58 protein-coding genes, 7 tRNA genes and 2 rRNA genes (2 of these 67 only partly in view) are annotated in these 57671 nt (G+C 44.6%); 62 read left to right on the forward strand and 5 right to left on the reverse strand.

The window, feature by feature from the left end:
- Positions 1-1316, forward strand: a 23S ribosomal RNA gene (locus AB3489_RS00665) (it extends 2085 nt beyond the left edge of the window).
- A 154-nt stretch (positions 1317-1470) separates the two neighbouring features.
- Positions 1471-1575 (forward strand): 5S ribosomal RNA (gene rrf, locus AB3489_RS00670).
- A gap of 82 nt (positions 1576-1657) precedes the next feature.
- On the opposite strand, the gene AB3489_RS00675 is transcribed toward rrf, so the two are convergent.
- Positions 1658-1990, reverse strand: coding sequence for a L,D-transpeptidase (locus tag AB3489_RS00675; RefSeq protein WP_019226694.1), 333 nt, complete (start codon positions 1988-1990; stop codon positions 1658-1660).
- An 887-nt stretch (positions 1991-2877) separates the two neighbouring features.
- Between AB3489_RS00675 and serC the strand changes: the two genes are divergently transcribed.
- The 13 genes from serC to AB3489_RS00740 all read left to right on the forward strand — a co-directional run bounded on the left by serC (position 2878) and on the right by AB3489_RS00740 (position 10542).
- Entirely contained in the window at positions 2878-3960 is a 1083-nt protein-coding gene (gene serC / locus AB3489_RS00680; protein WP_368293572.1) for a 3-phosphoserine/phosphohydroxythreonine transaminase, read from the forward strand.
- A 44-nt stretch (positions 3961-4004) separates the two neighbouring features.
- Positions 4005-5168, forward strand: coding sequence for a phosphoglycerate dehydrogenase (locus AB3489_RS00685; RefSeq protein ID WP_368293573.1), 1164 nt, complete (start codon positions 4005-4007; stop codon positions 5166-5168).
- A gap of 36 nt (positions 5169-5204) precedes the next feature.
- Positions 5205-6443, forward strand: coding sequence for a DUF1015 domain-containing protein (locus tag AB3489_RS00690; RefSeq protein WP_368293574.1), 1239 nt, complete (start codon positions 5205-5207; stop codon positions 6441-6443).
- 188 nt (positions 6444-6631) lie between these two features.
- Positions 6632-7738: a M20/M25/M40 family metallo-hydrolase gene (locus tag AB3489_RS00695; RefSeq protein WP_019226698.1), complete on the forward strand. Its 1107-nt coding sequence runs from the start codon at positions 6632-6634 to the stop codon at positions 7736-7738.
- Positions 7739-7759: 21 nt separating this feature from the next.
- The gene (locus tag AB3489_RS00700; RefSeq protein WP_368293575.1) at positions 7760-8080 is read left to right on the forward strand and encodes a hypothetical protein; all 321 of its coding nucleotides are present in this window, start codon (positions 7760-7762) and stop codon (positions 8078-8080) included.
- A gap of 169 nt (positions 8081-8249) precedes the next feature.
- Positions 8250-9521, forward strand: a complete 1272-nt coding sequence (locus AB3489_RS00705; RefSeq protein ID WP_368293576.1) for a glycosyltransferase family 2 protein — start codon at positions 8250-8252, stop codon at positions 9519-9521.
- Positions 9522-9685: 164 nt separating this feature from the next.
- Positions 9686-9761: transfer RNA gene (locus AB3489_RS00710), tRNA-Val, on the forward strand.
- A 151-nt stretch (positions 9762-9912) separates the two neighbouring features.
- A tRNA-Asp gene (locus tag AB3489_RS00715) sits at positions 9913-9989 on the forward strand.
- A gap of 133 nt (positions 9990-10122) precedes the next feature.
- A tRNA-Phe gene (locus AB3489_RS00720) sits at positions 10123-10198 on the forward strand.
- 7 nt (positions 10199-10205) lie between these two features.
- Positions 10206-10280 (forward strand) — tRNA-Gly (locus tag AB3489_RS00725).
- A 13-nt stretch (positions 10281-10293) separates the two neighbouring features.
- Positions 10294-10368: transfer RNA gene (locus AB3489_RS00730), tRNA-Cys, on the forward strand.
- 3 nt (positions 10369-10371) lie between these two features.
- Positions 10372-10460: transfer RNA gene (locus AB3489_RS00735), tRNA-Leu, on the forward strand.
- A 5-nt stretch (positions 10461-10465) separates the two neighbouring features.
- Positions 10466-10542: transfer RNA gene (locus AB3489_RS00740), tRNA-Val, on the forward strand.
- Positions 10543-10912: 370 nt separating this feature from the next.
- On the opposite strand, the gene AB3489_RS00745 is transcribed toward AB3489_RS00740, so the two are convergent.
- Entirely contained in the window at positions 10913-12268 is a 1356-nt protein-coding gene (locus AB3489_RS00745) for an ATP/GTP-binding protein (RefSeq protein ID WP_368293578.1), read from the reverse strand.
- Positions 12269-12545: 277 nt separating this feature from the next.
- On the opposite strand from AB3489_RS00745, the gene AB3489_RS00750 reads away from it, so the two are divergent.
- The 8 genes from AB3489_RS00750 (at position 12546) to AB3489_RS00785 (ending at position 18732) form a co-directional block, all read left to right on the forward strand.
- Positions 12546-13757: a nucleotidyltransferase gene (locus AB3489_RS00750; RefSeq protein WP_368293579.1), complete on the forward strand. Its 1212-nt coding sequence runs from the start codon at positions 12546-12548 to the stop codon at positions 13755-13757.
- Positions 13757-14452 carry a hypothetical protein gene (locus tag AB3489_RS00755; protein WP_368293580.1) on the forward strand — a complete coding sequence of 232 codons (696 nt, stop codon included), beginning with the start codon at positions 13757-13759 and terminating at the stop codon, positions 14450-14452. The genes AB3489_RS00750 and AB3489_RS00755 overlap by 1 nt, the downstream gene beginning before the upstream one ends.
- Positions 14418-15293 (forward strand): S-4TM family putative pore-forming effector, encoded by an 876-nt coding sequence (locus tag AB3489_RS00760; protein WP_368293581.1) that lies wholly within the window; start codon positions 14418-14420, stop codon positions 15291-15293. Before AB3489_RS00755 ends, AB3489_RS00760 begins: the two co-directional genes overlap by 35 nt.
- A gap of 163 nt (positions 15294-15456) precedes the next feature.
- Positions 15457-16278 (forward strand): ParA family protein, encoded by an 822-nt coding sequence (locus tag AB3489_RS00765; RefSeq protein WP_368293583.1) that lies wholly within the window; start codon positions 15457-15459, stop codon positions 16276-16278.
- Positions 16256-17170 (forward strand): ParB/RepB/Spo0J family partition protein, encoded by a 915-nt coding sequence (locus AB3489_RS00770; RefSeq protein WP_368294548.1) that lies wholly within the window; start codon positions 16256-16258, stop codon positions 17168-17170. The genes AB3489_RS00765 and AB3489_RS00770 overlap by 23 nt, the downstream gene beginning before the upstream one ends.
- A gap of 220 nt (positions 17171-17390) precedes the next feature.
- A complete protein-coding gene (locus tag AB3489_RS00775; protein WP_368293584.1) occupies positions 17391-17552 on the forward strand; it encodes a hypothetical protein in 162 nt (53 codons plus the stop codon).
- A gap of 253 nt (positions 17553-17805) precedes the next feature.
- On the forward strand, positions 17806-18420 hold the full coding sequence (locus AB3489_RS00780; RefSeq protein WP_368293585.1) for a hypothetical protein: 615 nt from the start codon (positions 17806-17808) through the stop codon (positions 18418-18420).
- Positions 18421-18432: 12 nt separating this feature from the next.
- Positions 18433-18732, forward strand: a complete 300-nt coding sequence (locus tag AB3489_RS00785; protein ID WP_368293586.1) for a hypothetical protein — start codon at positions 18433-18435, stop codon at positions 18730-18732.
- Between the two features lie 604 nt (positions 18733-19336).
- Here AB3489_RS00785 and AB3489_RS00790 read toward each other — a convergent pair.
- Positions 19337-19573, reverse strand: coding sequence for a hypothetical protein (locus AB3489_RS00790; RefSeq protein ID WP_368293587.1), 237 nt, complete (start codon positions 19571-19573; stop codon positions 19337-19339).
- A 22-nt stretch (positions 19574-19595) separates the two neighbouring features.
- Here AB3489_RS00790 and AB3489_RS00795 point away from each other — a divergent pair, with 22 nt between their 5' ends.
- The 14 genes from AB3489_RS00795 (at position 19596) to AB3489_RS00860 (ending at position 35383) form a co-directional block, all read left to right on the forward strand.
- Entirely contained in the window at positions 19596-19937 is a 342-nt protein-coding gene (locus AB3489_RS00795) for a TnpV protein (RefSeq protein WP_368293588.1), read from the forward strand.
- A gap of 878 nt (positions 19938-20815) precedes the next feature.
- A complete protein-coding gene (locus AB3489_RS00800) occupies positions 20816-25921 on the forward strand; it encodes a DEAD/DEAH box helicase family protein (RefSeq protein WP_368294549.1) in 5106 nt (1701 codons plus the stop codon).
- 9 nt (positions 25922-25930) lie between these two features.
- Positions 25931-26878 (forward strand): DUF3991 domain-containing protein, encoded by a 948-nt coding sequence (locus AB3489_RS00805; RefSeq protein ID WP_368293589.1) that lies wholly within the window; start codon positions 25931-25933, stop codon positions 26876-26878.
- 93 nt (positions 26879-26971) lie between these two features.
- Entirely contained in the window at positions 26972-27565 is a 594-nt protein-coding gene (locus AB3489_RS00810; protein WP_368293590.1) for a type IV toxin-antitoxin system AbiEi family antitoxin domain-containing protein, read from the forward strand.
- Entirely contained in the window at positions 27562-28407 is an 846-nt protein-coding gene (locus AB3489_RS00815; protein WP_368293591.1) for a nucleotidyl transferase AbiEii/AbiGii toxin family protein, read from the forward strand. The genes AB3489_RS00810 and AB3489_RS00815 overlap by 4 nt, the downstream gene beginning before the upstream one ends.
- A 154-nt stretch (positions 28408-28561) precedes the next feature.
- A complete protein-coding gene (locus AB3489_RS00820; protein WP_368293592.1) occupies positions 28562-28825 on the forward strand; it encodes a hypothetical protein in 264 nt (87 codons plus the stop codon).
- A gap of 607 nt (positions 28826-29432) precedes the next feature.
- Complete coding sequence (gene mobC, locus AB3489_RS00825; RefSeq protein WP_368293593.1) at positions 29433-29762, forward strand: plasmid mobilization relaxosome protein MobC; 330 nt, start codon at positions 29433-29435, stop codon at positions 29760-29762.
- A 3-nt stretch (positions 29763-29765) separates the two neighbouring features.
- On the forward strand, positions 29766-31163 hold the full coding sequence (locus AB3489_RS00830) for a relaxase/mobilization nuclease domain-containing protein (protein WP_368293594.1): 1398 nt from the start codon (positions 29766-29768) through the stop codon (positions 31161-31163).
- The gene (locus AB3489_RS00835) at positions 31114-31914 is read left to right on the forward strand and encodes a PcfB family protein (RefSeq protein ID WP_368293595.1); all 801 of its coding nucleotides are present in this window, start codon (positions 31114-31116) and stop codon (positions 31912-31914) included. The genes AB3489_RS00830 and AB3489_RS00835 overlap by 50 nt, the downstream gene beginning before the upstream one ends.
- 58 nt (positions 31915-31972) lie before the next feature.
- Complete coding sequence (locus AB3489_RS00840) at positions 31973-32164, forward strand: hypothetical protein (protein ID WP_368293596.1); 192 nt, start codon at positions 31973-31975, stop codon at positions 32162-32164.
- Entirely contained in the window at positions 32151-33914 is a 1764-nt protein-coding gene (locus AB3489_RS00845; protein WP_368293597.1) for a VirD4-like conjugal transfer protein, CD1115 family, read from the forward strand. Before AB3489_RS00840 ends, AB3489_RS00845 begins: the two co-directional genes overlap by 14 nt.
- A 51-nt stretch (positions 33915-33965) precedes the next feature.
- A complete protein-coding gene (locus tag AB3489_RS00850) occupies positions 33966-34247 on the forward strand; it encodes a glutamyl-tRNA amidotransferase (protein WP_368294550.1) in 282 nt (93 codons plus the stop codon).
- A 5-nt stretch (positions 34248-34252) separates the two neighbouring features.
- Positions 34253-34480: a hypothetical protein gene (locus tag AB3489_RS00855; RefSeq protein ID WP_368293598.1), complete on the forward strand. Its 228-nt coding sequence runs from the start codon at positions 34253-34255 to the stop codon at positions 34478-34480.
- A 63-nt stretch (positions 34481-34543) separates the two neighbouring features.
- Positions 34544-35383 (forward strand): hypothetical protein, encoded by an 840-nt coding sequence (locus AB3489_RS00860; RefSeq protein ID WP_368293599.1) that lies wholly within the window; start codon positions 34544-34546, stop codon positions 35381-35383.
- A gap of 30 nt (positions 35384-35413) precedes the next feature.
- Here the strand turns inward: AB3489_RS00860 and AB3489_RS00865 are convergent, their stop codons facing one another.
- Positions 35414-35824, reverse strand: coding sequence for a hypothetical protein (locus AB3489_RS00865; protein ID WP_368293600.1), 411 nt, complete (start codon positions 35822-35824; stop codon positions 35414-35416).
- 90 nt (positions 35825-35914) lie between these two features.
- On the opposite strand from AB3489_RS00865, the gene AB3489_RS00870 reads away from it, so the two are divergent.
- The 20 genes from AB3489_RS00870 to AB3489_RS00965 all read left to right on the forward strand — a co-directional run bounded on the left by AB3489_RS00870 (position 35915) and on the right by AB3489_RS00965 (position 52571).
- Complete coding sequence (locus AB3489_RS00870) at positions 35915-36112, forward strand: hypothetical protein (RefSeq protein WP_368293601.1); 198 nt, start codon at positions 35915-35917, stop codon at positions 36110-36112.
- A 54-nt stretch (positions 36113-36166) separates the two neighbouring features.
- Positions 36167-36532, forward strand: a complete 366-nt coding sequence (locus AB3489_RS00875) for a PrgI family protein (protein WP_368293602.1) — start codon at positions 36167-36169, stop codon at positions 36530-36532.
- Complete coding sequence (locus AB3489_RS00880; protein WP_368293603.1) at positions 36525-38864, forward strand: VirB4-like conjugal transfer ATPase, CD1110 family; 2340 nt, start codon at positions 36525-36527, stop codon at positions 38862-38864. Before AB3489_RS00875 ends, AB3489_RS00880 begins: the two co-directional genes overlap by 8 nt.
- Before the next feature lie 61 nt (positions 38865-38925).
- On the forward strand, positions 38926-39333 hold the full coding sequence (locus tag AB3489_RS00885; protein WP_368293604.1) for a DUF6075 family protein: 408 nt from the start codon (positions 38926-38928) through the stop codon (positions 39331-39333).
- Between the two features lie 120 nt (positions 39334-39453).
- Entirely contained in the window at positions 39454-41229 is a 1776-nt protein-coding gene (locus AB3489_RS00890) for an NlpC/P60 family protein (protein ID WP_368293605.1), read from the forward strand.
- A gap of 6 nt (positions 41230-41235) precedes the next feature.
- Positions 41236-41925, forward strand: a complete 690-nt coding sequence (locus tag AB3489_RS00895; protein ID WP_368293606.1) for an EAL domain-containing protein — start codon at positions 41236-41238, stop codon at positions 41923-41925.
- Positions 41926-41952: 27 nt separating this feature from the next.
- Complete coding sequence (locus AB3489_RS00900; RefSeq protein ID WP_368293607.1) at positions 41953-42714, forward strand: SAF domain-containing protein; 762 nt, start codon at positions 41953-41955, stop codon at positions 42712-42714.
- Between the two features lie 20 nt (positions 42715-42734).
- A complete protein-coding gene (locus tag AB3489_RS00905) occupies positions 42735-43574 on the forward strand; it encodes a hypothetical protein (protein WP_368293608.1) in 840 nt (279 codons plus the stop codon).
- On the forward strand, positions 43571-44995 hold the full coding sequence (locus AB3489_RS00910) for an ATPase, T2SS/T4P/T4SS family (protein WP_368293609.1): 1425 nt from the start codon (positions 43571-43573) through the stop codon (positions 44993-44995). Before AB3489_RS00905 ends, AB3489_RS00910 begins: the two co-directional genes overlap by 4 nt.
- Before the next feature lie 386 nt (positions 44996-45381).
- Positions 45382-45948 (forward strand): type II secretion system F family protein, encoded by a 567-nt coding sequence (locus AB3489_RS00915; protein WP_368293610.1) that lies wholly within the window; start codon positions 45382-45384, stop codon positions 45946-45948.
- Positions 45949-45954: 6 nt separating this feature from the next.
- Positions 45955-46857: a hypothetical protein gene (locus AB3489_RS00920; protein ID WP_368293611.1), complete on the forward strand. Its 903-nt coding sequence runs from the start codon at positions 45955-45957 to the stop codon at positions 46855-46857.
- Between the two features lie 14 nt (positions 46858-46871).
- A complete protein-coding gene (locus tag AB3489_RS00925; protein ID WP_368293612.1) occupies positions 46872-47051 on the forward strand; it encodes a hypothetical protein in 180 nt (59 codons plus the stop codon).
- A gap of 19 nt (positions 47052-47070) precedes the next feature.
- On the forward strand, positions 47071-47247 hold the full coding sequence (locus AB3489_RS00930) for a hypothetical protein (RefSeq protein ID WP_015042181.1): 177 nt from the start codon (positions 47071-47073) through the stop codon (positions 47245-47247).
- Between the two features lie 32 nt (positions 47248-47279).
- Positions 47280-47759, forward strand: a complete 480-nt coding sequence (locus AB3489_RS00935) for a TadE/TadG family type IV pilus assembly protein (protein ID WP_368293613.1) — start codon at positions 47280-47282, stop codon at positions 47757-47759.
- Positions 47760-47769: 10 nt separating this feature from the next.
- Entirely contained in the window at positions 47770-48294 is a 525-nt protein-coding gene (locus AB3489_RS00940; RefSeq protein WP_368293614.1) for a TadE/TadG family type IV pilus assembly protein, read from the forward strand.
- A 62-nt stretch (positions 48295-48356) separates the two neighbouring features.
- On the forward strand, positions 48357-48839 hold the full coding sequence (locus tag AB3489_RS00945; RefSeq protein WP_368294551.1) for an A24 family peptidase: 483 nt from the start codon (positions 48357-48359) through the stop codon (positions 48837-48839).
- 24 nt (positions 48840-48863) lie between these two features.
- The gene (locus AB3489_RS00950) at positions 48864-49130 is read left to right on the forward strand and encodes a hypothetical protein (RefSeq protein WP_368293615.1); all 267 of its coding nucleotides are present in this window, start codon (positions 48864-48866) and stop codon (positions 49128-49130) included.
- Positions 49111-49890 (forward strand): hypothetical protein, encoded by a 780-nt coding sequence (locus AB3489_RS00955; RefSeq protein ID WP_368293616.1) that lies wholly within the window; start codon positions 49111-49113, stop codon positions 49888-49890. The genes AB3489_RS00950 and AB3489_RS00955 overlap by 20 nt, the downstream gene beginning before the upstream one ends.
- 11 nt (positions 49891-49901) lie before the next feature.
- Positions 49902-51362 (forward strand): radical SAM protein, encoded by a 1461-nt coding sequence (locus AB3489_RS00960; protein ID WP_368293617.1) that lies wholly within the window; start codon positions 49902-49904, stop codon positions 51360-51362.
- Positions 51363-51377: 15 nt separating this feature from the next.
- A complete protein-coding gene (locus AB3489_RS00965; protein ID WP_368293618.1) occupies positions 51378-52571 on the forward strand; it encodes a U32 family peptidase in 1194 nt (397 codons plus the stop codon).
- Positions 52572-52647: 76 nt separating this feature from the next.
- On the opposite strand, the gene AB3489_RS00970 is transcribed toward AB3489_RS00965, so the two are convergent.
- Positions 52648-53904 carry an IS110 family transposase gene (locus tag AB3489_RS00970; RefSeq protein WP_368293619.1) on the reverse strand — a complete coding sequence of 419 codons (1257 nt, stop codon included), beginning with the start codon at positions 53902-53904 and terminating at the stop codon, positions 52648-52650.
- A gap of 300 nt (positions 53905-54204) precedes the next feature.
- On the opposite strand from AB3489_RS00970, the gene AB3489_RS00975 reads away from it, so the two are divergent.
- The 5 genes from AB3489_RS00975 to AB3489_RS00995 form a co-directional block, all read left to right on the forward strand.
- Entirely contained in the window at positions 54205-54972 is a 768-nt protein-coding gene (locus AB3489_RS00975; protein ID WP_368293620.1) for a hypothetical protein, read from the forward strand.
- 109 nt (positions 54973-55081) lie between these two features.
- The gene (locus tag AB3489_RS00980; protein WP_368293621.1) at positions 55082-56062 is read left to right on the forward strand and encodes a radical SAM protein; all 981 of its coding nucleotides are present in this window, start codon (positions 55082-55084) and stop codon (positions 56060-56062) included.
- A 335-nt stretch (positions 56063-56397) separates the two neighbouring features.
- Complete coding sequence (locus tag AB3489_RS00985) at positions 56398-56775, forward strand: CGGC domain-containing protein (RefSeq protein WP_368293622.1); 378 nt, start codon at positions 56398-56400, stop codon at positions 56773-56775.
- 22 nt (positions 56776-56797) lie between these two features.
- Positions 56798-57538 carry an SDR family NAD(P)-dependent oxidoreductase gene (locus AB3489_RS00990; RefSeq protein ID WP_368293623.1) on the forward strand — a complete coding sequence of 247 codons (741 nt, stop codon included), beginning with the start codon at positions 56798-56800 and terminating at the stop codon, positions 57536-57538.
- A gap of 118 nt (positions 57539-57656) precedes the next feature.
- Positions 57657-57671: the 5' portion of a DUF3842 family protein gene (locus tag AB3489_RS00995; RefSeq protein ID WP_368293624.1), read on the forward strand. It continues 396 nt past the right edge of the window; the window shows 15 of its 411 coding nt (coding positions 1-15); the start codon lies at positions 57657-57659; its stop codon lies beyond the right edge, outside the window.

A 57671-nucleotide genomic window follows, 5' to 3' on the forward strand; every position in this document is an offset into this window, starting at 1 on the left:
GTTCATACTGTCAAGAAAAGCCTCTAGTGAGAAATGTGGTGCCCGTACCGCAAACCGACACAGGTAGATGAGGAGAGAATCCTAAGGCGCGCGAGAAAACCCTCGTTAAGGAACTCGGCAAAATGACCCCGTAACTTCGGGAGAAGGGGTGCTCTGGCAACAGAGCCGCAGAGAAATAGTCCAGGCGACTGTTTAACAAAAACACAGGTCCCTGCAAATCCGTAAGGAGAAGTATAGGGGCTGACGCCTGCCCGGTGCTGGAAGGTTAAGAGGAGATGTTAGAGCAATCGAAGCATTGAATTGAAGCCCCAGTAAACGGCGGCCGTAACTATAACGGTCCTAAGGTAGCGAAATTCCTTGTCGGGTAAGTTCCGACCCGCACGAAAGGCGTAACGATCTGGACACTGTCTCAACGAGGGACTCGGCGAAATTGTAATACCCGTGAAGATGCGGGTTACCTGCGACAGGACAGAAAGACCCCATGGAGCTTTACTGCAGCTTGACATTGGATTTTGGTATAAAATGTACAGGATAGGTGGGAGGCTTGGAAGCCAGTACGCCAGTATTGGTGGAGCCGCCGGTGGGATACCACTCTTTTTGTACTGAAGTTCTAACCTAGGCCCCTGAATCGGGGTTGGGGACAGTGTCAGGCGGGCGGTTTGACTGGGGCGGTCGCCTCCTAAAGAGTAACGGAGGCGCCCAAAGGTTCCCTCAGCGCGGATGGAAATCGCGCGAAGAGTGTAAAGGCAAAAGGGAGCTTAACAGAGAGACAAACAAGTCGACCTGGTACGAAAGTAGGGCTTAGTGATCCGGTGGTTCCGAGTGGAAGGGCCATCGCTCAACGGATAAAAGCTACCCTGGGGATAACAGGCTTATCTCCCCCAAGAGTTCACATCGACGGGGAGGTTTGGCACCTCGATGTCGGCTCATCGCATCCTGGGGCTGTAGTAGGTCCCAAGGGTTGGGCTGTTCGCCCATTAAAGCGGTACGTGAGCTGGGTTCAGAACGTCGTGAGACAGTTCGGTCCCTATCCGTCGCAGGCGCAGGAAATTTGAGGAGATCTGACCCTAGTACGAGAGGACCGGGTTGGACGGATCACTGGTGTACCAGTTGTCTCGCCAGAGGCATAGCTGGGTAGCTATATCCGGAATGGATAAGCGCTGAAAGCATCTAAGTGCGAAACCAGCTTCAAGATGAGATTTCCCACAGAGTTAATCTGGTAAGACCCCTGAAAGATGATCAGGTTGATAGGCCGGGAGTGGAAGCATGGTGACATGTGGAGCGGACCGGTACTAATAGGTCGAGGTCTTGACCTTTAGATTCCTAGATTGATGATTGAATGCATGAAGCTGATTTGTTGTGCAGTTTTGAGAGAACGAGCTAGAAGCACGGGAAAGATTAAAGAAGGAATCGGTAAGCCGATTCCAACTAGATCGAACCTTGAGCTTCGAACCTCGAGCCTCGAAAAGATCTGGTGACTATACCGGAGGGGTACCACCCGTTCCCATCCCGAACACGGAAGTTAAGACCTCCTGGGGCGACGATACTGCAAGGGAAAATAGCACGTTGCCAGGTAATTAAGAACAGAGCATCTATTTTGGTGCTCTGTTTCTTATTTGGTTTCCATGCGATTGGTGGACAATAGGGGTATTCTTAATTAAGAACGGATAGTGACTGAGGTGCCAGTGGGGATAATTCTAGCGAGCTCTAAGACATCTTTATTAAGCATGCGGATACAGCCTTTAGAAACTTGTCTGCCAATTGACTGAGGATTATTTGTACCATGGATTCCATATCCAGGGATGCTGAGTCCAAGCCACATCACACCAAATACGCCTCCGGGATTTGGTACTTTACTAATGATTTCATAAGATCCGATTGGAGTAGGTGTCGCTGTTTTTCCGATGCCAATCGGATAGTTCCTGATAATTTGACTGTCTTTGGACACATAAAGCTGACGTTTATTTAAAGAAAGCATAATCGAATACATGTTAATCACCTCAGTTTATACTATTTGTCAGATCTTTGTTTGGTTAAAAATTTAATAAAATATATGGACTAATTTCAAAAAAAGTAGTATGGAATATAATGGGAATACAAAATCTAAATCTGCTTTGTTTAAAAAAATTTATACGAGGAGGTAACAAAAAAATGCAGCTTTTTGGAAAAGGTTTTTATTCGTATGCATGTACGTGTTATTATCCAGTAATTTGCTTTCCGACTATGCCCTGTTGTAATGTTCCTTATCAGCAAAAGACAATACAATACCAACGACAAACAGGGCATTATCAACAGACCCGATTTACTGGTGGTAAAGGCTAATCAATAAATTAGAACAGAGCATCAATTGGTGCTCTGTTTCTTATGTGCAGAGGGGGTTTGATACGCACAATTGGATGGAGAGAAATGAAGATCATCCATCACATGAAGATCATCTATCCACTTGACAAATCATTCTGAATACATTAGTATATTGGAAATAACCTATATGCTCAAACACGATGAGAGGAAAATCTGATTTAAATGTTGTTCAGAGAGCTGATGGTCGGTGTGAGTCAGCCAACATGCGATGAGATTCCATCCTGGAGTGGCCGATGACGAATTGTGACGGGTTCCGCCCGATAACGCGGACATAAGTTGGCCAATTTGGCAACATGGGTGGCAACGCGGGAATACCTCTCGTCCCTAATTTTGGGATTAGAGGTTTTATTTATATATTTCTGCAGATGAAAGACGTTGTCACTTTATGAAGAAATACTGGCTAAAACTTGGGTGGCACCGCGGAATATCCGCCCCAACACTGGGGGTGGATTTTGCTTTTTTCATAGGGCTATACAAAAGTGAAAGAATACATAGGATAATGGAGGAGGAATTTACATGACAAGAGTATTTAATTTTTCTGCTGGACCGGCAGTATTGCCTGAAGAAGTTCTCAAAGAAGCTGCCGAGGAAATGCTGGATTATGATGTCACGGGGATGTCCGTGATGGAAATGAGCCATCGCTCCAAAGCTTTTGAAAAAATTATTGGTGATGCGGAGCAGGATCTTAGGGATTTGCTGAACATTCCGGATAATTATAAGGTGCTGTTCCTGCAAGGCGGAGCATCACAACAGTTTGCCATGGTCCCGATGAATTTAATGAAGAACAGGGTTGCTGATTACCTGAACACCGGACAATGGGCTAAGAAAGCGATTCAGGAAGGAAAGATCTACGGTAAAATCAACGTCATTGCGTCTTCAGAAGACAAAACCTATACGTATATCCCGGATATGAAGGACCTGAAGATCTCTGAGGACGCCGACTATGTGTACATTTGCCATAACAACACCATCTATGGAACGAGGTTTACAGAACTTCCTGAAACCGGTGACAAAATCCTGGTTGCGGACATGTCGTCGGATTTTCTGTCTGAACCTGTAGATGTAAGCAAATATGGTTTGATCTTTGCCGGTGCTCAAAAAAATGTCGGCCCGGCCGGCGTTGTCGTCGTCATTATTCGGGAGGACCTGATTACGGATGATGTGCTGCCGGGAACGCCTACCATGTTAAAATACAAAACACAGGCAGACAACAAGTCACTTTATAACACACCACCGGCCTATGGCATTTATATTTGCGGCAAAGTATTTAAATGGCTGAAAAAACTGGGTGGACTCGAAGTCATGAAAAAAATCAATGAGGAAAAAGCCGCAATTTTATATGACTATCTTGATTCCAGCAAAATGTTTAAAGGAACAGTCGTTAAGAAAGACCGTTCACTGATGAATGTGCCGTTTGTAACCGGATTAGAAGAGCTGGACAAGAAATTTACCAAAGAAGCCAAAGAGGCCGGCTTGGTAAATTTAGAAGGTCATCGCTCAGTCGGTGGAATGAGAGCGAGCATTTACAATGCGATGCCCATGAAAGGTGTGAAAGCGTTAGTCGCATTTATGGAAAAATTTGAAGAAGGAAATATCTAAGAAAGAAGATTATCTTCATTCGATCAGAGTAAAGGAGTGTCTATATGTTTAAAATCAATTGCTTAAATCCGATTGCCAAGATCGGGCTGGATAATTTTTCGGACGAATATGCTATTACGGATAACTATGAAGAGGCCGATGCCGTTCTGGTCAGAAGTGCCAGTGTTCATGAACTGGACCTGCCGGATTCTCTGCAGGCAATTGCCCGGGCCGGAGCTGGGGTGAATAATATACCACTTGATAAATGCTCTGAAAAAGGGATTATTGTTTTTAATACACCGGGGGCTAATGCCAACGGTGTTAAGGAATTGGTACTGACCGGACTGTTTCTGGCATCCCGTGACATTATCGGCGGCGTAAATTGGGTGAATTCTGTTAAAGATGATCCGGATGTTGCTAAACTTGTTGAGAAAAATAAGGCCAAGTATGCAGGTATTGAAATCAGCGGCAAGAAACTGGGTGTAATCGGGCTTGGGGCGATTGGGGTTCTCGTAGCAAATGCGGCGATGAAACTTGGCATGGAAGTATACGGGTATGATCCGTTCATTTCTGTCCGCTCGGCCTGGCATTTGTCTAAATATATCAAGCCCAGCAAATCCTTGGCGGAGATTTATAAAGAATGTGATTTCATCAGCATCCATGTACCCTTGTCCGATGCAACTCAGGGGATGCTGAATGAAGAAGCCTTCAAAATGATGAAAAACGGCGTCCGCATTCTAAATTTCTCGCGCGATTCTTTAGTCAATGAAGAAGATATGATTGCAGCACTAAAAGTTGGCAAGGTATTCAAATATGTTACCGACTTTCCTACTCCTAAAATGGCGCCTCTGAATGAAGTCGTTGCTATTCCGCACCTGGGAGCTTCCACCTGTGAATCAGAGGATAATTGTGCGGTGATGGCTGTCAGCCAGCTCATGGATTATCTTGAAAACGGCACGATCAGAAATTCCGTGAACTATCCGGACTGTGACAACGGTTATCCTGATAATGCCGGCCGTCTCGCGATTCATCACAAAAATATCCCGAATATGATTGGTCAGTTCACTTCGGCCCTAGCTCAGGAGAATATCAATATCTCTGATATGATTAATAAGAGCAAAGGCCAGTATGCCTATACCTTGGTTGATATTGAGATACCATCCACACCGGAAATAAAGCAGAAAATTGAAGCGATTGAAGGAGTCTACAGAGTCAGGATTGTAAAATAATGAAAATTGATATCATTGGTAATGGGAGGGTTCGATTTGGCTACAATCAGACCGTTTAAAGCGCTGCGGCCGAGGGAAGAACTTGCTGCGAAAGTCGCAGCACTTCCTTATGATGTCTATAACCGCGAAGAAGCATTGGCTGAAGTAAGAAAAGAACCGTTGTCGTTTTTGCAGATTGACCGGGCAGAGACCCAGTTCGCTCCTGAGGTCAGTCCTTATGATATCCGGGTCTATGAGAGAGCGAGAGACAGTCTGCAGGAAATGATCCAAAATGGCGTTTTTGTCAGGGAGGATAGCCCCTGCTATTATGTGTATGAACTGGTGATGGATGGCCGTTCCCAGACGGGTCTGGTCGGATGTGCCGCGATGGATGATTACCTGAACAATGTTATCAAAAAACATGAAAAAACCAGAGAAGATAAGGAAATTGACAGAATTAATCATGTCGACATTTGCAAGGCTCAGACCGGCCCGATCTTTTTGGCTTATCGGTCTCAACAGGGAATCAATGAGGTTGTCAGCCGAATTAAACAAGAAAGCCCCCTCTATGATTTCACTGCTCCGGACGGAATTAGACATACCGTTTGGAAAATAGATGGGGATCATGATTTGGCTGCGATCTATTTCGGATTTCAAAATACCCGGAGCATCTATATTGCGGATGGACACCACAGAGCTGCTTCGGCGGTGAAAGTAGGCTTGCGCAGAAGAGACGCCCATCCCGGTTTTACCGGAGAGGAAGAATTCAACTATTTTCTTTCTGTCCTTTTCCCGCACGATCAACTGATGATCCTGGATTACAATAGAGTAGTCAAAGATCTTAACGGTTATCAGAAAGATGCCCTGCTGAAAGAAATAGAAAAAGCATTTATTGTAACCAAAACGGGTGCTGAACCCTATAAGCCTCAGAAAAAAGCTGTCTTTGGTATGTATTTGGAAGAATCATGGTATAAACTGGAGGCCAGGGCTGAGATCCTTTCCGATGATCCTGTGGAAGGCTTGGACGTTTCACTGCTGCAAAATCATCTCTTAACACCGATCCTGGATATCAAAGATGTCAGAACGGATAAACGAATCGATTTTGTCGGTGGGATACGCGGCCTGAAGGAACTGGAAAAGCGGGTGGCCAGTGATATGAAACTTGCTTTTTCGATGTATCCGACATCGATTGATGAACTTTTTGCGGTATCTGATGCAGATAAGCTTATGCCGCCCAAATCTACCTGGTTTGAACCCAAACTGAGAAGCGGATTGCTTATTCACGAACTGGAATAGGTTTGACTTGCAACCCGGTATAGTACTATACCGGGTTAGCATCTAGTCTGCCGTTAAAAATATTTTTGAGCCATACACATAGGATGATAGTTTTTGTTTCATGATAAAGTCAGATGATATTTTAATGGTTAATGAGGCGGAGCGGTTGTTTATTCTATGAGTGAAAGCATGCGTGATCGGAGGTAACTATGTCAATTAATGTAACGGATGAATTTCTTAAGCTTGTTTCCATTGACAGTCCGTCCAAAAAAGAAGGGAAACTCGCAGGCTATCTAAAACGAAGGTTGAAAGAGCTCGGTGCTGATGTCTATGAGGACCATTCCGCCGCCAAAACAGGGAGTGATACGGGCAATCTGATCGCAGTACTGCAGGGCAACAGTGAGGGTGCACCGGTGATCATGCTTGCAGCTCATATGGATACGGTAGCATCCACTGAAGGAATGACACCCCGGATTGAGGAAGGGGTCATTTACAGCGATGGACAAACCATTCTTGGGGCGGATGATAAAGCTGGAATAGCCGTAATACTCGCAGTACTGAGCAGGCTTCAGGAAGACAAGCATATCCTGCATAGTCCGGTTGAAGTTGTTCTGACAGTCCAGGAAGAAATTGGTCTTTATGGTATAAAAAATCTTGATTATGCCCTTAAAGCTGACTTCGGCTATGTCTTGGATGGTGACGGCCCTGTGGGTACCGTAGTCCACGCAGCACCTTCTCATATCACGCTTGATCTGGTTGTTCAGGGTAAAGCTGCACATGCGGGCCTGGCGCCTGAAACGGGCGTGAATGCAATTGTTGTTGCGTCCAAAGCCATTGCAGACTTGAAATCAGGAAGGATAGACCAGGAAACAACGAGTAATTTCGGGATCATTACCGGTGGAACAGCACGCAATGTGGTTGCTGAAAAGGTACAAATCACGGCAGAGGTACGAAGTCATGATCAAGCGAAACTTGAAATTGAAACCGATAAAATTCTTGAAAAATTTGAAACTGTTGCAGCCAAGAACCAGGCAAATTTCAGCTATACGAAGGAACTCGCCTATGAAGCGTTTAGCATAGATCCTGCACATCCGGCTGTTCAAAATTTACTGGAGGCAGGGAAGACACTCGGCATTCACACGGAATTAACTTCGACTGGCGGAGGACTTGATGCCAATATTCTAAATTCCCGCGGCATACCGTGTCTGGCACTGGGCCTTGGGAATCATAACCCGCATACGCGCGAAGAATATGTCGAAATTGACCAGATGGAAAAATCCGTCGAATTCGTACTTGAGGCTTTGTCTTATTCATAGGATATACTGAGGTGACGACAAATGTGGGAACGTATTCGTCGTGAACTTTTAGTGGAATACTATTGGTGGAAAAGGCAGAAATTAAATAAAAGACGTTTGGATAGTCCAATTGGTCTTCTGGGAATACTGTTAATAACCGTCGGAATTATTCTGATGGTGATCATCGGGCAGGGTATTGGGGCACTGTTCCGTAATATGATACCTTTCGTAAGTGGGACACAGGTTGCCGGTACCTACTGGTCTTCCGTTTTTTTGGCGTTAAAGATCAGCCTGCTGTTAATCGTGATGATGATTGGTTTTGCCGGCATCATCATCTATAAATTATTCAGACGTAAAAAATAAATGGTTCTATCAATGACTGACTTCCAAGAAAAATGTTTAAATATGAACATTTGTGTATCTTTGTTGCCTTAAAAGAATAATAAAATATATTCTTAAGATATTGTACAAGTCTTATTGCAGGCAGCAGTAATATCTGCTAAAATTGATAAATTGAGGGGGGGTAAGATTTTTGGATAGTTTTTCCAATATTATGCAAGAAGTTTTTAACATTATTATGATTTCTCTACAAGTCATCATTATTTTTGTGACTTTGTATTATTTTATTTTATCGATTATGGGGATGCGTCGGAAACCTGAAGATGATGAATTTGAACCCAAAAATAGATTTGCGATTGTCGTTGCCGCCCATAATGAGGAAAGGGTAATCGCGCCGCTGATTAACAACCTTAAAAATCTGGATTATCCGAGAGAACTTTTTGACATCTTTGTTGTTGCCGATAATTGCACGGATAACACTGCTTACCTGGCAAAAAAGGCTGGGGCCTATGTGTACAAGCGTTTTGATGAGATAAAACGCGGGAAAGGCTATGCCTTGGAATACTTATTTGCGAAGATTTTTGCTTTAGACCATGCGTATGATGCTTTTGTTTTGTTTGATGCCGATAATCTCGTCAAGGATAATTTCCTCAGAGAGATGAATAAAAAGCTCTGTCAGGGAGATCAAATCATTCAGGGCTATGTGGATTCCAAGAACCCTTATGATACCTGGGTCACCACTTCATTTTCAATTGCATTTTGGATGATGAACAGGCTGGTCCAACTGGCCAGGTTTAATTTCGGAGTTTCCAATACCCTGGCTGGCACAGGGATGTGTATTTCCTACGATGTACTTAAGAAATTTGGCTGGGGAGCTCATTCTTTGGTTGAAGATCTTGAGTTTACGATGAAAGCCCTGGTATATGGGATAAAAACCAGCTGGGCGCATGACGCGGTCGTCTATGACGAAAAGCCGCTTAGCTTTGTACAGTCCTGTTATCAGAGAAAACGCTGGGCTCAGGGACAGGTTGACGTTGCCTGCAGATATTTACCTATTCTTCTTTTAAAAGGATTCCGCGAGAAAAAGTGGCTGTATTTTGATGCAGCGATGCATCTCTTTCAGCCGTTCTTCCTGATTATTTCGGCTTCGTTTATCGTGATGCAGGTATTATTCTTCCTGCGCCCGTATTATGTCAATTTGTTTATTGACTATATTCCCGCAGGTGTCTGGCAGGTTCTTTCCGGAAGTGTTGTTGTTTTTGCCATATTGTCCCTGTACTTGGACAAAAAGCCAACAAAGGCCTATTTTGGCTTGATTCTGTATCCGATCTTTATGTACAGCTGGATACCGATCATTATTGCCGGGTTCATCCACCGCAACAAGAAAGAGTGGTCGCATACGCTACATACCCGCTCGATTAATTATGAGGAAATTCGTGCGGAAGAAAAAGTATCGACCAGCTGACAGTCTCAAGGTAAATGGAAGACCCGGTCTTACCCGGGTCTTTTAGCGTGCTGCGGAATAACAATCTACAAAAAAATGTCCCACAAAATGTCTTGTTTTTACGCAAAAAATCCTTTGACACACCATCGATATTTGTGTATACTATAATTCGTCACAGCAAGCCTGGGTGATTAGCTCAGCTGGGAGAGCGCCTGCCTTACAAGCAGGATGTCGGCAGTTCGATCCTGTCATCGCCCACCAAACTCGAAGTTCGAAGTTCGAGGCGCGAAGTTCGAAAAAGCATATTAAGATATTGCTTGAAGAGCGGAAGGTACGAACTGAACATCGGGAAACTTACTGTAGAGGAATACGAAGGTTCGAATATCGAACGTCGTGCCTCGAATATCGAATTGGCCCCGTAGCTTAGTGGTTTAAAGCGCCTGCCTGTCACGCAGGAGATCGTCGGTTCAAATCCGATCGGGGTCGCCATAACAGAAGTCCGAGACCAGAAGCCCGAGGTCCGAAAGGGAGAGGGCTCCGGCTTGGATATAAAGATGTTAGGTAGAATGTATGATGATTCGCTAAAATCGGCATCTGACATCGTACCTCGAACATCGATTATGCCTCGGTAGCTCAGTCGGTAGAGCAGAGGACTGAAAATCCTCGTGTCGGCGGTTCGATTCCGTCCTGAGGCACCATGATCATGCGGGTGTAACTCAGTGGTAGAGTGTCACCTTGCCAAGGTGAAAGTCGCGAGTTCGAATCTCGTCACCCGCTCCAAAAGTAAACTTACGGCGGCATAGCCAAGTGGTAAGGCAGAGGTCTGCAAAACCTTTATCCCCCAGTTCAAATCTGGGTGCCGCCTCCAAACGCCGAAGTGGCGGAACTGGCAGACGCACGGGACTTAAAATCCCGCGAGGTTTACCCCTCGTACCGGTTCGATTCCGGTCTTCGGCACCAATTTTGGGTTTGTAGCTCAGCTGGTTAGAGTACTGCGTTGACATCGCAGGGGTCGGAGGTTCGAGTCCTCTCAAACCCACCATATTAGAAATTGGTGCAATGAAATCTAATAACCTGAAACCGTTGGTATAAGCGACTTGTAGGGCTTTAATTAAAATTCGGGGATTGGACAATATCAAATTTTATTCAGTTAAAACCCTATAAAACGTCGTAAATGTTTCTAAGCATTCAGTCAAAAGTTCAGTCAAAATAGTTGCGAAGACAAAAAAATCTCTAGATTCAGGTCTAGAGTTTTTTATTATTAATTATGTAAAAAGATATTTGAATAAATTTTTTGATTCATACCATAACATGTCACTGGTGCCATGTTCGCTATAGTAGACAAAATTGCCAGAATAAATGAAGATTACGGGTTACTAAGTACTAAGCAACAAAGTGAAAAATCATTATAATTAATCAATATGGAACCTGGGAATAGCACCGTAATTACCTTCAAAATAAGCCTTACATACTTTTTTATCAAAACGCTCGCTAAAGGTATCTAAAGAAAAAATAGTTGATCTTCCGTTTTCATCTTTATCTATAAATCCAATCTCATCCTTACGCAGCAAATCAAAATTCATCAATTTTGATTCATGTGTAGTAACAATTAACTGTATATTACGTGCCGTAGCTAATTTTAGATATTCTTCAATGAACTTATATGTGAGTAGTGGATGAAAACGTCTGTTAATTTCGTCAATTATATATATTCGCTCATTATCCTTGGTAAGAAGTACCTCTATTAAATCAAGCAAACGAATTGTACCATCTGATTCCTCTTCCAAGGAAAAAATTGCGTTAGTTCTTTCGTGCTTAAACTCTAGTGTTTTGCACTTTATGTTATCTTCTTCAAGTTCAACAATAAACATCAATTTATCTTCAGCTGAACGAAGCATGGCTGCAGGGGTGCTATGAATATCCTTTTCTTTATAAAGTTTTTTTTGCTCATTGAGATCATCAATAATTTCCTGCATTAAATCTTTAGGCAGGTTGGCGGTCACTTTTTCTAACGCAATATCCGCAATGACAAATTCAGAAACACCTGTGCCAAAAGAGGATAATAACTTGCCAATCTGTAGAACACTCTCACTATCCATTAAATATGAATAATTAGTTATCGGTCTGTCAGGGTAGTTTACGCTTAATTTATACTTAAACCAATTATAAACAAGTTTATATATCTTTATGCCTGAGTCACTAGAATACAGTGAATCCTTGTTTTGATTCATCAGTCGCAAAAAAAGTATGGAACTGTCTTCTTTTATGTCTTCTGCATATATTTTTAAGCGCTCATTTATAGCACTATCCTTAAAAAAAGAATTTACCTCGAACTTACCCGTAGAAATATCTCTTGAAAAAACTGTTTTATAAGTTGTACCATACCGTATTTGCTTCAAGTATTCTTTCACAAAACTAGAAGAACTTAATAGTAGGTCAAAACCATATATATACTTCTCATTTCCTATTTTGATAGTAAACTCAAAATGCGTGGGTTTATTTTTATTGTTGTCTTTCAAACGACAATAGCAACTGCTACAACTTGTAGGTACTCCCCTAACAATAACAGTTTGGGCAAAATCGAAAGCACTTACTAAATTCGATTTTCCAGATGCATTAGCCCCGTAAATTGCCATAAATTTAAGTAGCTTAAAATTACCCTCTAAATATAATCTATCAATCTTGCTGCGTACTTTTCCTGCTTCCATGGAAATAGTCTGTACTTCATCGAATGAGAGGAAATTTCCAACCTTAAACTCTGATAACATAGTAGCACCACCTTATTGATGTTACTAATAATATAAACGATAACTTCACAATCGTCAACTTAATTAGGCTCGGATATACGATTATTATATTTAGTAATGTGAATATATCACATAATCTTAAAATTATTTCTTGACTGATCTCGCCTGGCATGATATGGTAATAATAGTTTAGCACTCATAGGTGTTGAGTGCTAATACTTCTCGCAATTTTGAAAACACCTTATGACCCCAATGATTTATAAAAACCGATTGCGGTTAATGAAAGAGAGGAAAGCAGATGAGCATAAATGACCGTCAGCGAGACATTCTTAAAATCATATCTCAGTTAGATATGACACCAACCATGTACAAAAATGCCGTAACTAAGTATACAAGCATTGCAAAATACCTGGAGAACAATGGAATTGAAGCGGATATATACCCGCAGGGCTCGTTTGCCCTCGGTACTGTCGTTCGACCAAATGCAAAAGATCCTAATGCTTCGTATGACCTGGATTTTGTTTGCCAGCTCAGAATAAATCGCAATGAGCTCACCGCAGCAGAGTCGTGGAAGGTGGTTGAAGACATTTTAAACGGCAGCGATCTTTACGGTGGTAAGTTAAGTATTTATGATAAGTGCTTTACCATCGAGTATGCAGAAGTAGGTGGCGTAGGCTTTTCTATTGATATCGTCCCTGCTGCTGATGAAAATGAAGAAAATAAGATTCGCCTGCGCTCGAAAAGTAAAAATCCAGGCTTAATCGATACTGCAATTGCTATCCCGAAACACTGTGAGAAGATCTATAACTGGATGACGAATAACCCTAAGGGGTATCGCGCATGGTTTAATGACATCAACGCCTCCTTCAAAGCCGCTAGCCGGGTGCAGTATCGCCAGATGCTGTTTGAGGAAAACCGCTCATTATATGCTTCGGTAGAAGAAATCCCGGAAGAACTCGAACGTTCTACCATGCAGCGGATAATTCAGATATTAAAGTATCATCGGGATATGTACTACAGCAAGTTTGATAACGGTGATGATATTAAGCCGATCTCTGCTATTATCAATACCATTGTTGCTCGCATCTCGTCATCTGTTTCAGCAAGTATTTCCGTCTTTGACCTCTTGAATTATGTGTTGGGCGAGTTTGCTACATACGCCCAGTATCAAACCATAACAGAAGAAAGATTCGCTGAACGCTACCAGGGTAAAAATGTAATTGGCAGAAAAAACGGTAAATGGACTATCGAAAACCCAGCAAACCCCGAAGACAATCTTGCCGATCAGTGGAACCAGGATGCTTCTATCCCGACACATTTCTTCGCCTGGGCAAAGGCAGTGAGGGAGGATTTGATCGACTCTCTACAGCTGAGCGACGAGGATTTCCGGGCAAGAGCGGAAACAGCGTTTGGACTGAAGGTGGTGGCGAGCACTTGGGGAACCAAGTACAACAAGGTTGCACCCAAGCCTGTTTCACCAATCATCCCAGCCAAACCGTGGAGAGCTTAATGATTTTTACCGTAGAGACCATTATGCCACAGATAGCACAACTGTTGAATGAATATCCTGATCTCACGGCTGTGCAATCTGATTCTCAATCGGTTCATTTACGTGGTCAAGTCTTGGTTTTTCGGACTTTTAATGATTTCACGCTGCGGAAGACATATACTTTGGAAATAATCATTCCAATAGGTTCTGATGAGCTACCTTATGTCATTGACACGGACCAGCAGATCAAGCAGGACTATCACCATCGTTATCCGAACGGCAAGTTCTGTTTAGAAACGGACTCCAAGATACGTATTCGTTTTATTGACGGGTTTGACCTAATGGCATGGATGTCCGAATTTGTAGAGGTATACTTCTTTTCTTATGAATATTATGAACGTTTCGGCATCTTTCCCTTTGGTGAACGCGCTCACGGCTCATGGGGCATCATACAGACCTACCAGGACTTCCTGGAGGCAAAAGATGAAGTTGAAACATACAAACTAATGCAGTTCATCAAGAATCAGGTGTATCGTGGACATCATCCCTGCCCCTGTGGAAGCAAAGAGCCGTTACGAAATTGCCATGGGCAAGCTATGTTACGCTTTTACAAAGATGCCCGCATAAAACAAATCATGATAGCTGATTTAGAAGCTTTTAATAGGGAGTTGGCCGAAGAAAATGAGTGTAAACGCAATCGAAAAGAAGCAAAATGAAGAGCGTATGTTACGGTATCAATATGCTTCGCGTAGGTACTATAACCGCGCTGAAACACTAAACGACCTCGTTTGGATGTGTTTAATTATCTCTTGGTTCGCAATTTTCTTACCAGATAGCTCCCATTGGGGGATGCTTTTTATTGCATTACCTTTTTTCACGGATATAATCGCCACGATTCTCAACTGGCGAATGAACATAAATGTGTCTTCGGCTTCCGCACTCAGGAAATACTTCGATGCCTATGTATTGTGTATTAATATAGATCAGTATACCGGGTCTGAAGTGCAGGAGTTGGAAGAACTCTCAATCAAAGCCATAAAGAATTCTCCTAAAAAAAGTAAGGAGCAGATGGCCAATACCGGACGTGATACCCCTCCTGGAGTTCGAAACTGGTATGAGTTTTCACAACCTTTGTCAGAGCAGGACGCGAAATACGAATGCCAAAAGCAAAACTGTTGGTGGAACAAGAAAATCACGCATGAAAGAATTATTAGATCTGGAATCGAATTATTAGTTTTTGTCGTCCTTGCCATTTTTTTCGTGATAAATGCGAAAACAAATGCCGGGATTATACAGGTCATTTTCAGTTCAGGTGGACTGATTATTAAGTGTGCTGAGCGTCTTGTTGCAAATGGGAAGTACTATATGCTCTCTCTAAAAATTGATGGTGCTTTAGATATACTTACAAACAGTCGATCTGATGAAAACATCAAAAACCTGCAAGCTAAAATTGATATGCGTCGTGCCATGCCAGTTCTGGAAAGAAACCACATTCATAAACGTAATGCGAAAAAATATTCCGAGTTATATCATGACATAAAGAAAGTAGGATTATAATTCGATCAGTAACTATTTTGATTGATCTCCGCTGATGAATCATTTTGACCTTGCTACAAAGATGGGTATATAAACAACAATTGAATATTAATAAAGTTAATAGGCCGTTTGCTTAAATGATTCAAGAGCAAGCGGCTTTTTTGCATGTAAAGGAGGAAAAAATATGTCCAAAGTAATTGCACTTGCCAACCAAAAAGGAGGCGTCGGAAAAACGACAACTGCGGTGAACCTTGGAATCGGTCTTGCCGGACAAGGAAAAAAGGTATTACTGGTAGATGCAGATGCCCAAGGCAACCTAACGGACTCATTGGGTTTCCAACAGCCGGATAACTTACCCGTAACCTTAGCAACAATCCTTACAAAAGTCATGACGGAGGAGAGGTATGAGCCGGACGAAGGCATTCTGCGCCAGGAAGAAGGCGTTGACCTTATGTCAGGTAACATTGAACTGTCCGCCATTGAGGTATCGATGGTAAACACCATGAGCCGGGAAATGGTGCTGCGAAGCTACATCAACACCATTAAACAGAAATACGATTATGTCCTCATCGATTGCATGCCCTCGCTCGGCATGATGACCATCAACGCTCTGGCCGCCGCGGACAGTGTGATCATCCCTGTTCAGGCGCACTACCTGCCTGCCAAAGGAATGACACAACTGATGCAGACTATTGCCAGGGTGAGAAGACAAATCAATCAAAAACTAACTATTGACGGAATTCTACTCACTATGGTGGATAACCGCACAACCTTTGCCAAGGACATTTCTTTTGTCCTTCGGCGGGACTACGGAGATAAGGTGTGTGTATTCAAGACTGAAATTCCATTATCCATCCGGGCGGCTGAAACAAGTGCGGAGGGAAAAAGCATTTTTGCCCACGACCCACGCGGGATAGCGGCCAAAGCCTATCAAGCCTTCACAAAGGAGGTGCTGGAAATTGGCCAAAAGCAACGTCAGAAACATGAATCTGACCTCGGTAGATGATCTGTTTGAAACAGATGCCAGCCGCGAGGAAAAACAGCGTGAAAAGGTTTTAGATATTCCGCTATCGGAAATCAGCGATTTTCCCAACCATCCCTTTAAGGTCAAAGCGGATGAAGCCATGCTGGAAATGGCGGACAGCGTTAAACAGTACGGTATCTTGGTTCCCGCTCTTGTTCGACCCAAAGAGGACGGCGGCTACGAAATGGTTTCCGGGCACCGGCGAAAGAAAGCCAGCGAACTGGCGGGCAAGGAGACAATGCCCTGCATTGTCCGAGAACTAAACGACGATGAATCAATTGTCGCCATGGTGGATAGTAACCTCCAGCGTGAAAGCATTTTGCCAAGCGAGAAAGCCTTCGCCTATAAAATGAAGCTGGAAGCCATGAACAGGCAGGGACAACGAACGGATTTAACTTCTGTTCAAGTTGAACAAAAGTCAAACCGTACAACTTCAAGAGAAGATTTAGCGAGACAGTCAGGAGAAAGTGGGCCTCAAATATTTCGCTATATCCGTCTCACCGAACTCATACCGCCCATCCTGGAGATGGTGGACGAAAAACAGATTGCCTTTAACCCTGCCGTGGAAATCTCTTACCTGACCGAAAAAGAACAGACAGAGCTATTGGAAACGATGAAGCTGGAGGAAAACACACCGTCGCTATCCCAGGCCCAGAGGCTTAAAAAGTTCAGCCAGGAGGGTAGGTTGAGTGAGGATGTTATCTATTCCATTCTCACCGAGGAAAAACCGAATCAAAAAGAAAAATTCAATATCAAGCGCGAGCGCATCGAACAATATTTTCCGAAGAACTATTCCGAAAAACAAAAGGAGGACCTTATTGTCCAACTCTTAGAAAGCTGGTACAAAAAGCGGCAAAGGGAGCAGGAACGTTGAGATATAGCGTGTGAAAAAAGCGCCTATATAGTTATCATGAGCATAAGTTTCAGTATGCTATGCCAAGGGGGTAGTCTTTTCTTTTTTAAAAGCTGTGCTAAGTGCTGTTGTTTTGTCCCCCTCTCCACACCTCACCCCCTGAAATTTACCAGCCGAAAAAAGAAATAACTCAGTATTTAAGAAAACATATCTAAGTATTGCTTAGGGAAAGGAGAAATTTGTGAGACAGATAGAGCAGAAGAGAGCAAAGACCTTCCGAACCCTGATCCGCCGGACTAATGATGGAAACAGGAAGGCACCGGATGAAGATAAAACTGTGAATATTATGGATAACGCCGGAAAAGAGCGAAAAAAACAGTTCCCTTCTTTTTTCGGCAGGTAAACCGGCTCTCTGTAAATATGCAGGGAGCTTTTTTGTTAACGGTAAAAAAATACCGAAAAGGAAGATTTTGTATAGAACAAATACGGAAAGAGAAGAGGGTGTATTTATGGAGCTGAAAACGATACTGACAATTGTACTTTGTCTGGTGATTATCGGAGGTGCGGGTTGCTGGCAGATCCGGAGAAAAAAGAAATAAAGGAAGTAGCAAAAAGGACGGCAGTCCTTCCTTATATATTCGGCATGGGATTGGAGTGTGAAGAATTTGGACAATGAAAAGTGGATGGTGGATACCTATGAAATAAAACATGCCATCACGATGGGCGACAGGGAAATCCTCTTTCTGCAGGATGAAAAAAAATCCTATCCCTTCATGGTGTGCAATTGCTCCAGGGATAACCCATTGGGCGTTGGCCAATATTTTAACGCGGTCGTAAGTAAAGATTATCTGGAGATGATGACGGAATTTACCTCCCGCATAACTGCCCAGATTGAAACGGTCAAAGCAGAACGGGCAAAGATATCCGTTCCTTTGGAGCCTTTTACTTTGGAGCATTGTGTTCCGGATGATACAGGAGAGAGCATAGAGGACAAAGTAGCGATTATCCGTCAGGAGTGTCTGCGCCCGGAATACCGTACCGTCGATAAACAGCTGGTGCTGGTTACGGGCGGTTTCGGAGCCCAGGGCAAGGCAAGAGGACGGGCAGTTTATACCGTCAACCTTTATTCAGGCAAGGAATCACGCTGGAACCGCGGGGATATTTTAGGCATCGTCAAACCGGAATGCATGCCCGATTGGGCCAAAGAACGGCTGCGGGAGATTGAAGCCGAAAGACGAGTTAAACATAGAAAACAGGAACAGGTGCGATAGGAGGTGTCCTGAATGGAGGGAGAAAAAAACGCAGGCTATGCCATAACCGACCGGCTAAGTGTGGGAAACCTGGAATTTGTTATCGGGCAGAAAGAAAATGCTCCGGACAAGTTTGTGACATGGAGATGCAAAAAGGGAGAAAAGGATTATCACTGGGGACATTACGTAAGCGACCGACTAACTGCTCTTGAAGATCTCTGCAACAGGGCACTGGATGAAATTCACCACCTGAAAAGTCTGCAAAAAGAAGAAATTTCCGATGAAAGAGCGGTACAACAGGCTGAAAAGAAAAGCCGTGAGCCGGAGAGATAAGTATGGGAGCGAGGAGGGATAAACGTTGGTAACAAAACTGCAGCTGATCACGGAGCTTGCGGAGCGGACAGCTCTAGATGCCGTTAAAACCCCGCCCAACTGGACGAACTTCCTGCAAACAGCGGCTTGGAACTATAAATACCTATTCAAGGACCAGCTGCTGATTTACGCCCAGCGTCCCGACGCGACAGCATGTGCCCCTATAGAGGTATGGAACGAAAAACTGGGGCGGTGGGTAAACAAGGGCGCCAAGGGCATTGCTCTTATTGACGACATAGGGGGACGGTTAAGCCTGCATCATGTGTTTGATGTTTCGGATACCAACAGCCGCTACAACCACCCTGTAGTTCTTTGGGAGATAAAGGACGGATATGCTGAGGCCGTAACGGAAAGGCTGGAGAATACCTTTGGCGAACTCGAAGAAAAGCAGGAACTGTCGGACGTCTTAATTTCTGCTGCCCGTAATGCAGTAGAGGACAATTTTCCCGACTATCTCTCTGAACTGCTGGAATGCCGGGAGAACAGCTTTCTGGAGGAACTGGACGATCATAACGTGGAAGTCGTCTTCAAAGACGCGCTGATTGGTTCCGTGGCCTTTATGCTCTTAATCCGCTGCGGCTGTGATGCGGATAGAAGTTTGGGTTTTGAGGACTTCCAATGTGTTTTGAACTTCAATACCCTGGACACCGTTTCCTGCTTGGGAGCCGCAGCCAGCGACATTTCCGAAATGCTCCTGCGGGAAATAGGGGTGACGGTCAAGGAGCTGCAAAAAGAAGATAAAAATCAAAGCCGTACATTTGTCAATACTCAGGATGCGGGAGACAATGAGACCATAAAGCACAGTAATGAAAGGGGTGGCGAAGATGGAACTGACTTACACGCCGCAGGGCGATTTCCTGATTCCCGACTTGACACTGCTGGAGGAGAAAACGCACATCGGCAAGTATGGGATGCTGCGCAGGACATATCTCAAAAACCACAAGAAAGGGATGTACGCCAGCCTAACACTATCAGGCAGGCTGAACAGCCACCTGGCGGAGATCGACCGGACGGCGAAGGAGCGAATCGAACAGATCACGGCCAAGCTTTTGCAGAGCAGCCCACTGCCGGACAAAGCAGCCGACCCGATGGGCTGGACAGGACACCTGAACAACCTGAAACACCAAGCGGAGGAAACAGTGCTGGCGGAGATCGTTTACAGCTAACCATTTTCCCGACGGCTCAGCAGCAAATTGAAGCTATAGAACAGGCGGAGGACGAAAAATCCTTCGCTTTTTCTGTTTCCCAGGAAGAAATAGACCATGCCCTTTGCCGGGGAACCGGTTTCCAAAACGGCAAATTCAGGGTTTATTTGCATTACCAGGAACAGCATAGCCAAAAGGAAACCATTGTCTTTCTGAAACAGGAGTATGGAATCGGTGGCGGGACGCATTACTTTGTGAATGGTACCCAAGGGAACGAGTGGCATGACAGTAAAGGGATCTCTTTAAGTAAAAACGGCAGCTTCATAACAAATCCGGAATTAAGAATGTCCTGGAACCAGGTTGCCAAACGGCTTGGCGAACTTATTGCCACTGGCCGCTATTTGAACAGCAGGGAAAAAAAATATATGGAAAGAGAATACCTCCCAATTTATAAGCAGCTGGTGGAGGAACGCCGCCGTCAGCTTGCCGAGCAGGCTTACGCCCGGGAAATCCTGAACCGTGAACCGGCTCCTTTGCAGGAAGAGAAACGCCTATCAAGTGAGGATACTCGCTATGTTTTTTCTCCTGGCGACACGGTGTATCTTGGTACAGACGAATATAAGATCTTCTCCATCGATGATGGAAAGGTGCTGCTGCAAGACATTAACTTTCCTCTGTTCAGTAAAGAGCTGGCTCAGGATGACTTGGAACGAATGCTGCGGGAAAACCCATTCAATGACCATCTTCTTGTTGCAGGAGAAGCACCTGAGCAATTGAGCGAAGAACAAGTCGAGACAATCGGCAGCGATATCGAGAGCAAGAAGGGCGATGAGGAATCTGAAGATGAACCTCCGTATGCGCAAGCCGAAGAAACGGAAGGCCAACCAGCCGAAAAAGAAATGGCTGTGGGCATGGAGCTTATCATTGAGGACCGGCGCTTTGAAATTGAGTCAATCAATCAAGAATACGGAACCGTTAGTCTGCGGGACATCACTTTCCAGAAAAGTACGGGTTTTCCTATTTTCCGCAGGGAAAGCATTGCTTTTGTGCTCGGCATTTTGGAGCAATCGAAAGAACCCGTACAGCAACAAACTCAGGATGTTGAAGAATCCAAAGTCATTAATAATATCCAGCCGGAAACATCAAAACAACCTCGCCAAAATTTCCGTATCACTAATGATAATTTAGGCGCAGGCGGACAAAAGGCCAAATACAGCTGGAATGTAGCTGCAATCAGGCTCTTGAACCGGTTGGAAGAACAAAACCGTCTGGCCACACCGGAAGAACAAGAGACTCTTTCAAAGCACGTCGGCTGGGGCGGCCTGCCGCAGGTGTTTGATGAGAAGAACAGCCAATGGGCCAAGGAATACGCAGAATTGAAGGAGCTGCTCACCGAGGACGAATATACGTCCGCAAGGGCCTCCACGCTTAATGCCCACTATACGTCCCCGACAGTCATCAAGGCTATCTATACCTGCTTGGAGAACATGGGCTTTAAGACCGGCAACATTTTGGAACCCGCCTGCGGCATCGGCAACTTTTTCGGTCTTGTCCCCGACAGTATGCAGAATTCCAAGCTGTACGGCGTGGAACTGGACGGCATCACGGGCCGGATTGCCAGGCAGCTGTATCAAAACGCAAGTATTGCCGTACAAGGCTTTGAAGAAACCAACCTGCCCGACAGTTTTTTCGACCTGGTTGTTGGCAACGTGCCTTTCGGTTCTTACGGTGTGGCGGACAAAAAGTACGACAAGCACAAGTTTTACATCCACGACTATTTTTTCGCCAAAACACTGGACAAAGTGCGGCCCGGCGGAATTATTGCCTTTATTACTTCCAAGGGCACAATGGACAAGCAAAACCCCGAAGTCCGTAAGTACATTGCGCAGCGGGCCGAGTTTCTGGGGGCTGTCCGGCTGCCTAATAATGCTTTCCTGGCCAATGCCGGTACGGAAGTCACCGCAGATATCCTATTCCTGCAAAAGCGCGACAGGGTAATCGACATTGAGCCTGACTGGGTGCATCTTTCCACGACTGAGGAAGGAATCCCCGTCAACTGCTACTTTGCCGACAATCCAGACATGGTGCTGGGCACGATGGCCTACGATGAGCGGATGTACGGCAATAAAAGCGAAACAACCTGCCTTTCTTATGAGAACACCGATCTTGCGGTAATTCTACGTGAGGCATTGGAAAACATCCATGCCGAAATTACGGAGTATGAGCTTGACGAATTGTCCGACGACGAAGACGCCTCCATACCAGCGGATCCCAATGTCCGCAATTTCAGCTATTGCCTGGTGGACGGGGAAATTTACTACCGGGAAAACAGCAAAATGAACCGTGTGGGAACCTCCGTTACGGCGGCGGGCCGTATCAAAGGCATGATCGCCATTCGGGATTGTGTGCGGGATTTAATCGAATACCAGACCGGGGATTACAGCGATGAAATTATTCGGGAACAGCAGAGCAAGTTAAATAACTTATATGATGATTTTGTCGTCAAATACGGGCTTTTGAACAGCAGGGGCAACAGTATGGCCTTTTCCGACGACAGTTCCTACTGCCTGCTCTGTTCCCTGGAAATCCTCGATGAAAACGGCGAGCTGGAACGCAAGGCGGATATGTTCAGCAAGCGCACCATTAAGCAGCGTACAGTCATCTCTCATGTGGATACCGCCGCCGAAGCTCTGGCTATCTCCATTGCGGAAAAAGCCCGTGTGGATATGGACTTCATGCAGAGTCTGACCGGGCTTTCGGAAGAACGGCTTGCCCAAGACCTTCAGGGGGTGATCTTCCGCGACTTCGGCAAAGTGGTGCCGGAAAACATCCCCCGCGCTTTCTTTCAGGTGGATTCTTTTCCCTATGTTACAGCGGACGAATACCTGTCCGGCAATGTGCGCGAAAAGCTTAAACAGGTGCAGGCGCTTGCCCAAATCCTGCCGCCTGAACAGGGGAAGAAATTAACGGTTAACATCACTGCCTTGGAAGCCGTGCAGCCCAAAGATCTGGACGCCTCCGAAATTGACGTGCGTCTCGGTGCGACTTGGCTGCCGCCCGAGGTGGTTAAAGACTTCATCTTTGAACTTCTGGAAACTCCCTATATGTACAGGCGGTATATCGACGTTTTCTATTCATCCTATACCGCCAACTGGAACATCAAGGGCAAAAACGACGACCGCAGCGACAACATTAAAGCCAACGTCACGTACGGTACAAAGCGCATCAATGCCTATAAGATTATTGAGGAAACCCTGAATTTGCGTGATGTGCGTATCTTTGACAATGTTTATGAGGACGGCGTCGAGAAACGGGTACTGAACAAAAAGGAAACCGCTATTGCCCAGCAGAAGCAGGAGGCTATCAAGGAAGCATTCCAAAACTGGATATGGAAAGACCCCCAGCGCCGAGAACTTTTGACCAGGATCTATAACGAGCGTTTTAACTCTATCCGTCCCCGCGAATATGACGGTAGCCATATCCGTTTTACCGGCATGAATCCGGAAATCAGACTGCGCAAGCATCAGGTGGACGCGGTGGCACACATTCTCTATGGCGGCAACACCCTGCTGGCTCACTGCGTGGGCGCGGGCAAAACTTATGAGATGACGGCGGCAGCCATGGAAAGTAAGCATCTTGGTCTCTGCAATAAAAGCTTGTTCGTCGTGCCCAACCACCTGACGGAGCAGTGGGCCGGAGAGTTTTTACAGCTCTATCCTTCAGCCAACATCTTGGTTGCCACTAAAAAGGATTTTGAAACCCAGAACCGTAAAAAATTCTGCGCGAGGATAGCCACCGGCGACTACGATGCGGTAATTATCGGGCATAGCCAGTTTGAGAAAATCCCGATATCCCAGGAACGCCAAAAGCGGCAGCTGGAGGAACAGATCATGGAGATTACCAGCGGCATCCAGGAGCTTAAGGAGGAACGGGGCGAGCGCTACGCCATCAAGCAGCTGGAAAAGACCAGAAAGACACTGAAGCTGAAGCTGGATAAGCTCAATGACACCAGTCGCAAGGATGATGTCGTTACCTTTGAGGAATTGGGAGTTGACCGGTTGTTTGTGGATGAGGCGGACTTTTACAAGAACCTGTTTCTGTACACCAAGATGCGCAACGTCGCGGGCCTGTCCCAGACCGAGGCGCAGAAGTCTTCCGACCTGTTCGCCAAGTGCCGTTACCTTGATGAGCTGACCGAGGGGCGCGGCATCGTATTTGCAACCGGGACGCCGATCAGCAACTCCATCACCGAGATGTACACCATGCAGCGGTACCTTCAATATGAAGTGCTGCGTCAAAAAGGGCTTCAGCATTTCGACTGCTGGGCAAGCACATTCGGGGAAACTGTGACCGCTATCGAGCTTGCGCCGGAAGGAACCGGCTACCGGGCCAAAACAAGGTTCGCCCGCTTTTACAACCTACCGGAACTGATGAACATGTTTAAGGAAGTTGCAGATATCAAGACAGCGGACATGCTCAATCTTCCCGTGCCGAAAGCCAACTACAGTAATGTGGCGGTGAAGCCGAGTGAATTCCAGCAGGACATGGTGGCCGAGCTGGCCGAGAGAGCCGAAAGAGTGCGTAACCGGATGGTGGAGCCCAATGAGGATAACATGCTGAAGATAACCAACGACGGACGCAAGCTTGCTCTCGACCAGCGGCTGGCAAATCCAGTTTTGCCCGACCATGAAGACAGTAAGGTAAACGCTTGTGTGGAAAATGTATTCCGCTTCTGGCAGGAAAACCACGATAAGCAGCTGACCCAGCTTGTGTTCTGCGACCTGTCCACACCAAAGGGCGACGGCAGTTTTAACGTGTACGAAGACGTACGGCAGAAGCTTGCCCTACAAGGTATCCCCGACGAGGATGTCGCTTTTATTCATGACGCCAACACGGAAACCAAGAAAAAGGAGCTGTTTGCCAAGGTACGCAAGGGCCAGGTGAGGATTCTGCTCGGCTCTACTTTTAAGATGGGGGCCGGAACCAACGTGCAGGATAAGCTGATAGCACTCCACGACCTGGATTGCCCGTGGCGGCCACGGGATCTGGAGCAACGCTCCGGACGAATTGTGCGGCAGGGCAATAAAAACGACGAGGTGCATATTTTCCGGTATGTGACGGAAAACACGTTTGATGCCTATCTCTATCAGATACTTGAAAATAAGCAGCGGTTTATTTCCCAGATCATGACCAGCAAGTCCCCTGTGCGAAGCGCCGAAGACATTGACGAGACGGCGCTTTCCTACGCCGAGGTCAAGGCGCTGGCGACGGGCAATCCCCATATAAAAGAAAAGATGGACCTGGATATCCAGGTATCAAAATTAAAATTATTAAAGGCCAACCACTTAAGCCAGCGGTACGCTTTGGAAGACCGGCTGCTAAAACAATATCCGCAGCAGATCAAATTAACAGAGGAACGAATTGCCGGATATGAAAAGGACATTGCCCTGTACGAGCAGCATAGAATTACCGTTACTGACGGAGGCGGCGCGGATGAGGCAAAATTTGCGGGTATGACCATTAAAGGCATTCGCTATGCCGAAAAGGCCGAGGCGGGGACAGCTATTCTCGAAGCCTGCAAGCTGATGACCTCGCCGGAACCACAGGAGTTGGGTAGCTACTTGGGTTTCCCGATGCTATTTTCCTTTGACGTCTTCAGCAAGCAGTACCAGATCACCCTGCGGGGCGCGCAGAGCCATCACGTAACGCTGGGCGCGGATATCCACGGCAACATCACCAGGCTGAACAACGCTTTGGCTGAAATGCCGAAGAAGCTGGAATACTGCCGAGAACAATTAAAGACACTCCGCCAGCAGGTGGAAACGGCTAAAGAGCAGATTGAGACCCCTTTTGAAAAAGAACAGGAGTTGCAAACCAAATCAGCCCGACTGGCGGAGCTGAATATCCTACTTAACATGGATAAACAGGAAAACGAAGTGCTGGACGACGGGACGGATGAAGAGATTGATGTTCCGGAAAAGAAAGCCGTGGGCTACGAAAGGTGAGAGAATAACATGCCGTATGTAACACCAGAGCAGATCGAGCGGGCCAAGCAAATGGACTTGCTGACCTATCTGCAGTATTACGAGCCGCAGGAGTTGGTGCATTTTTCCGGTAACGTCTACACGACGCGGAGCCATGACAGCCTGAAAATCAGCAACGGCAAATGGTGCTGGTGGTCCCGCGGAATCGGCGGGCGTTCAGCTCTGGATTACCTGATTAAAGTACGGGGACTGTCCCTGCCCGAGGCGGTAATACAAATAGATGGGCAAACACCGATGACAGCATCTGTTTCATCTAAGGAAACGGAATCTGCCGGGCCGAAGAAGCTACTCCTGCCTGAGAAAAACGATAACAATGACTTGGTGATAGACTACCTAGCAGGGCGCGGCATCAATAGGGAAATCATCGACTACTGTGTCCAGACCAAACGGCTATTTGAAAGCCATAATTACCATAACGCTGTCTTTGTCGGCTTTGACCGGCAAGGCATCCTCAAGTACGCATCACTTCGGGGGACATCCCGCAGAAGATTTATGGGCGAGGCGAACGGAAGCGACAAGCACTATTCCTTTTCCATCCCGGCAAGAAGCAAAAGCGGCAAGCTTCACCTGTTTGAGAGTGCCATCGATTTAATGTCTTATTGTACTTTGGAGCTTCTTGCCAGCCGGGACTGGCGACAGGATTCCTGCCTTTCCCTTGCCGGTATTTACAAACCAAAAGAAGATATCGCGGAAAGCACTCCTCCTGCCGCCTTAATGCAATACTTAAAAGATTTCCCGCAGATCATTGAAATTGCTTTACACTTGGACAATGACGCAGCCGGACGGCTGGCTGCAAAAACTATTCAAACAATTCTACCTAATAAATACACTGTTTTCGACGAGCCGCCGGAACGGGGCAAGGATTATAACGAATATTTGCGAATGATTGTCATAAAGAAATCTGTGCCTGAAAGATAATAATTTGCATCGCTTCCCTTAGTAAATGTATACATATACACTCTAATATGACATAATATAGAGTGTATATGTACAAAAAAGGGGTGGCACATGATGAAAAATATTGACAAAATTAAAGAGATTCTCGAACAAAACAATGGCATCATTACTGCCTCACAGGTTACTGATGCCAATATTTCAAGGCATTATCTGAAGAAAATGCTGGACATAGGGGCCTTGGCAAAGGTTGACAGGGGGATTTATATCAAGCCGGAAATGTGGGAAGATGAAATGTATATCTTGCAGTACAAGTACAGCCGTGGCGTCTTTTCCCATGAAACGGCCTTGTATATTCATGGTCTGACGGACAGAACACCCCAGAAATATACCATGACGTTTCCCTACGGGTATCATACGCACTCCCTGAAAGATGAAAATGTAATTATCAAAAAATCCGTCAAAGATCTGTACGAACTCGGGTTGACCAAGGGCGTTTCGCCCTGCGGCTATCCCATACGCCTGTACGATGTGGAACGGACGCTTTGCGATATTGTGAAAGGCAATAACGCCTGTGATATTCAAGTTGTCAACCAGGCCATGAAGCAGTATGCTAAGATGCCGGGAAAGAATATTCCGCTGCTTTTTGACTATGCCGAGAAGGTAAGGGTAAAGCCTAAAATCATGAACTATATGGAGGTTTTGCTGTGAAAACGAACAATCCAATGCAGTTGAAAGCCTATATAAAGAAGATGGCTGCTGAAAAGAACATTTCTGCCCAGCTTGTAATGCAAAACTACATGCTGGAACGACTGCTTGAACGCATTTCTGTGTCCAAGTACCAGCCCAATCTGATTTTAAAAGGCGGCTTTCTGATTTCAGCCATAGTCGGACTGGATACCAGGGCTACAATGGATCTAGATACCACAATCAAAGGGTTTGACGTTACTCATGATGCTGTCAGGGGAATTTTTGAGGGAATATGCACCATTTCCCTGGATGATGATGTCAATTTCGAAGTGCTGAATACATCCGACATACGCGAAGGTGACGATTATCCAGGAATCAGAGTATCATTAAGAGCCAATTATCCTCCGTTGGCTGTACCACTTTCCGTGGACGTTACAACCGGAGACAAAATCACTCCTAAAGAAATTGAGTATTCTTTTAAACTTCTTTTTGGTGACAGGACAATCAAAATCATGGCGTACAATTTGGAAACTGTGCTTGCGGAAAAGCTGGAAACAGTAATAACTCGTGGAATTGCAAATACAAGACCAAGAGATTTTTATGATATTTACATCCTTTATCAACTTAGAGGTCATGAATGCGATAAATCGGTGTTGAAAACGGCTCTAGTAGCAACTGCTTCCAAACGAAAAAGCAGTTCTATTTTGGCAAACTATAATAAAGTGATGGAAAGCATTGTTTCAAGTGAACAACTAATGGGCTTTTGGAGAAAATATCAAACAGATTTTGATTATGCACAAGATATTAGTTTTATAGATGTTTGCCATAGAATAAATCAAATTTTTGAGGAAATAAATTTCTAAGATATACAAAGAAACTCTATCTTATTGAGGTTTAGAGTTTTTTTGTATTTTAATTGAATTTTAACTGGTAAAATAAATCACAGAATTGAGACAAGCGGTCTGACTTGCTATACTTTGGTATATCGCTTTAAACTGTTAAAGGAGAAATGTTGTGATGCCAATTCTAAGCCTTATTAGAAATCATGAAGAAGATATTAATCAAATGATTCAAAACGAGGCAGAATACCATAAATATATGGACGAGGCAGGCAAAGCTTGGGATGAGCTAGTTAAAATGGGTATCAGCCAGGAACAGAAAGATTTAATTGAAAATATTGAACGTGCTACCGGCTGCATAGGGTCTATTTATTCTGAGATCTCCTATCAGAAGGGTTTTTCTGACGCCATAAAGCTTATTATTGAATCACTTGTATCCTAAGCACAAATTCATTATGTACTCAGTTACCTGATTGACAGACATGTTAACCAGGTTTTTTTGTTTCCTTCTTATTCTTTATAATCATATTTTAGTTCTTGCGGAGTTAATGATGATCTGGGACTTTTCTTTTCGGCAGGTGGTTACGCTATCAAACTTTTGACAGTATAAGACCGCTGTCTTGTGTTTTAGCAAGCACTGAATTTGGTCTCCCAAATTCGCTTGTTAGGGGGATGCCCCCCTAAAACCCCTTAAAAATACAGCGCTCATGGGTATTCCTTTTCCGTCTAGCGAGCGCTCTCAAGTGCCCATGCACTGAACCATGAATGAAGGCACATCAAAGCGCCCGCAGGGAATGGGCCGCAGTACGCAGAGTGGGCGACACTCCCCGTACCGCGGCCTTTGGATGATATATGAAAGCTTATTATAAGGCGATGCTATTGGCTCCGCCTTTTTGTGTTTTTATTAAGAGTAAATAATACGAAAGGGAGGAAAAAATGAAAAATTACATCAATGTTGAGCGACTTACGGTTATCTTAAACCAAGCTGCACGGATTGCCATGCAAAAAGAAAAAGACCTTTCCCATCCCAAGCAAAAGGAGCCGGAACGATGAGAAGACGCAACATCCGTGTCCAAGTCTGGCTGAACCAGGAAGAAAGGGAAAAACTACAAGCCAGTGCCAAAAAATCCGGGCTTTCCGGAGAAACCTACCTGCGCACCCTTATAAAAGGCTTTGTGCCCAAAGAGCTTCCTCCGGCTGACTATCACGCATTGATGAGGGAGCTTCACGCCATCGGCAATAATCTGAACCAGATTGCAGCCAAGGCCAATGCCACGGGACATATTGACAGGGCGATTTTCCAGGATGAAGCCAACCGGCTCCGCCAGGCCGTGCTGGATATCCGGGCGGCGGTCACGTCACCGCAAAAGCTGGAGTAAATAATGGCTACCACAGCGATATGGGATGTCAAAGACCGATTAGACCGAGTAATAAACTATGCTGCTAACCCCGGCAAGACTGAAAACCTGGACTTTTCAAGCCGGAATTTGCAGGGTTTACAGAATGTACTGGAATATGCAGCGCGGGAGGACAAAACCGAAATGCAGTATTATGTTACCGGTATCAATTGCGACCCATCTGCCGCTTATAAGCAAATGTCCCAGACCAAGCTGCAGTTTCAGAAAAAGGATGGCATCCTTGCCTTCCATGGCTACCAATCCTTTGCACCGGGGGAAGCAACGCCTGAAACAGCCCACGCTATCGGCGTAAAGCTAGCTCAGGAACTTTGGGGTGGGCGTTTTGAGGTTGTTGTTTCCACACATTTGGATAAACATCACCTGCACAACCATTTTGTTCTTAACTCCGTTTCTTTTGCCGACGGAAAGCGCTATTACGACAACAAAGCTACTTACGCTCAACTGCGCCAGGCTTCCGACCGGCTGTGCAGGGAATACTCACTGTCCGTTATTGAAAACCAACAGGGGGACAGGTCGGAACATTATGCCGAATGGAAAGCCGGGCAGGAAGGCAAGCCCACCTGGCGGGGACTGATCCGTGAGGATGTGGATAAGGCAATTTCCGCATCAATGACTTTCACGCAATTTATTGCTACTCTCCGAAAACAGGGTTATGAAGTAAAAACAGGTGTCAAATATATTGCTGTTCGCCCGCAGGGCAAGGATCGGTTTGTCCGGCTGAAGACTCTTGGGGACGATTATAGTGAGGATGCCATAAAACAGCGGATACTTCAGAACCGTTCTCCGAAGCGGCAGGAAGTTTTGCCGGAGCCCAGACGAAAACGCATTATCACCGGAAGAAGTCCTGATCTGAAAAAGACCAGAAAACTCAAGGGCTTGTATGCCTTATACTTTCACTACCTCTATAAGATGGGCATTCTGCCCAAAAACACCGCGTCCAAGAAATGGGCGCATTTTTTATTGCGCGAGGATATCCGGCATTTGGAAGAGTTGAGTGCTCAAACCAAGTTGCTCTGCAAGCACCGGATTGAAAACATTAAGCAGCTTTTGAGTTACCAATCTATGCTGGAGCAGGAAATTACCGGCTTGGCAGCCGAACGCAAATCTCTTTACCATCGCCTGCGTCGCTGTAAAGACGATGTGCAGATTGCCGAATACAAACTGCAGATTGCTGGGTTTTCCAGGAAACTGTCTCTGCTCCGGAAGGAGGTGAAGCTTTGCAAGGGCATTATGTCCCGTTCTGAAGCAATAAAGGAGAAACTAACCCAAATAAGAAATGAGAAAAATGAGCTAAGAAGGGAGGAAAAGGATCATGAACAGCGGAGCCGATGCGGCCGACCAAATGGTCAATATGAGCCTTAAAGGGATTGAGGTAATGGCTAAAATCTCGGGTGAGGGGGCGAGAAACCTTGCTACTTACCTTTATGCCGTCTTGAAAGACCAGAAAAAAACCAAAGGTAAAACCCGCCTGGAGGGGCTTTTGCGGAGTGGCAAAGAGCTGAAAGTTTTTGCGGTCAAAAACGAGGATTTAAAAAGGTTCTGTCTGGAAGCCAAGCGCTACGGTGTTCTGTACTGTGCTCTGCAGGATAAAAAGAACCTGGATGGTATGTGCGATATCATGGTGCGGGCAGAGGACGCTTCCAAAATCAACCGCATTGTGGAACGCTTCAAGCTGGCGACCGTGGATACTGCAAGCATTAAAAGCGAGATCGAAAAAGCCAAAGCCGCCCGGGATTCGCAGAAAGAGCCAACCACCAAAGTCACACCCGCCGAAAAAAGTCCTGAAGATTTTATTAATGAGCGGATGGCAAAGCCCGCTCAAATAAAAAAAACCGTTGAACCGGTTGACAATCCAAACCCCACGACGGCGACGACGGAGAAATCCCGTCCGTCCGAGCCTTTCTCCGCGCGCAGCGGGAAATCCGCAGAGGGTGCTGAGCGTCAAAAGAAATCTGTCCGCGAAGAACTGCGGGAAATCAAGAATGCTCAGAAGGAACAGGCGGAGCGGCTTAAACGCGGACCGGTCAGAGAACAGCCACAGGCTGCAATACAGAACGCCGGTCCTCAAAGGCGGCAAGTTAAATTTCCTAAATCAAAACCTAAAGAGAGGTAAGACTTGATTAAGATCTAAAAGGCATCGCTGGATAGGAAAAAAAGAGGAGGAAAGTGTCATGAAAGACGAAGAACGGGTGCTTACCATAGATGCTTATGAGCAAGGCGTGATGGTCAATGCCTTAAATGAACTTAGGAACGACCTGATAAAAGAAGAACGTCCGACCGACGCGGTGGACGAACTGCTGCTTAAAACCATCGACGCCCCAGCCAAAAAACTGAGACAAAGGAACCAAGATGAGGCGCGTTGAGACCGCAAGGAGCAACCTGATACTCTTTGCGGTTTTTTTAATTCCCGTAGTATGGGCGGCTGTGCTGACTGCTCCGGCTATATCCGGCGGGCTTCCAGAAATTCTTACCAAACTCACAGCGGGGCTGAACCATCCCTTTGACCTGGTCTGGGTGAAAGATACACCCAAGTGCATCTTGCTGTTTATAACGGCTTATGCTCTCGGCATCGGTATTTATATTTCCACGAAGCGCAATTACCGGCGCAGGGAGGAACACGGTAGCGCCCGCTGGGGCGGCGCGACAGTTGTTAATAAAAAATACCGGGATAAGGACCGGTTCCAAAATAAAATTCTGACCAAGAACGTTAGTATCGGACTGAACGGCAGGAAGCACAAAAGAAATTTGAACGTGCTGGTGGTCGGAGGTTCCGGCTCCGGCAAGACCCGCTTTTATGCCAAGCCCAACGTGATGCAAGCTAATACTTCTTTTGTCGTGCTCGACCCCAAGGGCGAAATTCTACGGGATTCGGGCAGCCTGCTGAAAGCCAAGGGATATGAAATCAAGGTATTGGATCTAATCAACATGCACCTTTCCCATTGCTACAACCCTTTTGCCTATTTGCAGGACGACAAGGATGTGCTCAAGCTGGTGACCAATCTAATCCGCAATACCACGCCCAAAGGCTCCAATACCAACGACCCATTTTGGGATCGGTCCGAAACCGCACTCCTGGAAGCCCTAATGCTGTACCTGTTGTATGAAGCGCCGCCGGAAGAACAGAATTTTCCGATGGTCATGGAGCTAATTGCTGCCGCTGAAGTCCGGGAGGACGATGAAACTTACCAAAGCCCGCTGGACGAGCTGTTCGAGCGGCTCGAAATGCGTGAGCCGGAGCATTTGGCGGTCAAACAGTACAATATTTTCAAGCTGGCGGCGGGCAAAACGGCTAAATCCATCTTGATCAGTCTGGGTGTCCGCTTGGAAAAGTTCAATCTTGCCTCCATCGCCGGCATCACCACCACAGACGAATTAGAGCTGCTATCCATGGGAGAGCTCAAAACAGCGCTTTTTGCCGTCATACCTGATAATGATTCATCCTTTAATTTTATTGTCGGTATGCTCTATACCCAGCTGTTCCAGCAGCTTTATTTCCTAGCCGACAGCGTGTACGGCGGGCGGCTTCCCGTACATGTCCATTTTGTCATGGATGAATTCAGCAATGTTGCTTTACCTGACGAGTTCGATAAGCTGCTTTCCACTGTACGTTCCCGGGAGATCAGCGTATCCATTATCTTGCAAAACCTGGCGCAGCTGAAAGCCCTGTTCAAAGACAGCTGGGAGTCCATTGTCGGTAATTGCGACGAGTTCCTGTATTTGGGCGGCAACGAGCAGTCTACCCATAAATATGTATCAGAACTTTTAGGCAAGGAAACCATTGACGTCAACAGCTATGGACAGAGCAGAGGAAGGAACGGCAGCTATTCAACCAATTACCAGTTGTCCGGGCGTGAGCTTCTGACTCCCGATGAAGTGCGGATGCTGGACAATCGTTTTGCCCTGCTCTTTATTCGAGGGGAACGGGCAGTATTGGATAACAAGTACGATATATTCAAACATCCCGGTTTGAAGTTGACGGTGGACGGTGGCGGAGAACCATACCGGCATGGAGGAACAGAAAACGCCCTGGACTGGAAAACCTTAAACCTAAACGGAGAAGGAGATTACGAGCTTCTCAGCGGGGAAGAGCTGGAAGTTTTTTTGCAATCCTAAAAAATCTTTTGGAGGTGTTAACTTTTGAAAATGTCTAAAAGAGCAAAAAAGATGCTTGCGATAAGTTGCTTGTTAGCGCTGATAACTGCTGCCGTTCCCATAACTGCTTACGCAGCGGGTGACCCGCTGACAGTCATTAACAACCTGTCTGACTTTATCTTCGGACTCATTCGTGCCATTGGGATGATTCTTTTAGGTTTCGGCATCGTGCAGATCGGCCTTTCACTTAAATCCCACGACCCGTCCCAGCGGGCCAACGGTTTCCTGACACTGGCTGGCGGTGTGATTATTACCTTTGCCAAAGAGATCCTTATCCTGATTACAGGAGGTTGATCGCAATGTTTAACAACTTCCCTATCAATGAAAAAATGCATATTCATTCACTGAACGGCGAACTACGTGAAGCTACCATTCTCAAGAGGCTTGGTGACAACGATTATCTTGCCGAATTTAACGGCGTCAAGTGTCACGCAATCTTCAACCCGTTTGTCGATAAATTCTATGTTGATGACAAATATGGCGTCATCAGGGACAAAATGCCTGCCAGGGATGAACAATGCCGGTAACAATCATAAAGACAAGCTCGCATTTAATACGCGGACTTTGTCTTGAAAATGAGGTGAGCTTATTTGGGAAGCGGCAACTGGGTCATCGACAATCTCAATAACGCCCTAGCAACCTGGAATGCAAAGCTGGCGGAGATACTGCAAATCATTATCCAATCACCGACGGAATTCAAAGGCGGCGGTATTTGGACTGTTATCGTCAATATTCACGGTGCATTGCAGGCCGTCGGCATGGCACTGCTGGTGCTATTTTTTGTAATCGGCGTAGTCAAAACCTGCGGAAGCTTAGCTGAAGTGAAAAAGCCGGAACATGCGCTCAAGCTGTTTATTCGGTTCGCCTTGGCCAAAGCAGTTGTAACCTACGGGCTGGACTTGATGATGTCACTATTCAGCATCGTGCAGGGGATTATTTTCACTATTATGAGCAGTGCCGGTTTCGGAACGGCCAACCAAAGCGTCCTGCCGGATACGATTGTTCAGGCTGTCGAGAATTGCAGTTTTTGGGAGAGCATTCCTTTATGGGCTGTTACGCTGCTCGGCGGTTTATTCATCACGGTGCTGTCCTTTATTATGATTCTAACCGTGTACGGCCGGTTTTTTAAAATTTATCTTTATACCGCCATTGCTCCCGTGCCGTTGGCTTCATTAGCCGGGGAGCCGAGCCAGAGCATCGGCGTATCCTTCTTGAAAGGCTATGCTGCCACCTGTCTGGAAGGAGCGGTTATTGTCCTGGCCTGCATTATCTTTTCCGTCTTCGCAGCTTCTCCGCCGGTGGTGGATACCGGTGCCAGCGCAGTGACTATGGTATGGTCCTATGTCGGGGAACTCATTTTCAATATGCTGGTGCTGGTCGGCGCGGTGAAAATGGCTGATCGTGTGGTGCGGGAAATGATGGGATTATAAAAAGATACCGAAAATGAAAATCCGGTATCCTCATATATCCTTAAACTGAACATCCTCCCCATAAACGACAGGTACGCCTGTCCTTGGGTCAAGCAAATCCCCCTGTTCGTTAAACTGAACTTCGTCAAGAGGTACGCCCATCTCCCTTGCCCGCCGGATCTGCCATGCGACATCATCCTCAAAGTATTTCTCGTTCCGTTTACACCGTATCGCCTTTATAAGCGACACAATCCAGCTTAATACGGTCAGACCAAGCAGTGAGAAAAGAATGGTGTACGCTAAAGTCTCATGTTCTCCTGCCCACTTGTTTAGCACGGTGCCAAACAGCAGCAAGCAGACTATAGGAATTGTCAGCCGGAGCTTACCTGCTACCTTAAATATAAAAGAAATAATAAACAATCCTGCCGTAAGACAGAGGGATATAATTGCCGCGATTGACATAAGAGTCACTCCTTTCCTATGCTTATTATCCCACATTCAGGAATAAAATGGAAGTTTAATGCGTTAATTGAAACAATCGGAGGTTTCAGCATGAAGAATGAAAACTTAAACGATAAGCTGGAAAAAGAAAAGGAAAAACTCCACATACTTGGAGAAGAAACCATAAAAAAGGGCATTCCCCTTAGAGAGGATGAGGCTTTTATGAAGCAAAACCGTAAAGTTGACGAATTGGTATATAAGATCCAAAAAGAGAAAGAAAAGCATAAGAAAAACCAAAAGGAAAGGTAAGAATCCGAACGGCGCTTTGTCATTAAGTGCTTTTTTTATTGGAGGCGATAAAATTTGGAAGTCAAAATAAACCGGGAAATCAGGGATTACACGGAAAGCTTGTTTTTTGGACTGTCTATGCGGCAGTTTATTTTTTCCCTCCTGGCTGTTGGCGTTGCCGTCGGCATCTACTTCGGCCTGCGGAATTTATTAGGCGCGGAAACTGTAAGCTGGGTGTGCATACTGGGTGCATTCCCCTTCGCGGCCATGGGGTTCATCCGCTACCACGGCATGACGGCGGAGCAGTTTTTATGGGCGTATCTCAAATCGGAGTTTCTCCTGCCAAAAAAACTGAACTTTTATCCGACGAACGTGTATTACGAAGCATTGAAGCAGAAGATTGAAAATCACGAAAAGGAGGAATGGAAACGCCATGATTAAGACCCTGAAGAAAATCATAAAGCAGGATAAGGAAAAATTTGTTGTCCCCAAAGGCGTTCAGCAAGCCATCCCAATCAGGGCTATCTGGCCGGACGGAATTTTTAAGGTAGGCAACAAGTTTTCCAAATCCTTTCGTTTTACGGACATCAATTATGCAGTGGCCTCCAAGGAAGATAAGGAAGCGATGTTCCTGTCCTATTCGGAGCTTCTCAATTCCTTGGACAGCGGAGCGACTACCAAAATCACCATCAACAACCGCCGCTTGAACAAGACGGACTTTGAAAGCTCAATTCTAATTCCGCTTAGGGAGGACGGGCTGGACGAATACCGAGCGGAATACAACCGGATGCTTTTGGACAAGGCCACTGGTGTGAGCAATATTGTCCAAGATAAGTACGTAACTGTTTCGGTACTGAAAAAGAATATCGAGGAAGCGCGGAACTATTTTTCCCGCATCGGAGCCGACCTGATCACCCATTTTTCCCGCCTGGGTTCCAAGTGTGTGGAGTTGGACGCGACTGACCGTCTGCGCATCTTGCATGATTTTTTCCGCCCCGGTGAGGAAACAGATTTCCGATTCGACCTGTCCGAGACCATGCGAAAAGGACACGACTTCAAGGACTATATCTGCCCCGATACTTTTGAATTTGAAAAAGACCATTTCCGCATGGGAAACAAGTTTGGGCGCGTCCTTTTCTTAAGGGAATACGCTAGCTACATCAAAGACAGCATGGTGTCCGAGCTCTGCGACTTGAACCGCAGTATGATGCTCTCTTTGGATATTATCCCCATCCCTACAGATGAAGCGGTTCGTGAAGTGGAAAACAGACTGCTCGGGGTGGAAACCAACATTACCAACTGGCAGCGGCGGCAAAACCAAAACAATAACTTTTCCGCCGTTGTACCCTACGACATGGAGCAGCAGCGCAAAGAGAGCAAAGAATTCCTAGACGACCTGACCACCCGCGACCAGCGGATGATGTTTGCAGTTCTCACCATGGTACATGTTGCGGACAGCAAGGAGCAGTTGGACGGCGACACCGAGACTCTCTTAACTATGGTACGGAAGCATCTCTGCCAGTTTTCCACCCTGACGTTTCAGCAGATGGACGGGTTGAACACGGCGTTGCCTATTGGATTGAGAAAGATAGAAGCTATCCGGACGCTGACCACCGAAAGTACAGCGGTGTTTATTCCTTTCCGGGCGCAGGAGATTTCCCACAGCGGCGGCATTTACTACGGTCAAAATGTTATTTCCAAGAACATCATTATTGCCAACCGCAAATGTCTTCTCAATGGGAATTCCTTTATTGTAGGTGTCTCCGGTTCTGGCAAGAGTTTTACTGCTAAGCGGGAGATTGTCAACCAGATCCTATCCAGCGATGACGACATTATCCTGATAGACCCGGAAAGGGAGTATTCGCTCATGGTCAAAGCCATGGGCGGGGAAATCATCCATATTTCCGCAACCTCCCAAAACCATATCAATGCTATGGACATGAACAGGGATTATGGGGACGGGGCTAATCCGGTCATCTTGAAATCCGAATTTGTCCTTTCCTTATGTGAGCAGTTGATCGGCGGGCAAAACCTGGGAGCCAAGCAGAAGTCCCTCATCGACCGCTGTACCGCGAGTGTCTACCGGAAATATCTGCAAAGCAATTTTCAGGCAATGACGCCTACCTTGCAGGATTTTCATGCGGAGCTTTTAAAACAGGACGAGCTGGAAGCCCAGGAAATTGCCTTGGCTATCGAGCTGTTTACCAGCGGCAGTCTGAATACTTTCGCCAAACCGACCAATGTGGATGTGAACAACCGCCTGATTTGCTATGATATTCTGGATCTGGGCAAGCAGCTTTTGCCCATAGGTATGCTGGTGGTGCTGGACAGCATCCTGAACCGGATTACGCAGAACAGGGCCAAGGGAAAAAACACCTTCATTATTATTGATGAAATTTACCTTTTGTTTCAACATGAGTACTCTGCCAACTTCCTTTTTACCCTGTGGAAGCGCGTCCGAAAGTACGGCGCATTTTGCACGGGTATTACCCAGAACGTCGATGATCTGCTGCAGAGCCATACAGCCCGCACCATGCTGGCCAACAGCGAATTTATTGTCATGCTCAACCAGGCTTCGACTGACAGGATGGAGTTGGCTAGGCTCTTGAATATTTCCGACCTTCAGCTCAGCTATATTACGAATGTGGACGCGGGAAATGGACTGATTAAGGTGGGTAGTTCCCTAGTACCCTTTACTGATCAATTCCCCCGAAACACCAGGCTTTACCGACTGATGACTACCAAACCGGGTGAACAGGTGGAAGTCCAGTAAATTAGTTTAAGCGAAAAGCCGTATGATGGCGGCCTTTTCATTTATTGAGGAGGGAAGACCAATGGAAACTATCCGGTTTGCGGGTAAAGAGCATGAGAATTTTTATTACGATATGCTCGCAGTGGCAGGCAATACCGACGTGTACCACAGGGCATTTTTTTACACCATGGGGATTAGTAAGGAAACAAGGTGCCATATCCGTTACTTGTTTGATTTTAAAGAGAATTGCATCAAACCGCAAAATCTTTCAGCGGCCTGGCAGACTGGAGGGACTATCCGTCTTTGCCGTTTGGCCTTTAACCTTTGGAACGGGTGGACGGAAGAGGGAAAAGAGAGATACTCTGCACCGTTTGAACTGTTTGACTGCCGTTTTGCGCCGTACTTTTTCGAAGCTATCCGGCTGCGCTATCCCGAATATTGCCGGAGTCTGGAATATCCCGGAATGCAGCTTTCCATAATGGAACGGTAAATCCTTCAGAAAGATTGGGACTAGCAGGGAAGACGGGTGAGGGTTATGAAAGAAATAAGGACAAAATTGACTATTAAAGATATCAAGGTGTTGGATAAGGCCTCGGATGTATCCCATAGGATGAAAAACGCCTATATCCGTACGAAAGAGCAGGATGGACAAAACAGACATAACGAAGACAGCAACTATGTGGATAATGCAGTGGGTACAGTAAAAGACGGTTCGAAAAAAGTTGCTCGAAAAGCGGTAACCGCGGGCGAATACGGCAAAAATACGGTCTGGAAAATAAGGGAACGTCGGAGAGCGGGTACAAATACATCAAATTCTGCTACTGGCGTGTACCAGCCTGGGCATGACAGAAAAACCGGAGCCGGTGTTTCAAGGGCAGAACGAAAATTGGATCAGACCTTACAAAACCCTGTTTGCCAACCGGCAAATAAAGCAGCGTTGCAAGCTGGCAAAACTTACGGACAAAGAGGGTGCAAGATTAAGCAATCTGTTGGAGCAAGTAGTAGAACCGTAAAGCAACCGGCTAAAGGTATGGTTAAAACGGCGCAAAGAAGGGTCAAAACCGCTGAACGCAGCACCAAGAATGCTATTAAGACCTCCCAAGCCGCAGCTCAAACTGCCTTCAAAACTGCCCAATCTGCGAAAAGGGCGGCGCAGGTAGCACGGGCCGCGTCAAGAGCAGCGGTTGCCTCGGCGAAAGCAGGGGCAAAAACAATGGTGGCCACAATTAAAGCGATCATTGCGGCATTAAAGAGCCTGATTGCCATGATTGCCGCATGCGGCTGGGCGGCGATTGTGGTTATCATGCTGGTGTGTCTGGTGGGGCTTATGTCAGGCTCAGTTTTCGGAGTTTTTTTTTCCAATGAAGATACTGGCAAAAACACGCCGGTTATGACGGAGGCAGTCGGCAGGCTGAACGGAGAATTTGCGGCTGAAATCGAAAGAATTAAGAATGAAAATCCCCATGATACGCTGGATTTATCCAACAATGGCAGCAGCAATATGGTCAGCAACTGGCGGGACATATTGGCGGTTTACGCGGTGAAAGTGGCCGCCGATCCGGAAAAAGGCATGGAAGTTGCTACTCTTGATGATACAAAAGTGGGAATACTGTGGGACATCTTTTGGAATATGAACAAAATCGACTACTGGCTAGAAACGATTGAGCACACGAACGGGAAAACGATCAGTACGGAGACTGTCTTGCATATCCGTGTAACCGCAAAATCTTATTCGGACATGATCGCCCAATATCATTTCAATCCGCAACAAGTGGGGATGTTGAATGAGTTGATGCAGTACAAATACCAGCAGCTATTTATGAGGCTTATCGGCAGCTATGTGAATATTACCCTTTCTCCGCAGGAAATCGCTGCTATTTTACAAAACCTGCCGCCGGATTTAGATGAACTGCGCAGAAATACTGTTCTGGCAGCTTATTCTCTTGTCGGCAAAATAAGCTATTTTTGGGGCGGCAAATCCACAGTCATCGGCTGGGACAGCCGGTGGGGAACACTTACCAAGGTAACAGCCGAGGGAAGCCCTACTACCGGAACCGTACGGCCTTACGGATTGGACTGCTCAGGATATGTGGCATGGGTATTTGTCAACGCGGCGGGAAATGCAGATGCGGTGGAGATAATCGGAACCGGTACTTCAAGTCAGTATGCCGCCTGTACGCCGGTAAACTGGAGCGGCGCACTGCCGGGGGATCTGGCGTTCTATCCTGACTTAAGCCATGTGGGCATAGTTGTTGGCAAGCAAAACGGAGATCTGCTGATTGCCAATTGCAATGCTGGACAGAACAATGTAGCGGTAACCAGTGTTTCCGGATCAAGTTCATCAGGCTTCTATATGATAGGCAGACCTAAGTTTTTTCGAAAGTAAAGGCGGGTGATTATCACGGATTGCCAATCAAAAAGTCCAGCCTATTTTCTGGACAATATTTTGTCCGGCAGGATAAAAACAGAAATAGCATTTCAGCCAATTTGGGATTTGCAAAAAATGAAGGTATTCGGTTTTGAAGCTTTAGCCAGATGGAAAAATCTTAGGCCGGATGAAGTTTTTTTAGAAGCAGCCCAAAAACATTCAGTGTTGGAATTGGAGACCTTGATTTTGGCGGAAATTTGCCGGATCAAAAAAAGTACAAAAGAAAAGACATTTATTAACGTTCATCCAAGTTTGCCCAATCCTTATTCTTGGGAGTGTTTAAAAGGTCAAAATGTAATTTTAGAAATAACGGAATCAGATTCAATTTGCTTTCCGGCTTTAAATATCCTAAGAGACTTAGGGTTTACGTTGGCTTTAGATGATTTTGACACCGGCTCGGCAACATTGGAAGCTTTGTGCCTGGTCGAGCCTGAATATATTAAGCTTGATAAAAGTCTCATCCAATCAAAGAATGTTGCAAGCCGGGATAGTCTGATAACGGCTTTTGTTGGGCATGCTGTAAGGCTGAATAGCAAGGTGATTGTTGAAGGCATAGAAACCCGTGAACAATTGCAGGCGGCAAGGATAAATGGTGCTCACTATGGACAAGGTTACTTCCTCGGAAAACCTGAAATTTTATTTCTCGGTTTCTAAAAAATATAAATTGAGGAGTGTTTTTTTTTGAGAAAAGTATTTTTTATTTTAGGTTTGGTTATCGCTTTAGGGAGCGGCATAGGCCTTTATTTTTATATGGATTATGCAAAAGGCTTGGTTCCTATGGTTTATGCCGCCACAAATATTCCTGAAGATACCGTAATAAGCGCAGAGCAATTGAAAGTTAGAAGTGTTCCAAGGGAAAGTGTGCCTTCAGGAGTTGCGGCAAGTATCAACCAGGTAGCAAACAAGTCTCTGAATTGGCCTTTAAAAGAAGGCGATCCGGTGCGGTTGGATAAAATAGAACAAAACCCAAAGGCGGAGGTTGAAAACTCAAGATTAATTGCCTTCAAAACAGATTACAACGGATCAATTGCCGGCCTTGCTAAATACGGACAAACCGTTGACCTTGTTTTAACTCTTGACCCGAAACAAACGGGCAATTTATCGCTTGCAGGATATATTGTCACTGATTTATTTATTGAAGCGACTGCTGATTCATCGGGCAAGATATTATCTTCCGCGGATATCCCGCATTTGAATGGACCAGCTTCTGTTATGAGTTTATCAGGCAGTGAGCAAACAACCGGCATCCCGATAGAAATAATAGCAAAGGTTACCCCGAAACAGTTTTTAGTAATAAAACAGGCCGAAACAATGGGAACGATTTCGTTGGGGCAGCGCGGTAAGAATGCCAAGGATCTCTACAACATAAACGATGTTATAGAAAGTTCGCAGGTGAATATCGGTAAAGAGTTTATTGTGGCCTTGCTTCAGCTTCAAAAGTAAACGTTATGGGAGGAGATCTTATGGCTGATGAAAATAAAGCGGTTAATGAGCAGGCAAAGAAAATAATCGTCTTGTGGAGTGTCTGCAGTGTTGGAAAGTCGACGGTTGCTTACAACTTGGCCAGGAAACTGGCAAAGGGAACAAACTTAAAAATAGGGCTGTTGGATTTTTCGTTAATAACGCCCTGCCTCCACCTATTTTTAGAGCTGGAAGATAAAGAAAGTTCGATTGAATATATCCTTAAGTCTTGGCAGGATAATTATTCTTATCGCGATCTGCTTAAGGAAAACGCCCACATAATGAAGAACCTTCCAAATTTATTATGCTGGACAGGATTAACGAAAGAACCTGAATTAATAGATAAACTGGGAGATATTCAAGCCCGTACAATCATCACTGAGTTGTCCGATCTAGTAGATATACTCTTTATTGACGTCCAAAGCGATACGTTGATTATTCCTACAGATGCAGCACTTAAGACAGCAACAGATGTTTTGGTTATTGTTGACCAAAACAGAAACACGATTGAAAACACCGCTAAATGGCTTAACAATTTGCATGAACGAAATATGGATATAAGTAAATTCAAGCTGATCATCAACCAATATTCAAACAAGGCCCTGTACACGAAAAATAAGATTGAGAGCAATTTAGCGCTACCCTTGCTTGGGACAATACCGGGTGTATCCAAGGTGAATTATGATAACTCCACTGTTTCACTGGTTCCCTTATTAAAATACGGTAAATTTGATAAAGCAATTGAAAATATTCTGTTGCAGCTTCATTTATCTAAAGCCGTAAAAAAACGCCGTATATTTTTCTGGCACAGAACTCGTATCGGAGGGAGGATACTGAAATGAGAATCAGTTCAGCTAAAGCTGCTGACCCAAAAGCATATGACACAGACGGCAAAAATCAGCTATATAAAACAATAAGTATTATCCAGTCAATACTGACTGAAAATCATCCAAAATTGCTTAACGACGCCATTTATGGGGTAGGGGAATGTCAAAAACAAATCCGCAATGTTATACAAGATATCATTCGCCATGAAAAACTCGATGTGCCCGATATGAGTATCGATGAGATTGCCTGGGAGGTATATAAAACCATTATTGGGTATGATGTTATCCATGACCTTCTTCTTGATCCGGAGATAACAGAAATATGCGTAAATGGTCCATATCAAATCACTTATAAAAAGAATGGAGTCAGGTATTTAGCCAAGGATATTCAGTTTATCGATCTGGCCCATCTTGAAAAAATAACGGAACGCATCTTGCTCACCTGCCACTCGGAAGCCAACGAGGGTAGCCCTATGGTGGATAATGCCTGGCTTCCGGATCGGAGCAGGGTTGTAATCAATAAAAGCGCTATTGTCCCTAGCCACGGAATTACCTTAAATATCCGGAGATTCAGGGATAAAAACTTCTCTCTGGAAGAACTTGAAAAAATAGGGACGTTAAAAACGGCTGAGAGAAGCAAATCTCGCAACTATATTAATAAGGAGTATGAAGAGATCAAAAGCATTCCAAGCGAAGAACATTCTTACAGACAGCTTGATTTTATTCGGGAAGTGGTAAGAGCGGGGGCTACTATTATAGTCAGCGGCGGGACTCACACCGGAAAAACAACTTTAATCCGTACCCTGGCCTCAATTTTTCAGGATCTTATTCCGGATGAAAACGGTCCGGGCGATCCCGAAAGTGGTTTGCGGATAATTACGATCGAAAACGGGCCGGAGCTGCAGCTGGTAAAATACTACCCTGGCCTTGAGGTTGTTGAAATGCTGGAACGCGACACAAAATATAATCCTATAGGGGTAGAGGAAATCTACCCGCAGATCATGAGAATGGACCCGGATGTGATTCTGGTCGGCGAAATCCGTTTCCCGGTCGAGGCAATGTATACTTTGCGGGCCATGCGCTCCGGTCATGCCAATACAATGGCTTCTATTCATACGTATGACGCTGAAGCATGCTGTCAGGAATTAAGAACCAAGGTTCAAGCTGTCTCCAATGTCAGTGATAAGGTCATTAACACTGAAATCGTCACAGCAGTAGATATTATTATTCAATTAGGAATAGTGGATAGAAAAATTGAAATCACCCAAGTCTCTGAATTGGAGTTGGATGCGGAGTGCAATATTGTAATTAAAGATATCTTTAAAAGAGACAGCGATGGGAAAATGTACTTTAACCCCATAAGCAAAAAACTTGTTTATCGTCTTATGGCGAAGGGCAGAAAAAATGCCGGTGATGTTAAGAGGTGGTTGGTATGACGCTTGTTCTTTGTTATGGAATAAGCATTGGGCTCCTATTGTCTGTAATCGCCTGGTTTCTTGGAAAAAATGAAAAGAAGCAAGTATCCGAATTCTTTAATAAAAGGATTAACCATTTGCAGGACAAAGTAAAAAATAACAACAGGATAAGTAATTTCGCTATATATTACAATCAAAGAATCTATATAACAAATTTGAAGTTGAGCTTAAAAGCTCTCTTTTATATGAGTATAGGGTTTAGCTTTATTTCCTTTTTCCTTTCAATATTGATTCTTTCGGAGAAGATTCCAAATCCCACTTACCAGAATCCGGGGGCTGTAATCGTAAGCCATAATGTTCTCGGCACTATTATTTTTACGGTTATAGGCTTACTAATTCCTTGGGTTATGATAAATCTTATCTATCACAGTACGCGAAGAAGGCTGAATAAACAGGCCTTGAACACTTTTAGTCTTATCTTAAACAATTATATCGTCCGTAATAATCTTGAAGCCGCGACCTGGGATTCTATTGCCGCCATGCCGTCTCAAATGCGTTCTTTGTTCAGCCGGATCCAGTCCCGGGTGAATAAAGGGGAAGAATTCGACACGGTTGTATACAAAGTAGCTATAATTTTGAAACTGCAGTCTTTCAGGGACTTTTACAACGTTATCGTTTCTTCGAGGATGGCCGGAGGCAACACGGAAGAGCTTTTATACAGGCTTACGGACAAAATCAGATCAAGAAAAAACAGGGCGCAATCAATTAAAGAGGATCTTAATCCGCTAATCTCCAAAGCTGTGGCTTTTACGCTGGTAATGATTCTTACGTATTTAGGCGTAAGTCTTGTTTGGCCGGATTCATTGGCCCTGGTAAAACAATCTTCAATCGGGCACCTTTATACGAATGCCATCATTATCGCTGTCTTAATTGAGGCCGCTCTGTTGCTGAAATTCTTATCAATGGAGGATTAAGTAAGTATGAGTATACTATTGATTTGTTCTATAGGAATATCACTGGGTTTGATGCTGCTTTTGGCGGCGTTTTTTATTAAGACGAACCTCAGGGAGTCGAAGAGAATAAATTCTCTTGGCACTACTGAGCTTTCGTATAGACAAGCCCAGGAACCTGCTTTAGAAAAACTTCGCAAAAAAACGGCAAAATATACCTCTAAATTATTAAGCAAAACCTCGAAGCAGAATCGTTCGGCTTACATGCTGGAAATACTCAGACAGCCTGGAACAATGCCGATAGGATATGCGGAATATATGACTTTTAAAAAATTATCCCCCTTCATATTCGCCATTCTTTTTGGCTGTGCGGGCTTTTCCACGAAAGATTTGCTGATGGCAATAGGGCTGATTTGTACAGGCTTTTTTGTGGGGAGCATAGCACCCACGGCCATGCTTGCGTATTTTTACAACCAGTATAAAAATGCTCTCATCTATGAGTTGTCGGAAATCATGGCTTATATCGTTGATTTAAGAAAAGCGGGACAAACCATAGCCGATTCTATTCGCGGGGCCTTATTCGCGACCAATAAATTGCGGCCTCACCTGGAAAAGCTCCTGCAGGATATGTCCATAACAGGGCCAAAACCGGCACTTGCCAAATTGAGTAAAGAGACAGATATCGATGAATTGAAAAACTTAGCGGATATTTTGATGCAATCTATCACCATTGATAGTTCCAATATGGTTGCGTATATGGCAAGCCGGTCCCGGGACATTGAATATATTGAGGGATTAAAAGAAATAAGGCGGTATAAAAACAAAAAAATGCTTGTCGAAGCCTTAACCGCCATTCCTTTTATTATGATCCCGGTAATTATTCTTGTCCCGCTGCTATACCAGGCCAACCAAAGCCTTGGCCAAATAATGTAGGGAGGTGGCAATATGTGAAAAAAATTGTCTGCTGTCTGGCAGCAGTGCTGCGTGATGAAAGGGGGGATCTGATTCAAAATATCGTCTTGCTGTTCGGCGGCATTCTGGCAATGATAGGCATTGCGGTAATTCTTTACAATACAATAACCACTAAAATAGCCAATGACTCAGCCGGAATGAGCAAACTTAATTAAGAAGGAGGGTTATTTTTTTATGGGAAAAACTCTAAAAAGCCTTTACCAAGATGAAGGCGGTGATCTTGTCCAAAATATTATTTGGATCTTCGGTGGTGTTCTGGCTACTGTGGCAGCTGTATCGGTGTTATTTGTTACAATCCGGGGCAAATTGACGGATATGAATACCAGTATAACAAATATCACGACTCCATAATTAAAAAGTCCTCACCGTGAGGAGGAAGGGAGATGGCGGATAGTATATGTTCAGACGTATACTATCCGCTTAATATTATGCTGAAATTACGAAAAAAACCAATGAGGAACCCTGATAATGAACGGGGATCCACCTTGATTGAGTTCTTAATTGTTTTTGCCTTGTGGATGGCGATATTCTTCACATTCATATCAATGTTTTTCCTTAATAACTTGCAGGGTTCAATGGTTAATGCCGTAAATCTCGGGTTGGAAAGGGCTGCTATTGTTGGAGGAACTACGACAGAGGTCCGAAATCTAATTAAAGATCAGCTGAAACACACCGGCGTCGATACAGGTTTATTTGCGATTACCGGATCGGGCAGTGATGCCAGCCGTGTTGCATACGGACAATATATAACCATTTCCATAACTGGACCCCGAAAATTTACCGATTGGTCAAGCGGGCATCCGGTTTCCAAATCGGAGACGGTTACGGTGACCAAAATCATCATGAGTCAATATCTGCCTTGATGAGGTGTTTATGAAGAAGCTATTTAACATAATCAAAGACGAACGGGGTTCATCTTTAATTGAACTGCTGATTTTTCTAGGTATTTCTCTTGCCCTTATTGGCTGGGGGACGGATTACTACCATGCCATAAACATTAAACGGGGAATAACGGACAGTGTAAAATTTGCTGCTTTAGCAGCCAGCCAGCAAACCGACCAAGCCAAATTAAATCAAGGAGTTTTGGCGATAGACCCAGCGCAAGCGGATGCTGCTTTTCTAGAGATGTTAAAGAAAAATTTGTCTTTAGACAACAGCCTGAATCCGCTGCCGGGCTCGCCGGTTATTTATGTCAATAAAGCAACGCTTTATTATAAAACCTATAATTCTGATGTTTTGCCGACAGTAAGCCCGATTGACGGTCACGCTATCACTGAGCCGTCCTATGTGGCGTACATCGAAGTCAGAGTAAGACATGGTTTTACCCAAATCGTAAATTCAACCCCCTATTGGACTATCAAAGTAGCCAAAGACGCTGCTATAAAAATCTCACCATAATTTGAAAAGTAAGGATGATGCAAGAAATGGTCAATAATTTAGCATGGCTGATCCCTTTAATGATGCTGTCAATTTGTGTTCTGACGGATTGGCGGAAGCGGAAAATATATAATTGGGTGACAATACCCGGGTTTATTCTCGGGATAATTTATGTCATATACGCCAAAACATATTCCGTAAGTTATGGCGTTTCTTTCTTTTTTCTTTTCTTAATTCTCCTATTTGTCTATTCCCACGGGGCGATGAGGGGAGGTGATGTTAAATTGCTCTTGGCTCTCAGCCTGTTTTTAACACCCTGGGCCTTCTTCTTTAATTCAGCACTCTTTATGTTTTCAGCTTTCTTTTATTTCTTCTTTCAAACTGTACGGGTTAAAGGCTTATCCCAGACTATTAATGATGTAAAAACAGATTCTTTTGTTTTGATCGCTTTCGGAGAAAATAATAATTCCTTTGCAAATGGCGTCAAAAGAAGGATCTTCCCCGGTGGAGGAGCCGCGTTGATCTCTATATGCTATATACTTACTTCATTTTTGTTTTCGTATTAAAATTATTTTTAAGGGGATGTGAATATGGTGAAATGGGAATTGGATGTTTCGGATAACTTAAACCAAAGAACCGAAGGATTCAGCGCTTCGATAGGGATGAGCAGGGAAAGGTTTATCAGGCTTGCCATATTGTCTCAGCTGGAGGAAATGGAGATGAATATGGACGAACGTCGCAGAACTGCTGACCCGTCGGAGAAAAAAACACTTTCCCAAACCTACATCAAAATAGGCGATGAGGATGTTCCGGTAGATCCGAAAGGAGGATACGACCATGTTAAAGTTAAGAGTTAAAACATTTTCTATTCTGCTCCTTGTTTTGTCCTTGATTCTTATTGGATGCAGTTCAAAAAAGACTGAACCGGTCCAGGACGTTTCGGTACAACAAGATACCCTGACTCAAAAAGATGATCAAAGCACAGAAAAAGAGCTTGAGCCCATTAATGGGGCTGATCCTGAGCAAGTTCCGCAGCCGGAAGTTAAAACTGAAACAAAAGCTGATCCTAGTGCTGAGCCTAAAGCCCAGCCAAAGATAGAGCCGACTCAGCCAAGCAAGCCTGAGCCGAAGCAGAAACCTCCAGCTAGTTCCGGGTTATCTTTGTATAGCTTGGGGCATCAGGTCGATGTTCAAAATAACGCTGCCAAAACAGACAAAGAGAAAGCCGCTTATGAAGCGGCCGCCCGGTGGCTGGTAGAGTTCAAATCAACCGATTACAAGAAGCTTGAAGCCATATCCCAAATGCCGGGAAGCAGTTACACAACGGCGAATTTCCAAAATTCGTTGGACAACTTTTTTCCGAATTTCAAATCGGAAAGTATCAAAAACAAGGATACCAGACAAGTGAAGTCTTTATGCCTTGACGATATAAGTTTTAATCAAATCCCCCAATTAAATAATCAGGAAGGGGCTTTTCTTAAGCTGACTATCGTCATCAATGCGGCGCAGAATGGCGGCAACTTCTGGGTAAGCAAATATGAGGAAAGAATTATTTTGCTGCAGGTAAACGGGGTTTGGAAGGTCGATTCTGAAGAAAACACCCAGCTGAAGATGTAGGGGGTATGCTAATGAATTTAATAGCCAAAGATGAGTTGTATCAGTTCCGAAAATTCAACAACAAATACGAAAGGGAGCTGCGCAGCTCAGTTTACCAGGAAATTATGCCCGGCATGGGTTCCGGGGAGATTCTGGACGTTATTGCCGGCAATAAAAGCATGATGTTCTCTATGTCTCTCAAGCAAATAAAAAGACATAAGGAGTATTTTGAGGGGGATGTCGATTTCAAAAAGATGGCTGCCGCAGAGAATATTACTTACCCCGATAAAACAACCTTAATTGTAAAAACGACGCATGCCTGCAACTTGCATTGTCCGTATTGCTACGATGAGATGTTTCGCAAGGATCTTGACGCGGAAGGGAACAAAATCACGCTGGAAGTGGTCAGGCAGATTTTAAAAGTGTTCAAAGATGTGAATGTCGGCACCTGGATATGGCACGGCGGGGAGCCTTTGCTGATCGGAAAAGAATTTTATGAAGAAGCAAACGCCCTGATTAAGCAGCAATTCAAGAAAGCCAATATTTGCATGCAATCCAACTTGACGCTGATTGACGATGAAAACGCCGCTGTGTTGAGGAAGTGGAACATCCGGCCGGGATTCAGCTTCGATGGCTTAACAAACCATTTGACCCGGAAAAATACCGACAGGTTGATGAGGTCGATTGCCACAGCGGATAAAAACGAGGTCTTGGGCGGCGCCATCATGATCATTACGAAAGATAATATTCACCACATGATTGACGATTACGAATACTTTAAACGCTTAGGCCTGGGCTGCAAGATGAACCTCATCTTTGCGGCCCATAAAAATATGGATTCCTATACCCTGGGCGGGAAAATGGTTGCTGAGGAAATCTGCAAATTCTTTGACTATTGGATCTTAGATACTTATAGGCCTGCTGATTCGGATCTGTGCGAGAGATATCTCATGGCCGCGCTGGATGCCGGCGGTTCCTGCGCTTTTACGGACTGCGCCGGGAAGGATTACTGGTTTTCAACCCAGCCCGACGGTACGATTTATCATTGCGGCCGGGACTGGCCGGAGAGCGCCGACGTGTCTTTCGGAAATATTTTTGAGATGGAATCGGTTCAGGATATCTTAAATCATCCCAACCATAAAAGATGGCGCGAGGGAACCCGGCGGATGCTGCGGCATTGCGGCGACTGTGATTATTTCTACAGCTGTCATAGCGGCTGCTACAATGACAATATTCAGTATGATTTGACCATGAATAAGCCGGAACCTGAAAATTGCTACACCCACCGGTACGTGATCAGCCATATCATAAGCGTTATTAATGAAATTGATTATGACGATATGCCGAAATATAACCCGAGATTCTTGAACTTTTTATTCAGGCATCAATTCAGAAGCGCCAAAATGATGAAAAATATTTTAGAAGAATCGATTAAACGGATTGAAACTCCTGTCAACGCTGAAAACAAGCTGAAGGAGTTTCTCGTTATTTAAGAGAGGTTGATATTCATGATTAATATCTTTAATAAAAAACAAAAATTTCCCCCAAAGAACCAGACGCAGGAACTGTACTACTCAGTTCCTTTATTGTTTGACTATGAGTATATTCAGGAATTATTAAAGCTTAACAGCCAGGATAAGGCGAAGTATAAGATCCGTTCCGTATATAACAGTTTGCCTGTTACTTCCTATGCAAAATCAGGGCATGAACATGGCCGGTCGGTTAATTTGCAGGAAGACAGCGGCAAAATCCGGACTCTGGAAGATTTAAAGCCCTATATCAAAGAGCTTTGGGATAACGGTATAGCGTTCATTTATCTGATGAATAATATCTCAAGCGTTTCCCTGTATGACTTTGAATCGAATATTCCCCAACTGAAGCAGTTTGTCGAGCATCTGTCGGATATCGGGGTGAGAAGTATTACTGTCGGGAGCCAGCTTCTTGCGGATTTCTTGAAAGAGGAATTCAACGGGTTGGCAGTAAACGCCTCAACGATGATGGATATTCGGTCAATTAACCAGGCGAAGTATGTCAGCGAAAATCTTGGGATCTCCAATATCATTCCTGCTTCCGATCTCAATAAAGATTTTACTTTTATTGAATCCTTTAAAAAGCTGCTGCCTGATGTTGGCTTGGAGTTGATGGCCGATGAGGGCTGCATCTTTTGTTGTCCAACCAAGAATATTCACTATGCCTTGTTCGGCAAGCAGGAAAACATTCATAAATGCAGCCCCTTATTCCGGGAATTTCCTAAATTCATCTGCGATCAGATTACCTTTAAAAGTCCGGCCATTCAAATGGTGCTGAATAGGATTATTTACCCTTGGGAAATCCCTTGTTATGAGAAAATGGGGATTAACAGCATCAAGCTGGTTGGCAGGGATCACCCCAAGCCGGAACTGGTCAATAAGATAAAGGCCTACATGCTTGGCGCTACTGATCCGGAATATGCGCTGAATGAACTCTATAATACTTACAATTCACGTTTTATGAACAAAGTTTTCAATCCATACGGGACGCTGAAGATGAAGGAAATATTTGAGTTTTTGCCCAAGCTTGATTATTTCATGGGAAAAAAGCTGCAATGCGCCGCCGAATGCGGGGTCACATGCAAGTATTGTTTCAATAAAGCGGAACAGATCGAGAATTATCTTGCGGAGAAGGGGCAGCCGGATCTATTATCCTGTGTAGTAGGTGAATAGCGTGAAAATAAATCAGTTTAGCTTAAAAATAGGCATGCAAAACAAGGCTTTAAATACCTCGAAAATTAAGTTTCGGTTAAGCCACAGGGAGACTGGTATCTTTAATAATACCTTGGGAAATTAGAAGTTTTATAGCCTGTTTAACAGCTTTCTCTTTCTGCTTTTCCAGCATTTCTTGCGGCATATCAATATTATACAGATCACTTGGATTGAACTCTTCGCCGGTGATAAACATGTGGTAGATGGCGGTGAGTATCATCCTTGCGATAGCGATTATGGCTCTTTTCTTGCCTCTCCTTTTGCAAAAGCGTTCATACTTGATTCTGTAGTAAGGAGAACGGTTCGACATCACGGCTGCATGGGCAACTTGCACCAATGCAGGTTTGAGGTAAACACCGGCACGTGTTATGCGAACAGATTTCTTCTTACCAGCAGATTCATTATTGCCTGGTGTTAGGCCCGCCCAGCAGCATAAACGCTTGGAAGAGCCAAACTGAGACATATCGGTGCCAATCTCGGAGATGATACTGATAGCAGAAGTCCTGTCAACTCCGGGAATGGTACAAAGAAGGGTAATGGCACTCTCATACGGTGCTACCATCTTATCAAGTTTCTCATCGAGCTTTTCAATAGATCGCTCAACAAATTTCAGATGAGAACGAACCATTACAATACGTTCCTTTTGTTCCTTGGTCATCTGATATCCTTCAATGGATTCAACAACAGTATCTGCTTTCTTCTTCAATGAGCTTTTTAGAAGAGATGAACAGTATTGGGGGTCAAACGAGTCAGTTGAAATCAAGTAGTCCGTGATGGAAGAGGCAGATTTGCCAAACATGTCGGAAACGACAGCATCAAGGGCTACATTGCAAACAGTAAAGGCATTTTGGAAACGGTTCTTTTCGCTGCTTTTGCAGGAAACAAGCTTGTAGCGGTAGCGGGTGTATTCCCGCAGAATGCGAATTGGTTTGTTGGGGATATAACTACCTGGGACCAAACCTAAGCGGAAGAGATCGCCAATCCACTTGGAATCTTTGACATCATCCTTGTTCCCTTTCACAGCTTTGACCCATTTGGGGTTGGCGACAGTAATGCGAATAGTATCTTCCAAAAGATTATAGACAGGGACGTAATACTTCCCGGTAGATTCCATGCAGACATCAAAGCAGTTGTTATCGATTAACCACTGCTTGAACGCAAGAATAGAATTATGAAACGTAGAAAACCTTTTTTTAGAATAATGAGGAGTAATTCCTTGGGAAGTAATGAGTGTGGCAACGAGAAAAGTCTTATGCACATCGATGCCACAGCATATAGGGTAAACGACTTTCATAGCACAGCCCTCCTTTCATCATTGAGGAGGAAGACATTGACTGAATCATCACACCTTTAACGAGCAGCTAAAGCAATGATTAGCGTGCGGTCTTATAGAACCACTTATTTGTGCTTGAAAGATGATTCTTACACTGGTTGATATACTGATTTAAGCTTGAGAAGAGCAGTCTACGACTCACCTCACCGTGCTTTGTAGTATATCTTCTCCTCAAGCTAATCATAACAAAGCGGGTAATAGCCGCGCACCTTTTTTCATGACTATTTGTGCCGCCAGCAGCGCGGCGGAATGGAGGTTGATATGGCAAGAACGTTTTCGAGATTAAAAAAATTGCTGTTTGCCTTTGTTTCATTAAGCATCCTGCATGCTTCAATAACCCAAGATCTGGTTCTTGACAACAATCATCCGGACCGGCCCAAAGCCAAGGAGGGTAAATACTCTAAGGCTCTGGGCCTTAAGTTTTCCTTGCAGCCCGAAAAAGCTTTCGCTTGGGTGGAATGGTCCTGGCCTAATTCGGGATGGACCAATTATGGAAATTACGGCGCTTATACCGATGTCTACAACAACACTTACGGCAACTATGTAAATTGGAACGCCAATTACTCTAATGCCGGTGCTTGGGAAAACCATACGCAATGGGAAAACCATACCGAAACATGGAGCCAATATTCGAATTGGACTGCTTATTCCAATTACAGCAACTATGGCAACTATGGCGATTGGGGCGCTTACAGCAATTATTCTAATTACAGCGATTGGAATAACTGGACACCGCCCCCCTCGGTTGTGGCCAGCGTACAGGCCGTCGCCTTCCCTAACACCACAATTCAGATTACAGCTACAACGACCGGGAGCACCACTTCCGTCAATGCGACCAATTCTTTAAATTCAACAGTAATTGCATTTACAAATACCGGAGGAAATACATGGGTGGGATCTTTTACGATTCCCGCCGGGACAACTGTTCAGCCGATAACTTTTTATGTTACTGCCAGCAATAGTTCAGGATCGAGCAATGCTGTTGCCATTACAAATGTGAAACACTTTCAAAATGTCATTACCCGCTAGATGAAAGCTTCATTGCTATTATTTTGCTGTCCAAATGTTTTAAAGATATCTATTTCTCCTTCTTGATTACGATGTGTGCCGCCAGTGGCGCGGCAGAATGGAGTCTCCTATGAATATTATGTTAAATAATTACTGCAACTTGAAATGTTCCTATTGCTTTGCAAACTGTGATCCAAAAAACAAGGTCGATATTTCTGATGATAATTATGGATATATAATCGATTTCTTTAAGAAGTCGGCACACGTTGATTTAAGGCTGCTCGGGGGTGAGCCGACACTGCATCCAAACTTTAAAAAGTGGGTGAATCAAGGAATAAATGATCCGTTTTTCCGAAGAATCCAGATTTTCACCAATGCAATTGCTTTAGATCATACCTTGAGCCGATCCATTGTGGATAATAAGGTTTCATTTCTGATTAATTTAAATGGGCCGGATGTAATCGGTGAGCATCTATATAATAGGACAATAGACAATGTAGAAAACCTGGTATTCGAATATCGCAGAAAGAATATCGAACCCCAGGTTACGCTCGGCATTAATATCTTTGAGCCGGATTTCCAATATCAATATATTATTGAGCAAAGCAAAAGGCTAAAATTAAAGACCATCCGGTACAGCATTACAGTACCCTCGGATAATAACCAGAAGGGTAGTCTTGAACATTACGAAAGTTTTGTCCCCAGAATTGCTGAGTTTTTAGATGATTGCCATAGAAACGGGATCTCTCCTCATGTTGATTGCAATAATCCGCCCAAGTGTATCTTTACAAATGAGCAGCTTGTGAATTTCATCTACTCGGGTTTTGATTTGATTCACAAGGGAATGTGTTCGCCGGTTATGGATATAAGACCCGACTTGAGTGTCGCCCGATGTTTCGTTTTTGAAGATTATCTGAGGGTGAATATCAAAGACTTTAATACTGTTCAAGAGGTCAACGATTTTTTTCTATGTGAGATTGACAGTAAAAGATATAGCAATCCTCCGTTTCAGCAATGCTCTGGATGCAGGTTCTGGGACGAAAAGAAATGCATCGGCGGTTGTTTAGGGTATAGTATAAAGGGAAAATCGTCTGATTGCTATGCCGGATAGCTTTTCTCGCAGTGATAGTATAGTAAATTTTTTCAATGACATTTTTAAAAATTCAAAGAGAGTTATTTTTATGACGTTTTTAAATGACTTCCAGTTGCCTGAAACCCTATGGACGTGGCAAAAATAATAGCGTATAATTCAAAATATAATATTTGAGTCAAGAAGACTCTAATTAACTTATTACAAATAAACGCCGATTAACTAAACATGACAATGAGCCACGAAGGTTGAGGAATCCGCAGGAGCGGGTATTCAGCATCGTGGTTTTTTATTTTTATGAAAAGTATGAAGTGCCAATCAAATAACGCAAGCGCAAACTAAAGGAAGTGAACGTATTGGTAAAAATAAGTATATTCTGCTGTTCAAAAGTTACCCAAAAACTCGGCTGTTCCAGTACCCAATGCCTCTGTGCCCTGAAAAACAGAATTGGCGCATATAGCAGGCACACAAGAAATACAGAGGTCCAATTAGTCGGTTTGGTCAATTGTCCGGGGTGTCCCTCCGAGATTGGACCGGAGAGGCTTGCAAAGCAAATCAAGAATTTGACTGAATATCAAGTGGATGAAATTTATTTCAGCAGCTGCATGAATACTTTTTGTGTCTTTCGTTATGATTATCAAGCACTGATTGAACGGGATTACCCCGAAGTAGAAGTCATTTTTGATACAGGCAGACCGCATCTTCCTCCAATCCAAATAGAATTTGCTTTGTAAAATAACTGATGGGACTGGAAAAATGAAAAAAAGAAAAACGGTTATTATTACCGGAGCATCAAGAGGGATCGGCAGAGCGATGGCTGCATTGTTTGCATCGGAAGGCTATCATGTGCTATTTACCTATAACCGGTCGGGAATCGAAGCATATAAAACATATAATGACTTAAAGAAAAAGGGTCAGTCAGTGATAGTTTGTAAAACGAATATAACCAAACGTAAGCAGACCGATTTAATGGTTGAACGTTGTATTAAGCTATTCGGCAGTGTAGATATTTTAATTAATAATGCCGGGATAGCTCAACAAAAGCTTTTTTCAGATATTACTGAAAAAGAATGGGATATGATGATTAATACCAATCTTAAAGGCGTTTTTAACAGTACTCAGAGTGTTCTTAAACACATGCTCGTACAGAAGAAAGGTAAGATTATCAATATTTCTTCAATATGGGGAATGGTCGGAGCCTCTTGCGAGGTCCATTATTCCGCGGCTAAGGCAGGCGTGATCGGCATGACGAAAGCCTTGGCCAAAGAATTGGCACCATCAAATATCCAGGTCAATTGCATTGCTCCGGGCATTGTTCAAACGGACATGATTAATCCTTTCACAGATGAAGAGTTAAACGTCTTAAAACAGCAAACTCCTTTAATGAAACTAGGAAGTCCGGAGGACATAGCTTCTTGCGCTTTATTTTTGGCATCCGAGGGAGCGGATTTTATTACGGGCCAGGTTATAAGTCCAAATGGCGGATTTGTAATTTAGATTGGCAAATACAAGATTGTTTAATAGACATAAAATGTTGAAAAGGGTATAATAGCCTCAAGTTTTTAATACAGACTGGTTTAGAGAAATTGTTATCTTATTAGTTGAGGGGAACGGAATGCGGATTGCTGTA

It is taken from the genome of Dehalobacter sp. TBBPA1 (assembly GCF_040931655.1).
Taxonomy (GTDB): Bacteria; Bacillota; Desulfitobacteriia; order Desulfitobacteriales; family Syntrophobotulaceae; genus Dehalobacter; species Dehalobacter restrictus.

What these genes read in the sequence shown, in the direction of transcription:
- AB3489_RS00870 (WP_368293601.1), top strand. Translation starts at nt 35,915, where the DNA reads ATGAAGAATGAAAACTTAAACGATAAGCTGGAAAAAGAAAAGGAAAAA.
- AB3489_RS00930 (WP_015042181.1), top strand. Translation starts at nt 47,071, where the DNA reads ATGGGAAAAACTCTAAAAAGCCTTTACCAAGATGAAGGCGGTGATCTT.
- AB3489_RS00865 (WP_368293600.1), bottom strand. Translation starts at nt 35,824, where the DNA reads ATGTCAATCGCGGCAATTATATCCCTCTGTCTTACGGCAGGATTGTTT.
- AB3489_RS00970 (WP_368293619.1), bottom strand. Translation starts at nt 53,904, where the DNA reads ATGAAAGTCGTTTACCCTATATGCTGTGGCATCGATGTGCATAAGACT.
- AB3489_RS00840 (WP_368293596.1), top strand. Translation starts at nt 31,973, where the DNA reads ATGAAAGACGAAGAACGGGTGCTTACCATAGATGCTTATGAGCAAGGC.
- AB3489_RS00915 (WP_368293610.1), top strand. Translation starts at nt 45,382, where the DNA reads ATGATAAATCTTATCTATCACAGTACGCGAAGAAGGCTGAATAAACAG.
- AB3489_RS00810 (WP_368293590.1), top strand. Translation starts at nt 26,972, where the DNA reads ATGAAAAATATTGACAAAATTAAAGAGATTCTCGAACAAAACAATGGC.
- AB3489_RS00980 (WP_368293621.1), top strand. Translation starts at nt 55,082, where the DNA reads ATGAATATTATGTTAAATAATTACTGCAACTTGAAATGTTCCTATTGC.
- AB3489_RS00855 (WP_368293598.1), top strand. Translation starts at nt 34,253, where the DNA reads ATGTTTAACAACTTCCCTATCAATGAAAAAATGCATATTCATTCACTG.
- AB3489_RS00750 (WP_368293579.1), top strand. Translation starts at nt 12,546, where the DNA reads ATGAGCATAAATGACCGTCAGCGAGACATTCTTAAAATCATATCTCAG.
- mobC (WP_368293593.1), top strand. Translation starts at nt 29,433, where the DNA reads ATGAGAAGACGCAACATCCGTGTCCAAGTCTGGCTGAACCAGGAAGAA.
- AB3489_RS00820 (WP_368293592.1), top strand. Translation starts at nt 28,562, where the DNA reads ATGCCAATTCTAAGCCTTATTAGAAATCATGAAGAAGATATTAATCAA.
- AB3489_RS00745 (WP_368293578.1), bottom strand. Translation starts at nt 12,268, where the DNA reads ATGTTATCAGAGTTTAAGGTTGGAAATTTCCTCTCATTCGATGAAGTA.
- AB3489_RS00935 (WP_368293613.1), top strand. Translation starts at nt 47,280, where the DNA reads ATGGCGGATAGTATATGTTCAGACGTATACTATCCGCTTAATATTATG.
- AB3489_RS00795 (WP_368293588.1), top strand. Translation starts at nt 19,596, where the DNA reads ATGGAACTGACTTACACGCCGCAGGGCGATTTCCTGATTCCCGACTTG.
- AB3489_RS00940 (WP_368293614.1), top strand. Translation starts at nt 47,770, where the DNA reads ATGAAGAAGCTATTTAACATAATCAAAGACGAACGGGGTTCATCTTTA.
- AB3489_RS00885 (WP_368293604.1), top strand. Translation starts at nt 38,926, where the DNA reads ATGGAAACTATCCGGTTTGCGGGTAAAGAGCATGAGAATTTTTATTAC.
- serC (WP_368293572.1), top strand. Translation starts at nt 2,878, where the DNA reads ATGACAAGAGTATTTAATTTTTCTGCTGGACCGGCAGTATTGCCTGAA.
- AB3489_RS00990 (WP_368293623.1), top strand. Translation starts at nt 56,798, where the DNA reads ATGAAAAAAAGAAAAACGGTTATTATTACCGGAGCATCAAGAGGGATC.
- AB3489_RS00765 (WP_368293583.1), top strand. Translation starts at nt 15,457, where the DNA reads ATGTCCAAAGTAATTGCACTTGCCAACCAAAAAGGAGGCGTCGGAAAA.
- AB3489_RS00945 (WP_368294551.1), top strand. Translation starts at nt 48,357, where the DNA reads ATGCTGTCAATTTGTGTTCTGACGGATTGGCGGAAGCGGAAAATATAT.
- AB3489_RS00910 (WP_368293609.1), top strand. Translation starts at nt 43,571, where the DNA reads ATGAGAATCAGTTCAGCTAAAGCTGCTGACCCAAAAGCATATGACACA.
- AB3489_RS00830 (WP_368293594.1), top strand. Translation starts at nt 29,766, where the DNA reads ATGGCTACCACAGCGATATGGGATGTCAAAGACCGATTAGACCGAGTA.
- AB3489_RS00960 (WP_368293617.1), top strand. Translation starts at nt 49,902, where the DNA reads ATGAATTTAATAGCCAAAGATGAGTTGTATCAGTTCCGAAAATTCAAC.
- AB3489_RS00755 (WP_368293580.1), top strand. Translation starts at nt 13,757, where the DNA reads ATGATTTTTACCGTAGAGACCATTATGCCACAGATAGCACAACTGTTG.
- AB3489_RS00700 (WP_368293575.1), top strand. Translation starts at nt 7,760, where the DNA reads ATGTGGGAACGTATTCGTCGTGAACTTTTAGTGGAATACTATTGGTGG.
- AB3489_RS00965 (WP_368293618.1), top strand. Translation starts at nt 51,378, where the DNA reads ATGATTAATATCTTTAATAAAAAACAAAAATTTCCCCCAAAGAACCAG.
- AB3489_RS00880 (WP_368293603.1), top strand. Translation starts at nt 36,525, where the DNA reads ATGATTAAGACCCTGAAGAAAATCATAAAGCAGGATAAGGAAAAATTT.
- AB3489_RS00845 (WP_368293597.1), top strand. Translation starts at nt 32,151, where the DNA reads ATGAGGCGCGTTGAGACCGCAAGGAGCAACCTGATACTCTTTGCGGTT.
- AB3489_RS00850 (WP_368294550.1), top strand. Translation starts at nt 33,966, where the DNA reads ATGCTTGCGATAAGTTGCTTGTTAGCGCTGATAACTGCTGCCGTTCCC.
- AB3489_RS00955 (WP_368293616.1), top strand. Translation starts at nt 49,111, where the DNA reads ATGTTAAAGTTAAGAGTTAAAACATTTTCTATTCTGCTCCTTGTTTTG.
- AB3489_RS00675 (WP_019226694.1), bottom strand. Translation starts at nt 1,990, where the DNA reads ATGTATTCGATTATGCTTTCTTTAAATAAACGTCAGCTTTATGTGTCC.
- AB3489_RS00890 (WP_368293605.1), top strand. Translation starts at nt 39,454, where the DNA reads ATGAAAAACGCCTATATCCGTACGAAAGAGCAGGATGGACAAAACAGA.
- AB3489_RS00975 (WP_368293620.1), top strand. Translation starts at nt 54,205, where the DNA reads ATGGCAAGAACGTTTTCGAGATTAAAAAAATTGCTGTTTGCCTTTGTT.
- AB3489_RS00905 (WP_368293608.1), top strand. Translation starts at nt 42,735, where the DNA reads ATGGCTGATGAAAATAAAGCGGTTAATGAGCAGGCAAAGAAAATAATC.
- AB3489_RS00800 (WP_368294549.1), top strand. Translation starts at nt 20,816, where the DNA reads ATGGCTGTGGGCATGGAGCTTATCATTGAGGACCGGCGCTTTGAAATT.
- AB3489_RS00760 (WP_368293581.1), top strand. Translation starts at nt 14,418, where the DNA reads ATGAGTGTAAACGCAATCGAAAAGAAGCAAAATGAAGAGCGTATGTTA.
- AB3489_RS00770 (WP_368294548.1), top strand. Translation starts at nt 16,256, where the DNA reads ATGAATCTGACCTCGGTAGATGATCTGTTTGAAACAGATGCCAGCCGC.
- AB3489_RS00695 (WP_019226698.1), top strand. Translation starts at nt 6,632, where the DNA reads ATGTCAATTAATGTAACGGATGAATTTCTTAAGCTTGTTTCCATTGAC.
- AB3489_RS00920 (WP_368293611.1), top strand. Translation starts at nt 45,955, where the DNA reads ATGAGTATACTATTGATTTGTTCTATAGGAATATCACTGGGTTTGATG.
- AB3489_RS00835 (WP_368293595.1), top strand. Translation starts at nt 31,114, where the DNA reads ATGAACAGCGGAGCCGATGCGGCCGACCAAATGGTCAATATGAGCCTT.
- AB3489_RS00805 (WP_368293589.1), top strand. Translation starts at nt 25,931, where the DNA reads ATGCCGTATGTAACACCAGAGCAGATCGAGCGGGCCAAGCAAATGGAC.
- AB3489_RS00785 (WP_368293586.1), top strand. Translation starts at nt 18,433, where the DNA reads ATGGAGGGAGAAAAAAACGCAGGCTATGCCATAACCGACCGGCTAAGT.
- AB3489_RS00950 (WP_368293615.1), top strand. Translation starts at nt 48,864, where the DNA reads ATGGTGAAATGGGAATTGGATGTTTCGGATAACTTAAACCAAAGAACC.
- AB3489_RS00685 (WP_368293573.1), top strand. Translation starts at nt 4,005, where the DNA reads ATGTTTAAAATCAATTGCTTAAATCCGATTGCCAAGATCGGGCTGGAT.